Consider the following 57,671-nt stretch of genomic DNA (forward strand, 5'->3'; position numbering starts at 1 on the left):
CGATCAGACGAGCTACACGCTAAGCATAAATGTAAATGAGAAAAATTTAAAGGACGTTTTTAAGGTCTTTTCAAACTGGATAGATGGCGTAAAGATCGACGCAGGCGAGCTTGATAAGGAGCGAGGCGTCATAATGGAGGAGGAGCGCCAGCGAAACACGCCAGCATATAGGCTCTATCTTGCCCAGAGCAAGGACATCTTTGCTGGCAGCATCTATCAAAAAAGAGTGCCTATAGGCGACATGAACGTGATAAAAAGCGTAGATGCTAAGCACATGCAAGAGTTTTACGAGAAGCTTTATCAGCCAAGATTTATGAGCTTTGTGGCTGTTGGCGACTTTGATAAAAACGAGATAAAAGCTCTGATAGAAAAAAACTTTAGCGCAGCAAAAAATAGCAACTCTTACACTCATCCAGACAAAAGCATCGCTTTTAAAGATGGGCTAAACGTCTTTAACTACGACGCAAACGAGACGGCGGCTCAGTTTGTAAGACTTAGCTTTTTTGATAAATTTAAGCCAGTCTTGGATGAGGCTGATGTGAAGAGAAATTTAAAAGATGCGCTAATAGCTAGCCTTATAAATATGCTTTATGAGCAAAAAAATGCAAATAATTCGTCAAATTTAAGCGTTGATTTTATGGTGCAAACGCTTCAAGCAAAGCAAAAAATTTATAGCTTTGAGGCAAATGTGATCGGAGATGATTTTAACGCTAGCCTTAAAGATATGTTAAGCGTTTTAAAGGGCGTTGAGAAATTTGGCTTTAACAAAGGCGATTTTGCTGATGTTAAAAAGGCGTTTGTGGCAAATGTAGAGGCTAAATTTAAACGCTCAAAAACTAAAAAATCAAGCGCTTATGCAAGTGAAATTTTAAATATGATCGAAAATGGCGGCTTTGTGCTAAGTGATGAAGATAGCAAAAACCTTAGCCTAAAGCTCTTAAACGAGATCACGCTAGAGGATGTTAATGCTAGATTTAGGCAAATTTTAGCCATACCTGATGAGCGCGTGAGGGTCTTTAGTAAAGATGGTTTTAAGCTTAGCAAAGATGCCTTTTTGAAGCTAAAAGATGAGGCAAAACCATACGATACAAATTTAGCTAGCCAGAGCCTAAATAAGAGCCTTGGCAATGAAAATTTAGAGCCAAAAGATACCCTTTCTAGTGAATTTGACCAAAAGCATGGCATCTACACTTATAAGCTGCCAAATGGCTCGCAAGTCATCTTTAAGCCACTAGCTACCAAAAAAGATAGCATTTTGTTTGCAGCCATTAGCAAGGGTGGCACTTCAGATCTAGCTGATCCTAAGCTTGGTGGCTTTGCGGTTGCGCTCACAAATGAAAGTGGCGTTGGCAAATTTAACAACTACGAGCTTTCAAAGGTGCTAAACGACAAGATAGTAAGCTACGAAAAGAGCATAGAGGCGCTTACACAGGGCATTTACGGCTCTTCAAGCAGTGGCGATCTTAGCTCACTGCTAGCTGTTATAAATTTAGAGTTTAGCTCTCCAAGAGCCGATGCAAACGTGCTTGAGAGGATAAAACAAAGAGTAAAAGATGAGCTAGCTAAAGAGCAAAATTTACCTGAATATAAATTTAGCACCGAATTTAGCAAGTTTTTTTACGAAAACAACAAGCGTGTAGCGCCCATTGAGATGGCTCAGATCGATGCGCTAAAGCTAAATGAGCTAAAAGCAATCATCAAAGATAAATTTACAAACGCAGCCTCATACACCTTCGTAATCATCGGTGACACCGACGAGGAGAGGCTTTTGCCACTTGTTAAAAAGTATATCGCCACCTTACCTAAGCTTGGCGAGGCTGAAAATTTTAAAGATGACGGCGTGCGAAGTATCAAGGGAGAGCACACATTTAAAAGAGAGTATCAAAGCACAAAAAGAAGCGATGTGAGCGTGGATATAATAAATTTAGATACAAAATACAGCTTCAAAGAGGTGATCAAGCTAAGGGCGCTAAACTCGGTCTTAAAAACGGCACTTCGTGAAAAGATCAGAGAAGACAAAGGTCAAACATACGGCTTTAGCCTAAACGCTAAGCTCTCACGCTATCCGTATGAGCACTCAAAGGTGGTGATCGGCTTTACTTGCGACCCTGCAAACACGGACAAGATCATCGCCGAGATAAAGGAGATAATAGCTAGCATCAAGCGTAGTGGCGCGCTCTTACCAAAACATTTGGAGGATTTTAAGGCGCAGAGTGAAATTTCTATAAAGAAAGACTATGAAAAGCCTGAGTTTTGGCAAAATCTCATCATCTCAAATAAAATTTTTAACACGCCACTTTACACGGCTGATGAGTATATAGATGCGGTCAAAGCGGTCACGAATGACGATATCAAAGAGGCTGCTAGGCTATATCTTGATGAGAAAAATATGGTTATAAGCATAAATAATCCGAAGTAGAAATTTGAGGGCAGCTGGCTTTTTAAATTTAGTCTGAGTAGAAATTTGGTGAGCCAAGCTGGCTGACTCTTAAAATTTAAACGCGAGTAAAAATTTATTAAGATAAGCTAGCTTTTTAAATTAGTTGGCTAATTGGCTCTTTAAATTCAAATCTAAGTAGAAATTTAAAGAGCTAAGCGGCCCCTAAAATTTTAGCCTAAAGCCAAAGCTAAGCGAGGATATCCTTTGGCTTTAGTTTGTTTAGCTTTTGCACTAGATCATCAAAGCTCGCGCCATTTTCGACCTCGCGCCTGATAAATTCCTCGAAAAACTCACGTTTTATATCTTTATCCGTGTAGGTCACGCTCTTTTTGGTAACTTGCATAGGCTTAAATTTCTCTTCTTCTATCTCTTCGTTGCCATCTTCTCTAACTGGCACAAGGGCGATATTTTGCAGCACATCAGCGATATTTTCGCCCTTTTCATAGCTTGTTTTTAGAAATTTCAAAAACTCATCTTTGCTATTTTTATCAGCGTAGCTTACACGATGCGGCATCGCTTGACCTAGGACTTCTATGCGTTTTTTAGCCGATGTTTGCTCGTAGTGTAAAGCCCCGTCTTTGAAAGAAATTTTTACATTTGCATGCTCGCCAAGTATCCTTTCGGCGGTAAATTCCAGCCATTTGTCTTTAAATTTATCGATACTTAGATCAGAGTCTAGTAAATTTGTAGCCTCACGGTTTAGATAAAGTATGCCATTGGCGTGGTTGATTAGAAGTTTCAGGTTGTCGGTGGCAATAGCATATATATTGTAAGTTTTGTTAAACTCATCTACGCTAAAGCCGTTTTTCTCGCTGGTTAGAATGGAGCTTGCTCGCCAAAGCTTCGTGCTATCAACGAAATTTTTAAGACTAGCAACCTCGTCTTTACTCATTTTACTATCGATGCCATTTATCTTGCCCCAGATAGAAATTTTATCATTTGACGAGTAGCCAGAAAGTGATAGATGCTTGAAGTCTAGAGAATTAGGAGAAATTTTTACTCTGTCTAAATTTTCAATAGTTGTTGGCTGTTTATTAAAAGTGTCTTGATAGTTAAAGCTTTGATTAAGTCCATTTAGTGCATTTATCATGTCAAATCCTTTAACACTATATCGGCAAATGGATTTAAATTTTAAGTGGGATTATTTTTTATTGCGGTATTTTTCGAAAATGGCGATCATCTGGTGCGAGTCTTGCGCGACTTTGAGCTTGTTTGGGTTTTTGCTAAGCAGCTCTTCTCTTAAAGCATCGATGAACTCCTTGTCCTTTTTGCAGGCTTCAAGGCTCACACGTCCTCTAAGTATAGCCATAAACATAATATCGGCAGTCGCGTTTATCATCTCAAGCATCTTTTCTTCGCTCATTTTTCTAAATTTTGCCCCTTTTTAAGCAAATATTATTCCTTCACGCTTACAAAATTTATTATTTTTACCTCTTGGCTCTCTTTGCAAGCCTCCAGAGCAGCTGCGTTTTTCACCATGTGAGCGCTCTTCATGTGCTCTTTTTGGCTCTCTAAATTTTCCCAGCTCTCCATAAAGCAGTATTCGCTTTTAGTGCCTGCAACCACGCCACACTCGTAGCTTATGCAGCCTTTGTCTTTTCTTGAAGCTGGCACGATCTCTTTTAAAATTTCTTCAAATTTTGCCTCACATCCAGCTTTTAACTTTACATTTACATAAAATCCTACCATTTGTCTATCCTTTAATATTTTTTGGCTAAAATAACGCAATTTAGACGCAAGTTTGCGTATTACATTACAAGGCCTTTTCATGACAAGATGATACAAAATAGTAAATTTATAACTCATAAAACCAAACAAATTTAACCAAATATCGGAGAAAAAATGAAAAGACGAGACTTTTTAAAGCTTGGCGCCTTAAGCGCAGCAAGCCTTCAAGCAAAAGAGCTTGACGGAGCAGCTCAGGCGCTTTTTGACAAGCAAAGTGGCCTAAGTGCAAACAAATTTGGCCCATTTTATGTAAAAACTATCGCAGGCCGCGTTGTAGAGACTGAGCCATTTGAGGGCGATGCGTGCCCAAATGAGCTAAACAACGCACTTCTTGATCATATCCAAAACGAAAGCCGTGTAAAATATCCATTTGTTAGAAAGAGCTTTTTGGCTGACCCAAACAACCCAAAGCCAGAGCTTCGTGGCAAAGAGGAATTTGTGCGCGTGAGCTGGGACGAGGTGATAAAACTAAGTGCAAAAATTTTAAAAGAAAATTTCGATAAATACGGCTCTGAGGCGATATACGGACAGGTTTATCAGTGGGGTAGCCTTGGTAAAGTAGGTCACAGCCAAAAGACCGCAAAGAGGCTACTTAATGTGCTTGGCGGATATGTAAATGAGCTTGGTGGCTACTCATACGGCGCAGCGACTGTCATCTTGCCTCACATCACTGGCTCGATCGATCCAACGCTCGCGCCAACAAAGTGGGAGGCTATCTTAAAAAATGCCAAAACGATCGTATTTTGGGGCACAAACCCAGTCGTTTCAAACAAGATCGCCATTGGCGTGCCGCTTCACAACTCATATAAATACTACGATGAGATCAGAAAAAAGGGCGAGAGCGGCGAGATGAAAATTTATAGCGTAGACGTTTATCACAACGAAAGCGCAAGATATTTTGGCGCAAAGTACCTTGAAGTCGTGCCTTGCACCGATACGGCGATGATGATAGGTATGTGCAACTACCTTTTTGAAAAGGGACTTTACAGCAAAGAATTTATAGAAAAGTACACCGTTGGCTTTGATAAATTTAAAGAGTATATGCTTGGCACAAAAGACGGGGTCAATAAAAACCTAGCTTGGGCAAGTAAAATTTGTGGCGTGAGCGAGCAAGAGCTGGCGAAATTTAGCGAGGATCTAGCTAAAAACGACTCAGTCATAGTTAGTGGCTACGCGATACAAAGGCAAGATCACGGCGAGATGGCCTACTGGGCGCTCGTGACGCTAAATGCGATGCTTGGACACATCGGCAAAGAGGGTTGTGGCTTTGTCACAAATGACGGCATGCACAAAAACGCTGACGAAAGCTATATAGCGCCTAAACTATCGGCTTTTGAGACGAAGGTGCCACAAAAATTTATTGATAGTGGGCTGGTGCCAAAGACTAAGGGCTACGAGCTGCCAAACTCAAGGCTCATAGACGCGCTTTTAAGCCCTGGCAAAGAGATAACTAGAAATGGCAAGAACTACAAGCTACCAAAGATCAGAGTGATGTTTAACGCCAACGGCTCGACATTTACAAGGCACCCAGAGACAAATAGAGCGATAAAAGCGATGCAAAAAGTGCAAGCGATCATCACTTGCGAGCCGTTTTGGACGAGCACGGCCAAATTTAGCGACATAGTCCTGCCAGCTGCGCTTGAGTGCGAGCGAACAGACATCGAGTTGGCAAACTCAACTAGCGAGTATCTCTTTGCCATTAAGCCGCTTGTCACGCCATTTGGCGAGAGCAAGAGCGACTTCGAGATCGCAAGGCTCATCGCAAAAGAGTGGGGCAGGGAAGAGGCATTTAGCGAGGGCAAAAGCGAGCTAGAGTGGGTCAAGGAAATTTACGAAGATGCCGTTAAAAAGGCTGCTGGGCTTGGGTATGAGAGCATGCCAAGCTTTGATGAGTTTTGGGAAAAGGGATATTTTAGATTTGACAAGGTCGATGAGTCAAAACGCTACTTTACAAACTATAAGAAATTCCGCGACGACCCAGCGGCAAATCCGCTAAAAACGCCATCTGGCAAGATAGAAATTTACTCTGAAACGGTCGCTGGCTTTGGCTACGACGACTGCCCACCGCATGCGACATGGCTTGAGCCGTTTGAGTGGCTGGGTGCGAAAAACAAAAAGTATCCTATCGCCATCAGCGGCGCGCACTCTAAATTTAGACTTCACTCGCAGCTAAATAACTCTGTGCTTCGCCATTTTAACGAGATCGCAGAGCGCGAGCCAGTGCTCATAAACCCAAAAACAGCCGAGGCTAGAGGGATAAAAATGGGCGACGTGGTGAAAATTTACAACGACAGGGGCGAAATTTTGTGCGGTGCATTTGTGACCGAGGATGTGCCACAAAACGTCGTCATCGTGAGCGAGGGCGCTTGGTATGACCCAGATGTGCCAGGTGAGAAGAGCCTTTGTTTGCATGGAAATTTAAACGTGCTCACAAAAGACGTGCCATCAAGCAAGATGAGCCAGAGCAACACTGCCCACACGAGCCTTGTCGAGGTCGAGAAATTTAAGGGCACGCCAAAGCGTGTCAGGGCGTTTGACGCACCAAAGATTGGCACAAGAAAGGCCTAAAAGTAACAATTTGAAAATTTAAAGTGCTAAAAGCTATCCTTTTTTAAATAATTAGAGTTAAAATCTAAGAAAAAAGAAAGGATAGCTCATGAAAATCACTGAAATAGATACCCCAGCACTGCTCATAGACAGGGAGATAGTGTTAAGAAACTTAGAAAAAATGCAAAAATATGCTGATAAATTTAACGTAAGCTTAAGACCACATACCAAAACGCACAAGATGCCATACTTTGCGAAAATGCAAGTGGCTCACGGCGCAAAGGGCGTCACGGTGGCAAAGGTGGGCGAGGCTGAAGTGATGGCAAAAGAGGGGTTAAGCGACATTTTCATCGCAAATGAGATCGTCACAAGGCAGAAATTTGCTCGCATTATAGCCATGCAAAAAGCTGGCGTTAAAGTGAGCTTTGGCGTCGATAGCGTGGGCGTTTTAAGGCTCATTGATGAGGTCTTTGGCGAGGCTGGCGAGATAGCTAGGCTACTTGTCGAGATAGAAGTTGGCGAAAACCGCTCAGGTGTCATAGAAGAGGGCGATTTTAAGGCTTTAATGAGCGCTTTTGGAGAGTGTAAAAACGTGAAATTTTGTGGCGTTTTCTCGCATGATGGCCACTCATACAAGGCAAAAGATAAGCGTGAATGCGAGCAAATTTTTAAAGTAGCAACTAAGAGAACGCTAAAATTTGCTGGTATCGCGCGTGAGTTTGGATATGAAAATTTTACCGTTAGTATTGGCTCGACGCCATCACTGATAAACGATTTTGAGATACTAAAAGGTGTCACAGAGCTGCGACCTGGCACATATATATTTATGGATGCGTCGCAGGCAAATGCCTATGGTAGCTTTGATATGAACGCTGCTAGCGTGCTTAGCGTCGTGATCTCAAGGCCGACTGCGACCCGCACGATCCTTGATGCTGGGGCAAAGGCGCTAACTAAAGAGAGGCGCAGTGAGGGCTTTTGCACGACGCCTGGCATGGGGCTCATCGCAGAGCATGAAGTGTGGATAGATAGCCTGTTTGACGAGCATGCGATCATCTTAAACGAGAAATTTGCTAACAGCGTGCGCGTGGGTGATCTCGTGCGGATCTATCCAAATCACATCTGCCCAGTGGTAAATTTATACGACTACGCCTATCTCGTAAGTGGCGATGAGGTATGCGAGAAAGTGCCAGTTTTGGCAAGGGGCAGGGTAGAGTAGGGGTTTGGCTTGGTTTTATGCAAAAATTCAAATTTTAAAATTCAATAAAGCTTTTTTACAAATTTTAAAATCTTACTCACTCGCCTTAGCAGACTACTAAATTTAGGCTGCACTGCGTTTAGTACTAAAATTAGAGCTGTGATATGCTCGCTCATAAAATTTTAAATTTGCTTTATTTTTTTGGAGTAAAACGCATGCAGTTCTTTAGCACTTAAGCATGCACCTCTAACGTGCGGCTTTGCTTCGCAAGCTCACAACTGCAAGCAGACCGTAATTTAAGTCTCCTTGTCTCCCTTTTAAATAAAAAGAAATTCACAAATTTAATCAAGCTATCTTTTAAATTTTTAAAACTTTCATTCACTCGCAAGAATTGACTACTAAAATTTGGCTTCGCTTATCGCTTAGCTTAAATTTTAGAGCCGAAATTACTAGCTCATGAAATTTTAAAATTTAATAAATCGTATGAGAATGTTAAGCTCTATCAAATATCCTTCCAAGCTCGTATCAAATTTTCAAACACATTTTAAACCAAATTTCATTCTTATAAACGCCATCTAAATTTTAAGTGTTATAATTACGGCAAAATAACGATTTTAAGGAGAGTGTATGTCTTCACGCATTATCACTGGCGTTTTGATGTTTGTTGCTATTTTGGTAGTTTTTTTTATAGATAATTATATTTTAAATTTTATTTTGCTTGGCGCTGTGCTTTACTTTGCCTTTAATGAGTCGCTCAAGCTTTATGGCATCGATCACAAACAGCTAGTTTATGCAGCGCTCGCATTTTACGTGCTTACATATTTTACAAATCCGATATTCATCGCGATCCTTGCGATCATGCTAGTGGCATCTATCCTTGCGCACATAAAAAGCGAAAATTTAAAGCTAGTCGCCCCTTTTGTCTATCCGACAACTCCTATCTTTATGATGTGGATGCTCTACTCAGAGTATGGCATGGGCTATCTTGCGTGGCTTATCTTAAGCGTCGTTGCAAGCGATAGTGGCGCATTTTTCGTTGGTAAGATGTTTGGCAAGCATCCATTTAGCCCAAGCTCACCAAACAAGACTATCGAGGGCGCAGTTGGCGGCGTGGTAGCAGGCACCATAGTTGGTTGCGTCGTTGGAAATTTCGTAACAGAAGGCTTTTTCCAAATTCTATTTTCAAGCTTCTTAGTCTGCGTCTTTGCGGTCTGGGGAGATCTCTTTGAGAGCTACCTAAAGAGGCTTTGCGGCGTCAAAGACAGTGGCTCGCTGTTTCCAGGACACGGCGGTATGCTTGATAGGATAGATGGCTATTTATTTGGCGTTGTTGCCCTACTTTGGTCGCTATCGTGGTAATACTTGGCTCCACTGGCTCGATCGGCAAAAATACTCTAGCGCTCTGCGAAAAATTTAATGTAGAGGTTGAGGCGCTAAGCTGCGCTAAAAACGTAGCTTTACTAAATGAGCAAATTTTAAAATTTAAGCCAAAATTTGTCTGCGTGGGCGATGAAAGGCTAGCTAAAAATGTAAAAAACATTGAGCATAAAAACATTTTTTTTGGAGAGGCTGGACTGCTAGAAATGCTTGAAATTTCAAGCTCAAAAAAGGTGATAAACGCTCTTGTTGGCTTTGCTGGGCTTGCTCCTAGTCTAAAGACGCAAGCACTTGGTAAAAAGCTCGCACTTGCAAACAAAGAGAGCCTCGTTGTCGGCGGTAAATTTCTAAAAACAAGAGAAATTTTGCCCATCGATAGCGAGCATTTTGGGCTTAAATTTCTACTAGAAAATAAAACTACCCCAAGCAAGCTCATCATCACAGCAAGTGGCGGGGCATTTTATAAAAAACCGATCAAATTTCTAAAAGATGCCACGCCAAGTGACGCTCTAAAACACCCAAACTGGGATATGGGCGCAAAGATAACGATTGACAGTGCGACGATGACAAACAAGCTTTTTGAGGTGATGGAGGCCTACTGGCTTTACGGCATCAAAGATATCGAGGCCGTGATAGAGCCAACTTCAGCCATCCACGCAGTAGTCGAGTTTATCGATGGCTCAAGCACGATGCACCTCTCGTGCACAGATATGAAGCTAGCTATCGCGCACGCTATGCTTGAAAAGGTGAGTGAAAATATCGTCTCTCACGCAAATTTACTTGATCTTAAAAATATAAAATTTCACAAGATCAGCCCTAAAAAATATCCAGTCTTTTCGCTAAAAGATGAAGTCTTAGCTAGTCCCGATCTAGGTGTTGTAATAAACGCTGCAAACGAGGTTGGGGTATTTAGCTTTTTAGAGAAAAAGTGCTCATTTTTAGATATATCAAGGCTCATTTTGGGCTCAGCTAAAAAATTTAAGAGTCTTAAAATTTCAAGCGTAGATGAAATTTATGAAGTTGATAAAGAGGTTAGAGAATACGCAAAAAGGATGCTAAATGCAAAGGTATGAGGGGTATAAATTTGATCTTAGACAAAGCTTGATCGGTGTGCAGTTTTTATTTGTCGCCTTTGGTGCGCTCGTGCTCGTGCCTATCCTTACGGGGCTTGATGCAAACGTCGCGCTCTTTACAGCTGGCCTTGGCACGCTGCTTTTTCAGCTAATAACTAGAAAAAACGTCCCGCCGATCTTTCTAGCAAGCTCGTTTGCCTTCATCGCTCCGCTTCAGTACGGCATCGAAAAATGGGGCATACCAGTGACAATGGGCGGCGTTATATTCGCAGGGCTTTTCTACGTCGTGCTAAGCTTTGTGGTTCGCTTTGGCGGAGAGAAAATTTTGCATAAAATTTTGCCTCCAGTTGTCGTTGGCCCAGTCATCATGACCATAGGTCTGATACTAGCTCCAAATTCCGTCAAAATGGCGACTTCAGCCACTGAGGCTTACACTCAAAACGTAGCTATGATGGTAGCAGCCACCTCGCTTATAGCTACTATCGTTGTCATGATGCTAGGACGTGGGATGTTTAGGCTTATACCGATCCTACTTGGCATCATCGCTGGCTACATCGTGGCTTACTGCTTTGGCATGGTTGATTTTAGCGCCATCGTAAGCGCCCCTTGGTTTAGAGTGCCAAGTTTTAGCGCACCAAAATTTGAAATCGAAGCGATCATCTATATGATACCTATCGCCATCGCCCCAGCGATCGAGCACATCGGCGATATGCTCGCTATCTCAAACGTCACAAAAGAGGATTTTTTGAAAAATCCAGGCCTTAAAAACACCCTTTTAGGCGACGGTCTGGCCACCTCGCTAGCTGCTGCCTTTGGTGGTCCGCCAAACACCACCTACTCAGAGGTCACAGGCGCAGTTAGCCTTACAAAAGCGTATAATCCAGCGATCATGACCTTTGCAGCGATCACTGCTATCGTGCTAGCCTTCGTTGGCAAGCTTGGTGCGGTGCTCTCGACCATCCCAGCGCCAGTTATCGGCGGTATCATGCTGCTACTTTTTGGCATCATCGCAAGCGTTGGCATGGAGACACTTATAAAAAATAAAGTCGATCTTGCCGATCCTAGAAATATGATAATCGTAGCCCTAATTTTCATCTTTGCCATCGGTGGCATGGTGCTTGACCTTGGAGCTGTTAAATTTTCAGGTATCGGACTTGGCGCGGTTACTGGTATAGTTTTAAATTTGCTTTTGCCAAAGACAAAGCATTACGAAGGATATTAATGCGTAAATTTAGACTTTTTCTAGCAGCTCTAGCGGCTGCAAGCCTTGCAAATGCAAGCGCACTGGACTATGCACTTATCAAAAAAGGTGAGCCAAGTAGCAATACTATGCTCTTAATCGGAGGCATACAAGGCGATGAGCCAGGCGGCTTTTTGGCGGCTTCTATCGTGGCGACTGATTATAACATCACAAAAGGCTCGCTTTGGGTCGTGCCAAATTTAAATTTCCCAAGCATCATCGAGCGAAGTCGCGGCACAAAGGGCGATATGAATAGAAAATTTGCCCATGTCGAAAAGGACGATCCAGACTACAACTCAGTGATGAAGATAAAAGACGTCATCACTGACAAAAACGTTACGCTCATCTTAAATTTACACGATGGTAGCGGATATTACAGAGATACTTTTATAAACAAGGACGAAAACCCCGACAAATGGGGCAACACCTGCATCATCGACCAAAGTACGCTACCAGGCTCAAAGTACCCAGAGCTTGAAAGCATCGCATCAAGCGTAAAAGACGTGCTAAACAAGCACCTGCTTGACCCAAAGCACATCTATCACGTCAAAAATACCCACACCGCGATGGGCGATAAAGAGATGTTAAAAAGCCTCACCTACTACGCGATCACGCAAAACAAGTCAGCCTTTGCAAACGAAGCTAGTAAAAATTTAAACGCCGAGCAAAGGACATATTATCACCTAGTAGCGATCGAAGAGTATATGAAAAAGGCTGGTATTAGCTTTACTAGGCCATTTGCGCTTGATGTCAAAAGCGTGAAAAAGGCGATCGAAAAAGAGATCAGACTTGAGCTATTTGACAGCTACGCTCTTAGCCTTAAAAATTTAAAACCAGTGATAAGCTTCGTGCCATTTAAAAAGGGCGAGCTAAACTACCACTCTCCAAATCCGCTAATCGCCGTCATAAAAGAGAATGATACTTACAAAGTGCAGTATGGCAACCGCTCTGTCACAAGGCTAAAGCCGCAATACTTCGAGTTTGCAAAGCCGCTTGATAAAATTTCTCTTTTGAGCGATGGCAACGAGCAGGTGCTAAAAAGTGGCGATAAATTTAGCGTTAAAAAAAGTTTTAAGGTAAAAGCGCTCAAAAACGTACGTGTAAACGTCATAGGATACGGCACAAAAAGTGTCGATGAGAGCGAGCAAGATGTCGATAAAAACAGCCTAAACAAAAGCTACAGCATAGATAAAGATGGCAAAATTTACCGAGTTGAGTTTTACAAAAGCGAAAATGGCAAAGAGAAATTTGCTGGCATGATACTAGCGGAGTTTAGATGATACTTGGCATAGAAAGCAGCTGCGATGATAGCTCTGTTGCGCTCATAGATGAAGAGACGCTGGAGCAAATTTATTATAAAAAGATCTCACAAGAAGAGGAGCACGCTATCTTTGGTGGCGTGGTCCCAGAGCTTGCAGCAAGGCTTCACACAAAGGCTCTGCCAGCGCTTTTAAATGATATCTTGCCAAATTTAAAAGATATAAAAGCGATCGCTGTGACAAACGAGCCAGGGCTAAGCGTGAGCCTAATAGGTGGTGTGAGCATGGCAAAAGCGCTAAGCATCGCCCTAAATATCCCGCTAATCGCCGTAAATCACCTAGTTGGCCACATCTACTCGCTATTTTTAGACCGTGAGGCTACCTTTCCGCTTGGCGTTTTGCTAGTAAGTGGCGGACATACGATGATACTAGAGATCGATGAAAATGGCGAGATTTTAGAGCTTGCAAGCACTAGCGATGATAGCTTTGGTGAGAGCTTTGACAAGGTGGCAAAGATGCTTGATCTTGGCTACCCAGGGGGTGCTGTTGTCCAGCAAAACGCACTTTTATGCGAGGATAAAGATAGGTTTAAATTTACCGTCCCACTTCTTCACGATAAACGCCTAGAGTACAGCTTTTCAGGGCTTAAAAACCAAGTCAGAGTTGAAATTTCAAAGCTTGAAACTATCACACAAAAAGATATCGCCGACATCTGCTATGCCTTTGAAAATACCGCCTGCGAGCACATTTTAAATAAACTTGAAAAGGTTTTCAAGCTAAGAAATTTCAAGCGTTTTGGCGTCGTTGGCGGAGCGAGTGCAAATTTAAATTTACGCAAAAGACTTGAAACGCTTTGCCAAAAAAATGGATGTGAGCTTTTGCTAGCTCCACTTGTATTTTGCTCTGATAATGCGCTGATGATAGCAAGAGCTGGACGTGAAAAATATCTAAAAAGAGAATTTATAAACCACACCGAACTAGCGATACATCCAAGAGTTAGCTTTAAGAAAATTGAGCTAGATATCTAAATTTCTTCAAAAATTTTTTTAAAATCTTCTATTTTTAAAATTTTAAAATAATGCAAATTTGCACTATTTCAAGCTTAAAATTTAAACAATTATTTTAATAAATTATATTTATGTAATTTATTTTAATAAAATCATAATAATTTAAACTTTAGTTTGATACTATTTTATTAGATTTACAAAAAGGTAAAATGATGAAAAAGGCTCTATTTTTAGGATTTAGCGCACTTTTATTATTAGTGGGCTGCAAGGAAAGCAATATAGGCATTGTTAAAAACTATATTTTAAAAGGTAATAAATCAATAACGATAGGCTCTGCAATAGATAGCTTTAAAGGTTGCTCAAGTACTCAGTGGCAAGACATTAGTAGTGATGGAAAGAAAGTGGTTAAAGTAAGCTGCGTAGTGGGTAAAAATGTACTTGAAGATGAGTTTAAAAGAAAAAATAACGGCTACATAAAAGCTCTAAATAATGCCAAGGCTGCTCAGCAAAAAAAAGTTGATAACAGCTTGGAGCTAGCACTTGATAGCGCAAATAGCATATTAAAGAACGGTAAAAGCATAGACAAAGAGACTATTTTATCCATCGCAAACAAGCACTGTAAATTTGATCCAACAAAAGAAAGCGCTAGCTATATAGCCTCTGTTAGCTGTGATCTTGAGTTTAAAAATGAGCTTGCTCAAATTTTAGATATCAAGCAAAAATGGGTCTTTGACAACGTCGTAGCCCAAAGCAAATACGCCGCCTACTACTCGCAAAAAGAGCCAGAAGTGATCTATTTTGGTGAAAATACTAAAAAGATAAATGAGAGAGTTATTGAGCTTACCTTCACGATAAATAGCGATAAAAGTGTTAATATCTCAAAGGTTACAAAGATAGATGACGGCGATACAAAAGATATAAACCGCGGTTTGGTGGCGATGTTTTATGCAAGATAAATTTTGATACTAAAATAAATATATTTAAGTTTAAAAGTATTACATTTTAAAAGCATACTCTTGCTCATTTAGATAAGTGCAAATTAGCTATTTTAGAAATTAAAGTTGTATTTTACTTGCAACCAAAACTTGGTGCTTTTTTGATACTATTTTTGTATCTGTGCGAAGTTCTCTTATATCCTTTTGTTTGAGCGCCATCCTCATTTTTTGATAGCTTCATAAGTAAAAATTTAATAAAATCCCAAAATATCAACAAAAAGAGTCTTTATGGATGAGTTTTTAAAACAGGCTTGGCGTGCAAATAAAATTTATACAAATGCTACTGCTAGCGTGCCATTTTACCCAGATCTGCTAGCTCTTCTTTTAGTTTGCGACGAGAAAAATTTAGATCAGTTTATGGCACTTGATGAGTTTAGAGCGGTGCTAAAAAGGCTTAAAATTGAGCTTGATATATTTAGCATACAAAGTGCGCAGCTTGCGACTCTTAAGGCGCTAAACGAGGCTAAAATTTCAAGCGATGAGATAGTAAAATACCTAGAAATATTGCGCGGCGAAAAGATCATAGATGATGAGAAATTTGGCTTTTTAGAAAAGATCATAAGCAAAAATAAGGGCGCTAACGAGGCTAAAATTTCTCATATAAAGCCAAAAGATCACTTCCATAAAAACCTAGACTTTTTAAACGAGATAAACGAAAAAGCCAGCTTGCTTGATAATGAAAAAACATTTTTAGAGGCGCTTGTGGCAGCCAAAAAAAGATCAAACGAAACGCTTTTTAACATAGCTGCAAGTGGCGTCATAAACTCTGGCAAATCAACCCTTTTAAACGCCCTTTTAAACAAGTCCGTCCTTGGCGCTTCAAACGTGCCAGAAACGATAAATTTAACCATTTTAAAATACTCCAAAGATAGCTTTGCGAGGGTAAATTTTTACACCTTAGATGAGCTTTTAGCACTTGGCGTATCAAGCGAAAATTTACCAAGCAAAAGCGTAGATATCGGCATAGACGAGATAAAAAACTACACATCTTCAAGCTCAAAAACAGCAAATCTTGTAAAAAGTGTCGAGCTTTATGACGACTTGGAGCTTTTAAAGGACAATGTCTGCATCATAGACACGCCAGGCATCGATGATGCGGTGGTTTTAAGAGAGCAGATCACTACAAATTTTATGAAAAAGTGTGACCTTTTAGCCCACCTCATGAACGCCTCACAAAGCGCCACGCAAAAGGACGCTCTATTTTTAAAAAAATGCCTTGAAAACTCGCATATCGTAAGGCTCGCCGTGGTGCTAACTCACGCTGATGAGCTAAGCGCTAAAGAGCTAAATGAGACGCTAAACTACACAAAAAAAGCGATCGGTGAGCAGATAAATGGCGTGGAGATTGATTATTTTGCACTTAGTGCAAAAAGCTTCTTAGAAGGTGCTGCAAATAGCGGTGTAGAGGAGTTTAAGGACTATCTTTACGAGGTGCTCTTTGGCAAAAATTCTAAAAAATCAGCCCTTATCTTAAGCTCGTATCAAAAGGAGCTAAAAAATATCCTAAATAGCAAGCTTGAGGCCACTAAGGCTGAAATTTTGTCGCTCAAAGCTTATGAAGTGGAACTTAAAAAGCTTCAAAATGAGCAGGCAAACGTCAAAAACGCACTGAGTGAAAATTTCTCTAAACTTGAAAGCCTAACTCAAAATGAGCTTACAAAGCTTGAAAGTAGCAACACCAAAAAGATCTATAAAATGGGGCTTGAGACGCTTTTGCAAAACCTAAACGACAAGGTAAAAAGCGAGATAGCCTACTGCAAAAGCAAAAAGCAAAGTTTAAATTTAGAGCGCTTAGAGCAAATCGCAAAAACAACGCTTCGTGACAGCGTGATGGCACTTATGAGAGAGGCTAGAAACGAGACTTTGGTGCAAACAAGGGCGTGTGAGCAAAATATCGCTTTAAATTTTGATGATTATGTGATGAGTAAAAACGAGGTTTTTAACATCAATGACTTTTTAGAGCAAATGGGCGTAAAGCTTGAATTTAAGGAGCTTTTAGCTGCATTTAGAGCTAAAATTTCAAGTGACGCAAGTGAAGCACTTTTAAGCTTAAAAGAGGGCTTACTAAAAGATAAAAATATCTCTCAATTTTGTGAAATTTTAACTGACCACGAAAAAAATCGCCTTTTAAACCTCATAAAAACCTATGAAACCGCTCAAAAGGCCACGCTTGATAAGAGGCTAAAGGAGCTAGATCGTGAGCTAGAAAAGCTTAGCTCGCAAAATCAAAACTCACTTTTAAAACTAAAAGAGCAAAACGCCTTGCAAGATGAAATTTGCTCGCTTTTATGGGAGCTAGAAAATGTTTAATGATTTCATAAATGCCTATAAGGCGAGATATTTTAAGGTTTTTACAAGCGACTTTAAGGGCGAGCTAGCAAGGCTAGTAAATGAGCTAAACGACCCAAGCCTTCACGCAAGCGATGAGATAAAAGAGAGCCTAAATTTACTAATCGACACTCTAAATGAGCCACCTCTTATCGCTGTCATCGGGCAGTTTTCAAGTGGTAAATCAACATTTTTAAACGCTCTGCTTGGACAAAACATCTTGCCATCAGGTCTAACGCCTGTCACGGCAAAGGCTGTGCGGCTAAAATTTGCAAAGATGCCACTTCTTAGCGTGAAATTTACAAATGGCAGCGAGAGTCTGCTAGCTAGCAGCGAGCTTGCAGAGCTAAACGCCATGAGCGAGCAGATAAGAAGCATGACACTTTATGCACCAAGTGAAATTTTAAAAGAGGTAAATTTCATCGACACGCCAGGGCTAAACTCACTACGAGATGCCGACACAAAAGAGACCAAAAATACGCTAAAAAAGGTTTGCGGCGCGATCTGGCTAAGCCTCGCAAACAACGCAGCAAAGGCTAGCGAGCTTGAAAGCGTAGAAGAAATTTTAAGGACAAACGATCTAAAGGCGCTTTGCTTCATCAACCAAAAGGATAAGCTAAGCGAGGATGAGCTTGAAAGCTTGCTAAAACACGCTAGGCAAACTTATGGTGAGCTTTTTGAAAATATCATCGCTATCTCATCAAAGCAAGCACTCCTTGGCATCACAAATGAAAACAAGAGCGAGCTAGAAAGCTCAAATTTTGCTAAAGCACTAAGCGCTGTAAAAGAGGCGTTTTTAAACGCGAGCTTTAAAGAAAATTTCATAAAAGCAAGGGCGAAAAAGATAGTAAATTTTTTAATCGCTGAGCAAGAAAATCGCCTTAAAGTTTATAGCGCAGCTGATGAAATTTTGGATAAATTTAATGCCACGCTTGAAGAAAAACTAGAAGCGATAAAAGAGGAGTTTAAGCCTAAAATCGCCCTACGATACAGCGATATGAGCGAGGCTATCAAGCTTGCAAGTGATGAAGTTTTTAGGCTGCTTAAGCCATTTTCTAGGACAAAATTTAACCCAGCAAAGACGCTTTTAAACAAAGAAATTTATAAGCGAGAAAATTTTGAAATGATAAGCCTTGATACGGACGAAGTCTTTTCAAAGCTCATCTATGAAGATGTCATCTTTTCTAAATTTTTTAAACGCTATAAAAGAGATCTAAAAGAGCTTGAAAATGAGATCATATCGGCTTTTGATGAGCTTTATAAAAGCTTAGAAGATGAGCTTTTCGTTTATAAATCTCGCTATGAGAGCTTTAATCCATTTGATGAGTTTGCCTCAAACTACGAGACAAAATCGATAAATACATACGCTGGCAGGACCTATGAGAATTTCTTAAGAGAGTATGAAAATGCCAAATTTAAGGCAACGCAAAAGATATCGCTCTTTTTTGAAAAGCTTGACGTAAAGGTTGCGTCAAACTACGAAAATGCGCTTAAACTTGCGGTTTATTTTCTAAAGCAAAAGATCGAAAACTCGCTAAATTCGCACCTGCAAATGGGCACGCCACTCTACATCCCAAGTGCAAAAGAGGTTTATGAGCGCATGCTAAATGCCTTTAGCTTGTATGAATTTGACGATCTTATGTGCTCAAATAGCTCATTTTTAAATAAAACTTTGCTTGATATAAAGACCGAATTTAATGAAATTTACGCCCAAAAAATAGCGATGCTTGAGCGCCTAAAAGCAAAACCAAAAGAGCAAATTTTAAAGCTAGAAAAGCTACAAGAGAGTTCGGTGGTATTAAAGTAAAATTTGACTTTAAACTGCGTGTGCGAGCGTCTAGCAAATTTTAAATTCGCTAGCATTTTTAAAAATTATTTTCATCAAAAAAGTCGGTGTCAATCTTGCAAATTTCATATATCTGGCTTGTTTGAACGCCTACTTTATACTTTATCATTAGTTCAGCCAGTCTGTCTCCATCTATCAAGACTACGCTAAAGTTTTGACTATCTTTAGCAAACGTTTGGGCCTCTTTTGTAAATTTTGCTGTAGTGATAAAGACGCCTTTTTTGGTATTTTTGTTTGAGATAGCGCCGATGAACTGCTGGATCTCTTGCCTGCCTATGTTGCTACCAATCTCTTTGCTTGGATGTAAATTTTAGAAAGTCCTAGTTTATCCATGATGCCATCTATCCCACCGTCCGGACCTTTATTTGTAAGTCCAGTTCCATAGTCCATTTTTCTAAAATGCTAGATAAATTTTCATCAATTTTTGTAATCTTAAAAGCTATAATCACAACATGAAATACGTAAGCCTAACAGAGTTTTTCTCTGAAAATATCAACTTATTTATAAACGTAATCGCTTCATTGTTTGCGCTATTTTTTTACTTTAGTACCGGAGTTGATCTTTTATTTTTTATTACTTTGCCACTTGGCTATATAATGGGTATAGTCTTGTCGTTTCCGCTTTTAATATTTATCTTTTTCTTATTTGCAGCGCTAGATATTTGTATCTGTATCTTGGTGTCTGTTTGTAGAGTTTTTAAATAAATTTGGGGCTTTTTACAGCCCCTTTGCTACTTTATAGCAGCCATTTTTCTACGCATATAAGCTATGCGGCTTTGAAGTGGTAAGTGTTTTGGGCAGTTGTCTTCGCAGCCAAGCAAAGTCATACAACCAAATACGCCATCATCATCGCCTATTAGCTCGTAAAAGTCCTCGTCAGTTCTCTTATCAAGTGCGTCTATCTTAAATCTAGCAACCCTGTTTAGACCAACAGCGCCGATGAAATCAGGTCTCATGATAGCTGTTCCGCAAGATGCAACACAAATTCCGCACTCTATACAGCGATCAAGCTCGAAAACTTCTTGAGCGACTTCTGGCTCAACTTTCTCTTCAAGCTTAGAGATATCAGTCTCGTGATCTGTGTGTATCCAGCTCTCGACGCGCTTACTCATAGCGTTCATCCAGTTACCAGTATCTACGCTTAAATCTTTTAGTAGTTTAAAGACTGGCAAAGGCATAAGCTCTATGACACCGCTTTCAAAGTCTTTTGTTAAGGTTCTGCAAGCTAGGCTTGGCTTGCCATTTACTAGCATGCCACAACTACCGCAAATTCCCGCACGACAAACGAAGTCAAAGCTGAGATCTGGATCAAATTTCTCACGAATTTGATTTAACGCGATAAATAGCGTCATACCATCAGTCTCTTCAAGCTCATAAGTCGCAAAATGAGGCTTTGAAACTTTGCTTAAAGGATTGTATTTAAAAGCTTTTATGGTTATTTTTCTACTCATTTCCTATACCTGCTCTTTCATTTGGTGCTTTATATTTTGGTTGAAGGTCATAGTGCATCAAAGCCTCTTGAATTTCTTGTCTGCTCTTGCCTTCTGCTTGCATTTTTTCGCGAATTTCATCGACCTCTTTTTGACGGATAGCACTGTTTGGATGCTCGATGATATTTCCTTTTGCACCATAACCTCTAAATGCTGGCGGCATCTCCATCTTCATGATATCAAGTGGCTCATAAGTGATAGTTGGCATAGTGTCGCCTTCTTTCCAGCTTGTAAGCGTTCTGTTTAGCCAGTTAAGGTCATCTCTTTTTGGATAGTCTTCACGGCAGTGAGCACCACGGCTCTCTGTTCTATCAAGCGCACCTTTTGCGATGCAAAGCGCTAGTTTTAGCATCTTTGGCACGCGGTAAGCCTCTTCAAGCTCTGGGTTGCCAAATAGTGCTTTGTTGCTTACTTTTACATCAAGTGACTCTTTGTAAAGTGCTTCGAGCTCTTTAACAGCAAGCTCTAGACCTTTGCCTGTTCTAAATATCGCAACGTGCTCCCACATTACCTCTTTCATCTTGTTTTTGATATCAAAGACGTTAAATTTACCCTCTTTATTGACAAGACTTAGTAGATAATCTTCTTGTTTTTTAACAAATTTCTCGATATCAGCTGTGTTTATCTCGATCTCGTGGCTAGCGCAATAATCTGCAAAATAATCACCAACGATCATACCAGCGACGACTGTCTCAGAAACTGAGTTACCACCAAGGCGGTTAAAGCCGTGCATATCCCAGCAAGCAGCCTCGCCAGCGCTAAATAGACCTGCTAGTGTTGGGCTCTCGCCAGTTGGTTTTGTCTTGATGCCGCCCATTGAGTAGTGCTGCATAGGTAGGATCGGTGCCCAGCCTTTGCCACGCTGATGTCCTGTCTCGTCAGTATATACTTCAGTGTCAGCAGGATCGATTCCGTTAAAAATTTCGCAAATTTCTTGAACGTCACGTAAATTTTTCTCAATGTGCTCGCGTCCAAGGATAGAGATATCAAGCCAAACGTGATAGCCATAAGGGCTAGGCACACCTTTGCCTGCACGGATGTGCTCCATGATACGGCGACTAACGACGTCGCGGCTAGCTAGCTCTTTTTTCTCTGGTTCATAATCAGGCATAAAGCGGTATCCATCAACATCACGTAAAATTCCGCCATCACCGCGACAACCTTCTGTTAAAAGAATACCAGATGGTACGATCGGAGTTGGGTGAAACTGAACAGCTTCCATGTTGCCAAGCTGAGCTACGCCAGTCTCAAGTGCGATCGCAGCGCCGATACCTTCGCAAACAACAGCGTTTGTAGTGTGTTTATAAACTCTACCATAACCGCCAGTTGCTATAAGTGTGCCTTTTGAAACATAAGCTGTGATCTCGCCATTTACTAGGTCACGAACGATCGCGCCGTAACAGCGGTTATTTTGGTGTATCAAAGCGATCGCCTCTTTGCGGTCGTGAATTTCTACATTGTGTTTAAGCGCTTCGTTTGCAACAGCAAAAAGCATGGTGTGACCAGTTGCGTCAGCTGTGTAGCATGTTCTCCATTTTTTTGTACCACCGAAGTCACGTGAGTGGATAAGGCCATGAACCTCTTCTTTTTCAACGATAGTTGTCTTTTGAGCGTTGATGATAGCGCTTCTTTCGCCTTTTGTGATCCTAGTCCAAGGCACGCCCCAAGCTGCAAGCTCACGGATAGCTTTTGGAGCAGTTTGACAAAACATACGTGCAACTTGTTGATCACAACCCCAGTCGCTACCTTTTACTGTATCAGCAAAGTGCACATCTTCGTTATCGCCTTCACTCATTTTAGAGTTACCAAGGCTTGCTTGCATGCCGCCTTGTGCAGCAGCAGAGTGAGAGCGTTTTACAGGGATGAGGCTCAAAACTACGGTGCTTAAGCCTTTTTCTCCAGCAGCCACAGCAGCTCTAAGACCAGCTAGACCGCCACCAATTACCAATGCGTCATAATATTTTACATTCATCTTCTAGCTCCTTTTTAATGGCTGATCCACACGAAATCGGCGATTAGCGCAATCACAGCAAGTATGCCATAAATGACAAATACAACTGTCTTTGCCTTATTTCTTTTAGCAAGCATTTCGTGTTTGTTTGCGCCATCAATACTTACCCATTTGACATATAAGCGGTACATGCCAACGCCAGCGTGAACGACCATGAAAACAAGTAGTGCGAAGTAGAAAATTTCTAGTTTGTGAAAAGCAGCAGCTGACTTATCAGCTGTGATGTGACCACCAAAGATGATGTCGATGAGGTGGGCGCTAGCTGCAAAAAATAGAGCAAAGCCTGTTAAAAACTGGAACCACCAAAGTGTGGTATCAAGGTGCTTCATGCGGTCTTTATGGCCTCTAAACATTAAATATTGTCTGTAATTTGCAGGAAATTTTCTCATGGCCAAGAAGGCGTGAGTAACAAAAACTACAAAGATAACAGCAGCTATAACATTTGTGATCCACCAAGTAGCCTCACCAAATAAAAATTTAGCCTCTGCAAATCCTACGACAGCGTTAAATGCGTCTTTGCCAAGTAGTATAGTAGAAGTAAAAACCATATGGCACAATATGAAACAGGCTAGAATAAATCCTGTAATACTTTGCCATCTATCCCAAGCGGCTGGAGTGCGGCTTTTTTTGCCGTCCGACCGTTTCCCCAAAAAACCTTCTATAAGCCCGGTCATGAGCCCTCCTAAGAAATTTGAAATAAGTTATCATTTCTTAATACTAATTTAAACATTAGCATTAATTGATAAAGCTAATGCTATCAGAACTTTACTTTAATAAATTTTAAATATTGACATTAAATTTTCGTAAAACTCTTATAAAGTTTAATATAGACAAAAATTCCGAGCCCACACATAATAAGTGATAAAATTTGCCCCATTGATAGACCAAAAATAATAAATCCAAGTCCAGAATCAGGCTCTCTGTAAAATTCGCAAATAAATCTTGCAAATGTGTATAAAATGGCATAAAGTGCTATGAGTTCGCCATTAAATTTCTTATATTTTCTATATAAAAATAAAATGAAAAAAATAACTAAACCTTCTAAGAATGCCTCGTAAAGCTGGCTTGGATGTCTTGGCTGACCAAAGACATTTATCGCCCAAGGCACGTCTGTGACGCGTCCAAAAAGCTCTTGATTTAAGAAATTTCCTATCCTGCCAAAGGTATATCCAAAAGGTATGCAGATGGCACAAAGATCAAGCAACTGCCAAGCGTTTTGCTTATATCTTTTGCAAAATAAAATTGTCGCTAGCAAAAAGCCAACCACAGCTCCATGATAGCTCATGCCGCGAATTCCTATAAACTCACCGTTGTGGATTGGATTAAAAATTTGCCAAGGCTGCGTTAGATAGTAGCTTGCTTCACCTGAATATATTAAAACCCAGCCAAGTCTAGCGCCTAAAATGACGCCTATTTCTACCCAAAAAAAGTAGTTATCCAAAAGCTGATTTGATATAGGGACATCATCTTTTTTAACGAGATACTTTGCCATGGCAAGCGCTAAAACAAGGGCCAAAATATACATAAGCCCATACCAATGCACGCTAAAGCCAAAGAGGCTAAAGGCGACTGGGTTAAAGTGGTTATAAATGTCGTTCCAAATTTCCATTTTTTACTTTCTTTTTAAATTTATGCGATTTTACAATTAATAAATAAACAGCGCTTTGCTGCCAAGTGGCAAGGCTAGAAATTTAAACTCGCTTGCTTCAAATTCTTTGCAAAATTTAAATAGCTCAGCAAACTCGGCCTCGTTTAAATTTACGCTCCAGATCGCTCCAAGGTCATTAAATTCTCTTTCAAACTCAATTAAATTTTTAGTGGAAAAATAGTGCTCAAAACGGCTCATCAGCGAAAAAGGGGTAAAAAATTTAACCTCATCTTTTATCTCAAATTTTATCACGCCATCATCTTTTATCGCCTCATTTATCGCTTCATTCACAGCCCCTGAATAGGCTCTGACTAACCCTCCAGTGCCAAGCTTTATCCCGCCAAAATACCTGACAATTAAGACCCCAACATTTATAAGCTCGGCACCACGCAGGGCATTTAGGCTGGGCTGTCCGCTAGTGCCCTTTGGCTCGCCGTCATCGCTTTGATTTTCAACGATTTGTCCGTATTTGTTTAGCTCCCTTGTCGCCCAAACTACGTGAACGGCCTTAAAATGCTCCTCTTTTAGGTGTTCGTGCAAACTTTTAAACGAGCTTATCGGGCATAAAAATGCTAAGAAATTTGACTTTTTTATATCAAGCTGGGCTTTAAAAATCCTATCAATCGTCTGCAAATTTACTCTTTTTATAAAATTTCAAAAATCTTATCAATTTGCTAATTAAAGCCTTGTAAATTCAAACAAATTTATATTATTAAGGAAAAGATAGTAGAATTTTGCAATTTTTTATGAAGGACTAAAATGATACAAACTTGCCTATTTCCAGCGGCTGGATATGGAACGAGGTTTTTACCAGCTACAAAATCGCTCCCAAAAGAGATGCTACCGATCCTTACAAAACCGCTCATTCACTACGGCGTTGATGAGGCGCTTGAGGCTGGCATGGATAATATGGCCTTTGTCACAGGACGCGGAAAAAGGGCGCTTGAGGACTATTTTGACATCAGCTACGAGCTAGAAAAAGAGATCGCAGGCAGCCAAAAAGAGTCACTACTAAGCGAAGTTAGAAATTTAATGAGCTCATGCACATTTTCATTTACTAGGCAAAATGCTATGAAAGGGCTTGGACACGCCATTTATACGGGTAAAACGCTAGTTCGAGATGAAGCTTTTGGGGTTATTTTGGCAGATGATCTATGTATAAATGAAAATGGCGAGGGCGTGCTTTCGCAAATGGTTAAAATTTATGAAAAGTATCGCTGCAGCGTAGTAGCTGTGATGGAGGTGCCAAAAGAGCAGACTAAGTCTTATGGCGTCGTAAGCGGTAGGTTTATAGAAGATGATCTCATAATGGTCGATGATATGGTTGAAAAGCCTGATCCTGCCGAGGCTCCGACAAATTTAGCGATAATTGGCCGCTACATCCTAACGCCAGATATTTTTAACATCTTAGAGCGAACAAAACCAGGCAAAAACGGCGAAATTCAGATCACGGACGCGCTAAAAACGCAGGCAAAAGATGGCATGGTGCTAGCTTATAAATTTAAGGGCAAGAGGTTTGACTGCGGCAGCATCGATGGCTTTGTCGAGGCTACAAATTTCTTTTACGAGCGCAGTAAATGATAGAGACTTCATTTAAATTTAACTTTGCAAGCAGCGAGGTCATCGACTCTTACGCCAAACGCATAAACGACGAGTACGAAAGCGGCGAGATAGGCTACTACCACCTGCCAGCTCTTGGGCAAAATTTGCTTGGCGAGACCCGGGAGTATGAAAAAGGGCTAGTTCATATCAAAAATGTAGTACTTGTTGGCATTGGTGGCAGCAGTCTTGGCGTAAAGGCGCTAAAATCGATGCTTGAAGGCACAAAAGGGATAAAAAGAGAGCTTTTATTTTTAGACAACGTCGATCCTTGCAGCTATAAAAGCACGCTTAGTGGGCTAAATTTTGACGAGACGCTTTTTATAATAAGCTCAAAATCAGGCAATACAATCGAGACAATCACTATTTTTAAGTGCTTGCTTGATGACTTTAAACCTCAAAATTTAGGCAAAAATTTCCTCATAATAACTGATCCTGGGACAAATTTAGAAAATTTCGCCAAAGAAAATGGCATTAAATTTTTTAATATCCCAAAAAACGTTGGCGGGAGATTTAGCGTGCTAAGTGCGATCGGTCTTGTGCCTCTTGGTATCTGCGGCTACGATATAAAGGCACTTTTAGATGGCGCGCTTGCTTGCAAAAAGCAATACATCGAGCAAAAAGATAGCTCCATAGTCGCTAAAGCCTACCACTACGCTACTAGCAGAAACGCCAGCATAAATGTCATTTTTAGTTACTGCGATAGATTTTTTGAATTTAACGACTGGTATGTGCAGCTTTGGGCGGAGAGCCTTGGTAAAAAAAGAGGCTATAAAAGGGTCGGCCTTACGCCAGTTGGACTTGTTGGCAGCCGCGATCAGCACAGCTTTTTGCAGCTTATCATGGACGGCGTAAAAGATAAGAGCGTGACATTTATAAAGATAAAAGATCACGCGAGCGACAAGACTATCCCAAATTTAAGCCTAAAAGGGCTTGAAGAGTGCGATTTTGTAGCGGGTCTAAGCCTAAATGAGCTTATAAATTTACAGTGCGACGCGACAGCTATGGCGCTGGTGCAAGAGGGCATAAGTGTCGATACGATCACGCTTGAGAGGCTTGATGAGTTTCACGCTGGCTGGCTCATTTTTTACTACGAGCTACTAACCTCGGCCACTGGTATCATGCTAGGCATCAACACATACGATCAACCAGGCGTTGAGATAGGAAAACGTATCTTAAAAACCATGCTTTTAAAGTAGAAATATGAAGAAATTTCTACTTTTAGCTCTTTTTGCCACGCAAATTTTTGCCTTTTCGGCGAGTAAATTTGTAAATGACGCTAGGTCGCAGATCGGCGTGACGCTAAGTTATGATCCAAGCTACGAAAAGCTCGCCTATCCTATGGGCGATGTGGATATCAAAAAGGGTGTTTGTACTGACGTTGTGGTAAGGGCGCTACGTCATCAGGATATGGATCTGCAAAGGCTCATTTTTGAAGATATGAGTAAAAATTTTTCAGTTTATCCTAAAAAATGGGGCCTTAAAAAGGCTGATAAAAACATCGATCACAGGCGTGTTTTAAACATCGCTACCTTTCTAAAAAGAAAAGGTTTTGAGGTGAGTGATGATAAATTTCTGCCAGGCGATATCGTCACATGGATGCTACCAAGAAATCTACCTCACATCGGCGTGATCTCAGATAAATTTGAAGGACAAACGCCGCTTGTCATCCACAATATCGGCTCTGGCGTGCAGGAAGAAAACATACTTTATAGCTACAAGATCACGGGGCGTTTTAGGCTAAAGTAGCAAAATGGCTTTTTAATCAAATTTTAGGCAAAATCGCAAAAAATAAATTCAAGGAAAAATAATGTTAGAAGTTAGGGGACTTACTCAAAGATTTGCAAGCAGTTTGCTATTTGAGGATGTAAATTTAAAGCTAAATCGCCACAACAGATACGGACTAATCGGTGCAAATGGCGCTGGCAAATCGACATTTTTAAAAATTTTAAGCGGAGCTATCGAGCCAACTAGCGGCGAGATCATCATAGAGAATGGACTAAAGGTTGGCGTGCTTGGGCAAGATCAGTTTGCGTTTGAAAATTTCACTCTAAAAGATGCGGTGCTTTATGGCAACAAACGCCTATACGACGCTGTCAAAGAGAAAGAGAAGCTCTACATGAGCGAGGAATTTACAGATGAGATAAATGAGCGCTTAAGCGAGCTTGAGATGATAAGCGCTGAGGAAGACCCAAGCTACGAGTACGAGACTAGGATAGAAAAAATCCTAAGCTCACTTGGACTAAATGAATTTGATAAGCTTATGAGCGAGGTTGAAAACTCAGATAAAGTTAAGGTTTTGCTGGCTCAAGTGCTCTTTCCAAAGCCAGACATCTTGTTTTTAGACGAGCCAACAAACAACCTTGACATAGACGCGATAGCATGGCTAGAAAACGAGCTAAACCGCCACGAGGGCACGCTTGTGGTTATCAGTCACGACAGACACTTTTTAAATAGAGTTTGTACAAATATTTTGGATGTGGATTTTAAGAAAATTCGCGAGTTTTCAGGCAACTACGACGACTGGTATATGGCTGCAAATTTGATCGCAAAGCAGCATGAGATGGAGCGTGACAAGAAGCTAAAAGAGAAAGAGGAGCTGGAGAAATTTATCGCGAGATTTTCAGCAAATGCGAGCAAGGCAAAGCAGGCGACTTCACGTGCAAAACAGCTTGAGAAATTAGATATCGCAGAGATCGCTGTCTCAAGCAGGCGTGATCCAAGCATTCTATTTCGTGCAAACCGCGAGATAGGCAATGAGTTAATTGAGCTAAAGAACATAAGTAAGAAATTTGATGATAAAGTGATATTTGAAAACTTTAACTTTAAGCTCGAAAAGGGCGACAAGCTAGCCATTATCGGCCACAACGGCGTTGGCAAAAGCACACTTTGTAAGATCATAATGGGCGAGATAAAGCCTGACGCGGGCGAGGTGCATATAGGCGCGACCATCGAGCTAGGATATTTTGCGCAAGATACTGTAAATAAGATAGATGGCGAGCTAAAGCTTTATGAGTACTTACAAGATGCCAAAAACAAGGACATCGATGAGATCAGAAAGTGCCTTGGCAGGATGCTATTTAGTGGTGCCGAGCAAGAAAAAGCAGTCGGAGCACTAAGCGGTGGCGAAAAACATCGCGTGAGACTAGCTCAGCTCATGCTTCACAGGCCAAATTTACTTGTCATGGACGAGCCAAACAACCACCTTGATCTTGAGGCTATCATCGCGCTTGGCGAGGCATTTTATAACTTTAATGGCTCAGTCATCTGCGTAAGCCACGACAGGGAGCTGATAGATGCCTTTGCAAATAGAATTTTGCATCTAAAAGGCAATGGCGAAGTCGTTGATTTTAAAGGCACATACGAAGAGTATAGAGCAAATTTAGGCCTTGAAGGCTAAATGCTCACTTTGCCTCTAGGAAATTTCTAGGGGCAGCTTAAATTTATCCCTTTAAATTTACTGTTCAAAATGAGCTTATAAATTTAGGTAAAACTGCAAATTTTTAAATTTTCATCATATAAATGTGTCACGAAGTAATATTATAATTAAAGTTTAACTTAATTTTTTTATTTTTATGTTGTATAAACTTTAAATTTACATTAATTATTTGTTAAATTTTCTCAAAAATGGCTTTTAAACTTAAAGTGTAGGACAAATCTGAGTTAATTTGACCCTTTTTATATAATAAAAAAGTGATATTATTAGTAATATAACAATTTATATGAGCAAATTCCTAAAAATTAGCTTAAATATGAAATATAATTTTCTTTCAAAGAGCGCCATATCAAGTCAAAAACTTAAAGCTTAAAAAAAATAAGTAGTCATTAATATTTAAAATCTCAAATACCTATATAATTTCACTCGGTAACAAATTTTTACTAAGGAGAAGCTGTTATGGCAACCAGAAGAGAACATGATTTTATTGGCGAGTTGGAAATTTCTGACAATTTTTACTATGGTATCCAAACATTTAGGGCTACTGAGAACTTCCACATGAGCGGTAGAACATTAAAAGAGTATCCATACTTTGTAAAGGCATTTGCACAGATCAAAAAAGCTGCTGCGCTTGCAAATAAAGAGGTTGGCGTTTTAGATCCAAAGATAGCTGATGCTTTGGCAAAAGCTGCTGATAGAGTAATAGCTGGTGAGTTTTTAGATCAGTTTGTCGTTGATATGGTTCAAGGTGGAGCAGGAACAAGTACAAATATGAACTCAAACGAGGTTATCACAAATATCGCGCTTGAGAGCCTTGGTCACAAAAAAGGCGAGTATCAATACATCCATCCAAACGATCACACAAACCTTGGGCAAAGCACAAATGATACTTATCCAAGCTCTATTAAAGTAGCAACTTATGCAAAACTTACTGACTTGCTTGCTGCTATGAATTTACTAAAAGATGAGCTTGAGAAAAAAGCAAAAGAATTTAAAGATATCATCAAAATGGGTAGAACAGAGCTTGAAGATGCCGTCCCTACAACACTTGGCAATACTTTTAACGCATTTGCAAGCTACATCAAAAGTGACATCGAAAAGATCACAGCTGCTCGTGAGTCAATGACACATCTAAACATGGGCGCAACTGCGATAGGCACAGGCATCAACTGCCACCCAGAGTATAAAAATGTAGTTGTTAAAAAACTAAAAGAGATCACTGGAGTTGATTTTAAAAAGGCTGATGATTTTATCGCTGCTACGCAAGATACTGCAGACTTCGTGCATGTAAGTGGTGCGCTTAAAACTGCCGCTGTTAGACTTTCAAAAATCGCAAATGACTTAAGACTAATGAACTCAGGCCCAAGATGCGGTCTAGGTGAGATAAATTTACCTCAAATGCAACCAGGTAGCTCAATCATGCCAGGTAAAGTAAATCCAGTTATCGCTGAGGTTGTTGGAGAAGCTTGCTATGAGGTTATCGGCAACGACGTGACTATCATGCTTTGCTCTGAAAGAGGCGAATTTGAGCTAAATGCATTTGAGCCAGGCATCGCTTATGCGCTATTTAACTCTATATTTATCCTTGAAAATGCTATGAAAACACTAGCTGAAAAAGCTATCAAAAAACTTACTGCAAACCCTGAGGCTTGCTTAAAATCAGTTCTTGGCTCAGTTGGTATCGTAACAGCATTTAACCCATATATCGGTTACGAAAAATCAGCAAGCATCGCTAAAGAAGCCCTTCAAACAGGTAAAGCAGTTGGCGATATCTGCCTAGAGAGAGGCTATCTAAGCAAAGAAGAGATCGATAAGATTTTAGAGCCTAAAAATATGCTAAATCCGAGCATGGTTAGGTAAAAATTTAAGCAAAGTATTATTAAAAGCGTGCCAAAATTCTGGCACGCTTAAGTGGTGATTTTAGTAATAAAATTTAATAAAGGAGTTTTCGATGGATATAATGCTGATCTTACAGATTATAGTCCTATTTGGCGGCATCTATCTTGGTGTCAAACTAGGTGGTATGGGCGTTGGCTACGCAGGTGGTCTAGGCGTTGTGATACTCGCTTTACTTGGTATGAAAGTCGATATGAAAGATATCCCTATGGATGTTATCTTGATCATCGCTTCAGTTATCTCAGCGATCACAGCTTTGCAAGTTGCTGGCGGACTTGACTATTTAGTTCAAGTAGCAACAAAAATTTTACGCAAGAATCCAAAACAAATCAACTTTCTTGCTCCGATAGTTACTTACTTTTTAACTATCCTTGCAGGAACTGGACACACTGCGTTTTCTATGATCCCTGTTATCGTTGAGGTTGCAAAAACACAAAACATCAAACCTTCAGCTCCACTTGCGCTTTCGGTTGTCTCTTCTCAAGTAGCGATCACTGCAAGCCCTATCTCAGCTGCTTTTGTTGCTATGAGTGGTCTATGTGAAAAGCTAGGTGTTAGCTATCCAGTGTTGCTATTTATTTGTATATCAACTACATTTGTTGCGATGATTATCACTTCGTTTATCATCAATAAATTTTACGATCTTGACCTTTCAAAAGATCCTGTCTATCAAGAAAGACTTGCAAAAGGTTTGGTTGAAGAGGTTAAAGCTGCTGAATATCACGAGCCAAAACCATACGCAAAAAGATCAGTCGCTATCTTTGCGATTGGCGTTTTGATCGTAGTTTGTTATGCACTATGCATTTCAAAGAGCTTAGGTCTTGTAGAAAAACCTATCCTTTCAAGAGATGCAGCTATCATTAGCTTCATGCTAACTATCGGCTTTACGATAGCAGTAGCTTGCAAAGTTGAGACAGGCAAACTTCTATCAACTAGCACTTTCCAAAGCGGTATGAATGCGTGCATCTGCGTTGTTGGTATCGCATGGCTTGGTACAACATTTGTTAATGGACACCTTGATGCTATCAAAGAGGTTGCAAAAGACTTCGTTACTCAGTATCCATTTATCTTAGCTGTTGCACTTTATTTCTTAAGCTGCTTGCTATACTCACAAGCTGCTACAACAAAGGTTATGATGCCTGCTGTTGCTGCTGCTCTTGGTATGACTAGCCCTGAAAATTCAGGTCAAATTTGGATCCTTGTAGCTTCATTTGCTGCAGTTTCTGGTCTATTTGTATTGCCAACATATCCTACAACACTAGGTGCGATAGCGATGGACGATACAGGAACTACAAGAGTTGGTAAATTTGTATTTAACCACTCATTTTTCATCCCAGGAACTATAATGGTTGCATTATCAGTTATCCTTGGATTTATAGTAGCTCCAGTTCTTATATAAAACTTAAGCCGAGGTCTCTCTCGGCTTTTTTAATTCACTTTAAATTTTCAATTTTTTATATCAAATTCTTAAATAGTATCTCTTCTTAAATTTAAATTTTTCATTTTTATAAATCACGCAAAAATCGCGCTAAAATTTAATCTATCTTAATTTATCATTTTTAAAATTTGCTCTATTTTGATATTTGATCTCACATATCATAAAAAATAAAAACTAAAAAAAATTATTAAATAAAATTTAATTTTACTTTCAACTTTAAATAATAAAATAACAAAAAGTAAAATTTCTTTTAAAGGGAGAAAGATGAGCTTAAATAGACGAGAATTTTTAAAATTCAGTGCAGGAGTTAGCGCAGCTGCATCATCTCTATCAGGTGGTGCTTTGCAAGGTGCTGCAAATGAAGGCGAAAAGCACGTTCATAGCTTTTGTGAGATGTGCTCTTCAAGGTGTCCTATCGAGGCAAAAGTCGTTGATGGCAAAGTTCGCTTTTTAAGTGGCAATCCAAAAGCTGGCGGCACGGCAACCTCTCTTTGTGCAAGAGGCGGCTCAGGACTTAGCCAGCTCTATGATGAAAATAGGATCAAAAAGCCGTTAATTAGAGCTGGTGAGAGAGGTGAAAATAAATGGCGTGAGGTTAGCTGGGACGAGGCGCTTGACTATGTCGCCTCAAAGATGCTTGATATCAAGCAAAAGTATGGCCCTGAAAGCTTTGTCTTTACCTGTAAAAGCTCGCAAACACACAAGCTAATGGTAAATTTTGCCTCAGCTTATGGCTCGCCAAACTGCTTTTCGCACTTTTCATGCTGTCCGATCACCTATCAAATGGTCTGCGAGCAGATGTATGGCATCGCTAAGCTAAAAAGAGACTTTGCAAATGCAAAATACGTTGTAAATTTTGGTCACAACCTCTTTGAGGGCATCGTCATAGCTGATGCCAAAAAGCTTGCTAAATTTGCAGCTAGCAAGGACACAAAGCTACTTGTGCTTGAGCCAAGATTTAGCGTTGTAGCTGCAAAAGCTGATGAGTGGCTACCAGTTAAACCTGGCACTGATCTAGCATTTGTGCTAGCACTCATCAACACTTGGATACAAAATGGCACTTACGATAAAGAATTTATTGAGAAATTTACAACTGGCTTTGATGAGATTGTTAAAAGCGTAGAGGGCAAAACGCCTGAATGGCAAGAGACAATCACTGGCATAAAAGCAAGTGATGTTAGACGCATCGCTGATGAAATTTATAAAGCTGCTCCAAGAGTTATTTTTGATTTTGGGCATAAGACAACTACCACAAGAGCTGAATACATGAGGACAAAAGCCATCATGGTTGCAAATGCGATGATGGGCAACTGGGAGGTTAAGGGCGGTCTTTTTGGTGGCAAAAACGCAAAGACCTTTAACAAACTAGTAGGCGAGGATAAATTCCCAGTTCTTAAAAACCCAGATGATAAATTTAAAGTGCCAAAAGTAACTAGATTAGACTTTGCTGGCGAGGCTGGAGCGCATAAATTTGTAAGCAGAAAACATGGCGTTTTGATGGATATAGATAATGCTATCTTAAACGAGAAGCCATACGCCATAAAAGGCTGGTTTAACATCCGCTTTAACCACCTCATAAACGTGGCTGAGACGATGAAGAGCATAGAGGCGATGAAGAAGCTTGAGCTCATCGTAGTAAGCGATGTCTATCTAAACGATATGGCGACCTTTGCTGATGTCATCTTGCCTGAGAGCAGCTACCTTGAGCGCGACGAGGGCATAGAGGACAAGTCAGGTCTAAAACCAGCTTATATGATAAGAAATAAAGTCGTTGATCCAGTTGGCGACACGAAGGATGGGGCGTTTATCTTTAGAGAGCTAGCACGCCGTATGAAGATAGATGAGCTTTATACTTGGAACGACATACGTGAGTTTAGGATGCAGCAAGCTGGTGGAGATGTAAATTTACTTGCCGCACTAGAAAAAGATGGCTTTATCACGTGGGATGAGCCGGGAATTTTGTTTAGAGAAAAAGGCATGATCGATAAATTTATCGCTAAATATCCAGTCGCATCTAAATTTGTAGGCGAGAATGGCTTGATGGACGATATGGCTAAGCTTAAAACAAAAAGCGGCAAGATAGAGCTATATCTGCCTGATGTCGAGGCGCAGTTTGCAGGATATGGCGCGCTAAATGACAAAGATATGGATACATTTGACGGACACGAGCTTTGCTTAACCTGTGGCAAAACGCCTGTCCATACTAACGGCCACACCCAAGCAGTGCCATTTTTAAATGACCTCATGAGCGATAGCCCTATCTGGATCAATCCAAACACCGCTAAAAAACAAAATTTACGTGACGGCGACATGGTTTTGGTCAAAAATAAATTTGGCGAGCAAAAGGGCAAGCTTATGGTGACTGAGGGCATTAGAGAAGATACGCTCTTTATCTATCACGGCTTTGGACACATCACGCCAGGCCTTAAGAGCATAGATCACGTGGGACTTAACACAAGCGTGCTTCTTGATCCAGCTGAGGGTCTGGTGGCTGCGACTATGGTTACAAATGTTGGCGTTAGCATAAGTAGAGCGTAAGGATAGAAAATGAAAAAATATATGATGATACATGATGAAAATTTATGCATCGGCTGTCAAGGCTGCTCGGTAGCTTGCAGAAGTGCAAACAACGTGCCAAGGGGACTTTACCGCTTGCAGGTGCATGCAAAGATGAGTGGGACATTTCCAAATTTAAAGACTGACTTTTTACGTCAAAGCTGCGTTATGTGCGAAGACGCACCTTGTGTTGAGGTTTGCCCAACTGGAGCTAGCTTTAAAACGGCTGATGGCGTGACACTGCTTGATCACAGAATTTGCGTTAGTTGCAAGTACTGCATCCTAGCCTGTCCATACGACGCTCGCTACGTCTTGCCAGATGGCGAGATAGGCAAATGCACATTTTGCTATGAGAGTAGGCTAGAAGAGGGCAAAGATCCAGCATGTGTTAGCGTCTGCCCTACAAATGCCCTAACTTTTGGCGACGTAAATGATGAAAACTCTAAAATTTCAAAGAAACTAAAAGAGAGCAAATACTACTTGCCAAAAGCGGAGTTAAACACAAAACCTTCACTTGCGATGATCGCAAATACAAAAGGAGCACACCATGAATAACATGTCAGGAAGCCTAGCTCAATACACAGAAATTTACTGGGGCTGGCCGATAGCTTTTTATCTATTTTTAGCAGGACTTAGTGCAGGTGCTAGCATCGTTGCTGTGCTCATCTCAAATAAATTTGGCAAAGACAACTACTACTTTAAAGCAGCCGCTCTTATCGCTCCAGTGGCGATCATCCTTGGACTTGCTCTTTTGGTGCTTGATCTTGGCAAGCCGCTTAGCTTTTACTGGATACTCTTGCTTTACAACTTTGACTCAGTTATGTCAATAGGCGTTGCATTGCTTCTAGTTTATACTCCTCTTAGCGTTATATACGCGCTTGGTGCGTTTAAAAATGAGACCTCGTCACTTAAAATTTCTCTTTTTGACGCGCTTGCAAATTTAGCTAGCAAGCTTTCAGGTTTGCTTGGAGTTTTACTTTTCATCCTTGGCATCGGCGTTGGCGCATATACGGGCTTTTTGCTAAGCGCAGCTCACAAGATCGCACTTTGGAATACGCCAGTTTTGCCACTATTATTCTTAGTCTCTGGCTTAAGCTGTGCTGGTGCATTTACACTGCTTATTGGAGTGCTAAAAGATGAAACAAGAGAGCAAAATCAAACTGCACACTTTTTATTAAAATTTGACTTTTTTGCGATAATAGTCGAGTTTTTGCTAATAGTTGCTCTTTTTATGGTTGTAAAAGGTGCAAGTGCAAGCGGCGCAGATGCCGTAACAAACGCTCTTAGTGCAAATTCTCTTGGGCTGATGTTTTATGTCGGCGTCATAGGTCTTGGTATGGCTGTGCCTATCATCTTGGACTTAAGCGTTTTAAAAGCGCATGATTTCAAACGCGAATTTGCCGTGCTAAACGCTATTTTTGTTATCTGCGGCGTCTTTTTATTAAGATGTTACATAGTTTACGCAGGTCAAATTTTTATTTAATACTTAAAAAAGAATTTTAATTTGGAATTTACCTATTAAGTATTAAAATAGATACAATTCTTATTAAAGTTTGTTTTTTAGGAGAGCGTTTTGAAGATTTTGCTTTTAGAAGATGACTTAGGGTTTCAAGAGAGCGTCTGCGAATTTTTGCAGACGCTAGGTTATGAGGTTTGTGCAGTTAGTGATGGGCAAGAGGCTTGTGATCTGATAGAGAAAAATTTCTATCATCTTTTCATACTTGATATAAAAGTACCTGGTGTAAATGGACACGAGGTCATCAAGTATATAAGAAGTCTAAATCCAAACGCTCCTATCATGATAACGACATCTCTAGTCGATATAGACGATATGGCGATTGGCTACGAACTTGGCTGTAATGAGTATCTAAAAAAGCCATTTGAGCTTGCTGAGCTTAAATTTAGAGTTGCTGAGCTTATGCGAAAATACTATGGTACTGACGATAAAAACATAGTAAAGATAAATGACGAGTTTAGCTTCAACCTAAACAAGCGTGTGCTACTTAAAGATGGCAAGATGGTCGATCTTAGCGCAAAGGAGGTCGCTTTGGTCGAGTGTTTAGTCTCACACTTAAATTCTTACGTCAGCATAGAAGAGCTTAGAGATCTTGTCTGGAATGACAAAGATATAGAGGGCGCTGATATAAGAATGCACGTTTTAAAGATAAGAAACAAGACAACAAACGACTTTATCATCTCAAAGAGGCGCATAGGCTACAAGATAGATGCACAAGAGCTTTAAGATTCAGATCATAGCGACATTTGTCATAATGTCGCTCTTTTGCTTTCAAAGCTTTGTGATATTAAATTTAAGTCAGAAAAATAGCAGCTCAAAGGCTCTCTTTGGTGCTATGAAGCATGAAACCATCATCAAAAATTCATTTCTAAAAAACGAAAATATAGCTAGTTCATTAAAGTATAAATTTGCGATTTATGACGTAAATTTTAAACCAGTCATCTCAACACTTAGCAAAGAGCCAAGTAGCTTTAAATTTGTAACCCTAGAAGAGGGCGGGTACCTTTTTTACAAGAGCTTTTTTATAAAAGACAAGACTCCATACTACATCGTCGTTGAAAAGGAGCTTGATAATAAAAAGAACATCTTTTTAACAGCTATCATGCTGCTTGTCATCCTTGTGGCGGTGCTTTTTATCGTCTATTTTTTATATCTAAGCAGCGTTAAACCTTACAAAGAGTTTCAAAAGTATATGAACAACTTCTTTAACGACGCCATGCACGAGTTAAAGACCCCACTTGGTGTAGCTGGTATGAACCTTGAGATGCTGGGGCTTGAAAACAAGTATATAACTCGCATCAAAAACGCCCTAAAACAGATGCAAATAACATACGAAGATGTTGAGTTTTTTATAAAGCGTGGCTACATCAAATTTCCACTTGAGAGGCTAAATTTAGGCGAATACGTTAAAGAGCGAGTGAAATTTCTCTCAAGCGTGGCTGATGTCAAGCACATCGTGGTAAAGACAAATTTAGCAAGCGAAGCATTTACTATGCTAAGCAAGGTCGAAGCTCAGCGTATCATCGATAACACCATCACAAATGCCATAAAATACAGCCCAAAAGAGAGCGAGATAATAGTAAATTTAGAGCTTGAAGCAGAGCGCATAAATCTTAGCGTGCAGGACTTTGGCAAGGGGATAAAGGACGTAAAAAGGGTCTGGAAGCGCTACGTCAGAGAGGATGAAATCCAAGGCGGCTTTGGCCTTGGGCTAAATATCGTCAGCGAAATTTGCCAAAAGCATGACATTTTATATGGCGTCGATAGCGTTTATAATGAAGGCAGCACTTTTTACTATAAATTTAAACGAGCTTAGATTAAGCATAAAAGCGTAAAATGAAGCCTTAAATTTAGAAGGAAAAACTTTGGATAGAATCGTTGAAATCGAAAAAGTAAGCTTTGAAAATGACTTTGAAGTCTCGCTTAGACCGACAAAATTTGAAGACTACATCGGCCAAGAAAAGATCAAGCAAAATTTAGACGTCTTTATAAAAGCAGCCAAAAAGCGAAATGAGTGCCTAGATCACGTGCTATTTTACGGCCCTCCAGGACTTGGTAAGACGACCCTCGCTCACATCATCGCAAACGAAATGGGCGTGAGTATCAAAATGACTGCGGCTCCCATGATAGAAAAGAGTGGCGATCTTGCAGCTATCCTTACAAATTTGCAAGAGGGCGACGTGCTTTTTATCGACGAGATCCACCGCCTAAGCCCAGCTATCGAAGAGGTGCTTTATCCTGCGATGGAGGACTTTAGGCTAGACATCATCATAGGCTCAGGGCCGGCTGCTCAGACTATCAAGATAGACCTACCAAAATTTACGCTAATAGGCGCAACGACGCGTGCTGGCATGATCTCAGCGCCTTTAAGAGACCGCTTTGGGATGGACTTTAGGCTGCAGTTTTACACAAGCAGCGAGCTAAGCCGCATCGTGCAGATCGCCTCAGCCAAGCTTGGCAAAGAGTGCGATAAAAACGCCTCGCTTGAGATCGCCAAACGCTCACGTGCCACGCCAAGGATCGCTCTTAGGCTATTAAAGCGAATTCGCGACTTTGCTGAGGTAAATGACGAGCTAATCATCAGCCACGAGCGTGCGAAAGAGGGGCTTAACGCACTTGGTGTAAATTCGCTTGGATTTGACGAGATGGATATTAGGTATTTAGAAATTTTGATGCAAGCAAGGCGCCGTCCTATGGGACTTAGCACGATCGCAGCGGCTCTTAGCGAGGACGAGGGCACGGTTGAGGACGTCATCGAGCCATATCTGCTTGCAAATGGCTTTATCGAGCGCACCGCAAAGGGCAGGATCGCAAGTGCGAAGTGCTTTGAGACCTTTAACGTCAAGATCGACATCGAAAAAGGGCTTTTTGAGTAGCGAAATTTAAATTTGGAGCAAAAATGGGCGAGCCACATCTTTGTCCTAAGTGCAAGCAAAGGACGATTTACTTTGACGGGATCTGCTATTGGTGCAGGCAAAAAGAGAAGCTGGAGTTTTATGAAAATTTAAACAAAGACGAGATCAAACAAAAGCTAAAAAATGTCCTAGCCCACATAGAGGATATTGGTAAATATGATGAAATTTATAGCGATCTTGTCTATATTTTCTACCTACACGGCATTTGCGACGAGCAGATCATAAGAGAAGTGACCAAGCAAGGCGAGTACTACCCGTTTGAAATTTACAAAAATGCCCCAAGTGACGTAAGAGATGAGCTTATAAATAGTCTAAATGGCGCTGAAAATATCGTAAAAATCAATCACATCCTTTGTGCGCTTGCGTGGCAGGGCGATGAGGTGGTAAGAGAGCTATTTTTTAAGCTTTATGGTGCGCCAAAGCCTTGGAAGACGAAACTTTATGCCGACACTGATGGATACTCGCAGACTGCTGGCTGGAGCTTTGATAGCAGTGGCAAGAGAAGAAGCCTAGTTTTTGATAAGTGCTTTACCTGCGAGCCAAGCCAAAGCGCAGAGGCAAGCGTTAAATTTAAAGCACTAGGCGATGAAAAATGTAAATTTTGTAGCGGCGAGATGATAGAACTCACCATTAAAAAAGAGAGCCTAAAGCAGTTTGGGCTAGAGCTTAAAAATGACGCTGTGCTTAAATTTTGTCCGACATGCGTGGGTTTGGTGCAGTATTTTTGCCAAAATGACGGCAATAACGTGCAAACAGAGGTAATGGGCGAGGGCGAGAGTGAGGACTATGTGAGAGACGCTGTGGCAACGCTTGATGGGCAAAAATTTGAGTTAGCAAACGAGGTCTGTATGCACTATGCGGCTATGATCGATGGTGAAATTTTGCTTGGAGGATATCCGCAGTGGCAGCAAGACGCTGAGTACTTGCACTGCCCAAAATGTGGTAAAACGATGAAATATCTAGCGCAAATTCCTTTTGGTGGCTTGATAGACGGCGAGGGCACGATCTATATGCAAATTTGTGATGAGTGCGAGGTCGTCGGAGCAAATTTTCAGTGCACGTAAAGGCAAAATGGACGAGCGTTTTGTTTCAAAGCTAAATTTAAATATTTTCTGTCTTAAAATTTACGCACTATCTTTATCTTTGCCTGGTGACAAAAGTGCTGGTAAGCTTGCTAAAAATATAAATTTAGACATTGCTGTGACGGCAGAGATTTTAGCTTCTAAAAAACTAGGCGAGATTAAATTTAACAAGCTTTCCAAAAGGTATGGCTTTTAAACAAAGCAGTGCGAAGAAATTTATGGCTTGTTTTTGATACTTGGCAAGCCTTGCATTAAAGAGTATGAGCAAATTTGGCAAGCAAATGAGTAGCTTTGATAAATCTGCTATAATTACTCCATTTTAAGGGAGCGAGATGAATAGTAGGTTGTTTTTTGGAATTTTTGTGGTTTTTGCTTTGGCTTTGGTGGTCTATCTCTTTAGACCATTTTTACTTGACATTTTTATCGCAGCACTGCTTGCAGTGTCCGTTTCTAACGTGCAGATCGCATTTTTGGCGCTTACAAAAAATCGCAAAACGCTCTCATCAGGACTTACGACATTTGCGCTTCTTTGCTTATTTATCGCGCCACTTATTTACGCCGTCATCGAGATCGCAAAGTACGCAGCTGGATTTGATATAAACAACGTCACAAAGACGATCGAGTTTATCAAAAACTACGACTTTAGCCTGCCAGAGCCGATAAATTTCTTAGAGCCAAAGATCAAGGAATTTGTAGGTGGGCTTGATATCAAGATGCTATTTTCGCAAGTCGCTACTAATCTCGCGAGTCTTGGCAGGCTAAGCTTTAGATTTTGTGTTGACATGATCATCATCCTAGTCTTTTTTTTCTTTTGCAACCTTTACGGCAACGAACTTATAAGCTACCTAAAAGAGGTGCTTCCCCTTAAAAAAGAGGACACTGAGTCGATACTAAGCGAGGTTGGCAACGTAATGGGTGTCGTTTTTTACTCAACCATTGTAAATATGATCATTCAGGGCTTTTTATTTGCCATCATAACTAGCTTTTACGGCTATAATGGCATGCTAACTGGCATCTTTTTTAGCTTTGCTTCACTTATCCCAGTTGTTGGTGGCTTTTTGGCATGGGTGCCTATTAGCATCTATGAGTTTGCAAATGGCAACACAGCAGCCGCTATCACGATCACACTTTACACTATTATCGTGATCTCATTAGGCGCTGATACGCTGCTAAAGCCGCCTATCATTAAATTTATAAACTCAAAATTAGTCAAGATACCAACAAAGATAAACGAGCTACTCATCTTTTTTGCGATGATAGCTGGCATAACGACGTTTGGCTTCTGGGGCGTCATACTAGGCCCTGCGATCGTGACATTTTTTATCTCAACGATCAAGCTTTACACGCTTTTGCGAGAGAGAAATTTCGTATAAAATAGGGGCAAGATTGATATATGAAGATAAATTTATAAGAGTTGAGCGCGAAGAGAACGAGCTTCCGTGGGTGAAAATTTTTACTGCTAAGCCCTACCGCGAGCTAAGTGAGTGTGATGAAGCGAGTAGAGCTAGGCTTTTTGAGGCGATGCTGGTTGCTGAAAAGGCGATGCTTGAGTTTTATAAACCAACTAAGATAAACATCGCAAGCTTTGGAAACTACGTGCCACACGTGCATATTCACGTCATTGCGAGATTTGAAAAGGACGCGTTTTTCCCAGATAGCGTTTGGGCTAGTCCAAAGAGAAAAAGCGAGCTTGAGCTGCCGAAATTTGACGAATTTGCTAAATTTTTAGAAAAAAAACTAAGGCTTAGTTTTGAGTAAATACAAAAAATATTTTAATATTTATATCGTTTTAGTCGTTTTTGCGCTGCTTGGTAGCCTTTTTTACTTTCTTTATAGCTCATACATGGCTGAAAAAAAGCAAAACAATATGCGTGTCTTTTTTGACTACCATGTAAAGCAGCTAAACAAAAGCATCGATGATGAGAAATTTTCATCAATGGCGATCTCGATCCTGCTTGCCCAAAATGAGTCTATACAGATGTGCTTGCTAGGTCAAAACCGCGATGAGTGCGTAAAAAACATCGAAAATTTGACAAAAACTCTTGGCGCAGCGTCGATGTATAACAACATCAAGCTTCATCTTTACGACAAAGATCTAAAAAGCTACGTAAGAAGCTGGGATCTAAACAGATATGGCGACATGATTGCTAGTGGCAGGTTTTTAGTCCAAGAGTCAAGGCGTCAAGATAGGCCCATGGTTGGCATCGAGGCGTGGTATGCTGGAGTGCATATAAGAGCTGTTTCAAATGTGATGCATGAGGGCAAAAACATCGGTAGCATCGAGGTTTTGCTAAACTACGACTCGCTTGGAAATTTCTATAAAACGCAAGGCATAGACCTTTTCGTGCTCCTATCAAAAGATAAGATGCCAGCACATAAAAGCGCGCCAAGTGATCAAATTTTAAGTGATTATTACATCGAAAATTTAAGCAGTGCAAATTTAAATATAGTTGGAATTTTGCGTGATATCAACCTTAAAAAGTATGAATTTTACGTATACAAGACGCACTATTTTTGCGTTGTGCCGCTACTTGATGCTAGCAACACACAGATAGGTTACTACGTCCTTCACGTAAATACCGACGAAAAAGAGCGAAACATCTCGCAAAACTATCTTGAATCAGAAGAGCTTTTTTAAATTTAAAAATTTTGCTCTAGCGCTTTGGTGCTGCTAGAGCTTTTTGCAGAGTTTTTATGGGCTGCTTTTAAATTTGGAGTATAAATTTAACCCTGATACGAAAACTCTTCGCTTGGGAAAATTTTGTTTTTTACCTCGTCAGTGTAGCTTTGCACGCCTTTTCGCACAAGAGCGGCTCCGTCAAGATAGCGCTTAACAAATTTTGGCTTAAAGTCCTCGAAAAATCCCAACATATCAGACCAAACAAGCACCTGCCCATCGACATCCGCCCCAGAGCCTATGCCCACAACTGGCACACGAACCTGCCTTGTTATCTCGCTTGCTACATTGCTAAGCGTGCCCTCAAGCAGTATGCCAAACGCGCCAGCTTGCTCAAACGCCAAAGCCTCTTCAACTAGCCTTTTTGCCTCAAGCTCGCTTCTGCCTTTTATCTTATATCCACCCTCAAATTTATAAAACTGCGGCTTTAGTCCGATGTGAGCCATCACGTTTATGCCCTCTTCGCATAGGCGTTTTACTAAATTTGCCTGATGCATGCCAACTTCAAGCTTTACCGCATCGGCATTTGTCTGCTTGAAAAATTTCATCGCATTTTTAATCGCTTGCTTTTCGTTTGTGTAGCTGCCAAATGGCATATCAGCTAGGATAAAAGTCTTTTTAGCCCCAGCGCAAACGGCCTTTGTGTGATAAAGCATGGTGCTCATATCAGCACTTAGCGTGCTCTCTTTCATGTTAAAGCTCATATTTAAACTATCGCCAACAAGGATAATATCAGCGTAATCATCAAAAATCTTCGCAAATAGCGCATCATAAGCAGTTATCATCACGATAGGCTCAACGCCTTTTTTGTTTTTTATATCATTGATGGTTAGTTTTTTCTTTACGGTTTTTTCATCTTTCATGGCTAAGTCCGGTAAATTTTGTGATAATGCTAACAATTTTATCAAAATTTTGCTACAATTACGCCAATTTCTTAAGGACATGAAAATGGGTATATTAAAAAGGCTTGAAGTCGATTATTCTTACGATATAGTTGAGGAGTTTCTCTCTCACTACACTTTGATGTGCGATTTACTAGAGCCTTTGATAATAAATTTAGGAAGAGCTGACAAGTATAAGGAGAGCATTTTAGAGCTTTCTAGGATCTTTCACAATATCAAATCAGCAGCAGGTTTTATGCATCTTGACCCGATCTTAAAGCTGACAACCTTGGCTGAAGAGGTCGCTCAAGAGGCTAGAAGCTTAAAAGGTCCAGCAAATGATAAATTTATAGATTGGTTGCTGCTTATTAGCGATCAGTTTCATAAATACAAAGGTGATGTCGAGAAAGACCTAGAGTATTTTAGCGTCCTTGAGCCAAAGATCATTGACGTACCTGCAAAGCTTGACTAAACAATCCAACTAAACCATTTCATTTTTTATGGGAGCGACTTGGCTTCGACAGGAGCAGAGTGTGTACGGTGGCACGTCGCTTTGAGCAAAGCGTAAAAAGCTCAAATTAAATTTAAACGCAAATAACGTTAATTTCGCTCCTGCTTACGCTAAAGCTGCGTAAGTTCAGTTGAGCCTCGCTTTGTCTCATTCTAGCTAGGATGTAAGCGAGTAATTTAGCTAGAGTAGGCCAGCAAAGTGACTGCTTGCTAGCTGAAATTTTAGTCTTAGTCTAAATTTTGGTTTTGGAAAGTGAGCCTTTTTAGATGAAATTTTCACTTTTGCTAAGCGTGTAGAGGCTGTATGGATTTTGTTTTTGGACAGGGGTTCGATCCCCCTCGCTTCCACCATCTTACTTTAAAATTCTCTTAATTTTTACTCACTTTTAAAACAATATAAACTAAAATAACACAACTCATATAAACAAAGGAGAGGGATATGTTTTGGGGATTTGATTATGCTTACGATTTTAACGAAGGCTTTGCTCGGGTTCAAAAAGATTACAAATGGGGTTATATAAACACCAAAGGTGAGCAGATAGTAGAGTGTAAATTTGATGATGTTTGGTTTTTTCACGAAGGTCTTGCTAAGGTTCAAAAAGATGGCAAATGGGGTTATATAAACACCAAAGGTGAGCAGATAGTAGAGTGTAAATTTGATGGTGCTGACGATTTTAAAGAAGGCTTTGCTGCTGTTCAAAAAGATGGCAAATGGGATTATATAAACACAAAAGGATGTTTTGTCATTTTTGACGAAAGCAAAAATGAGATAGAGGTGTTTGATAAGGCTATAGACAGGTCAAATAACACTTTCTACTTATCACGGCTAGGTGATAAATTTGGACTTTTGGATGAAAACTTTAATGTCGTTATCAAAAATAGCATTTATGGTAAATTTGAGGTGATTCAAAGGATAAATAAAACTACTTTTTTGATAAAAATAGCAGAGAGAGAACTCTTTGTGGATAGCGAGGGAAATTTCAGATAAGCTAACTACAAAAAGCTTTGCCAGCCAGTTAAATTTAACTTGGCTGGCTTTTTATCTAAGCTTTGTCTCGAAAAATGCGTTAAAAAGTGAGTTTATGCCTTGCTTTGTAAATTTCTCCATTATCTTTTCGAGCTGCGGTTTTTCTTGCCAGACGGGCTCATCTACGAGGCTTATTTTAGCTAGCTCGTTTTGAGCGTCTATGTAGCTACCAAGGCTATCTATTAGCCCCACTTTTAGGGCATTGTGCGCTAAAAATACCCTTGCATTTGCCCACTCGTCTTTTTTCTTGATATCTAAATTTCTAGCCTCCGCCACGTCGCTTACAAAGAGCATATAAGCGTCATTTACGAGCCCTTGTAAGCTCTCACGCTCCTGCTTGCTCCAGCTCCTCATAAAGGTGCCAGCCTCTTTAAACTCGCCAGCCTTCACCACCTGCTCGCTCACGCCTAAATTTTTGGCTAAATTTTCGATGTTTGCCCCTTGCATGATGACGCCTATCGAGCCGATGAAAGCGCCAGGGTTTGCGATGATGGCGTCGGCATTTACGCCAGCGTAGTAGCTACCACTTGCCATGTTGCCAGCTGCGTATGCGAGCACTTTTTTGCTCTCTTTTAGCCGCTTGACCGCCATAGCTAGCTCCACGCTCGGGCTTAGCGCGCCGCCTGGGCTGTCGATGTAGAGCAGCACGCCTTTGATGTTGCTATCCAGCCTTGCCTTTTCGAGCGCATCTAAAATTTCGCTAGTATCCACTATCGTGCCGGTGATGTCTATGCGAGCTAAATTTGGCTCTTTCATCTTGCCATCTGGCGCAAAAATAAAAAATAAGATGAGTAAAAATATAAGTGCCTTAAAGTAGTTATTTATAAATTTAAAAATTCCTAAAATTCCTCTAAAAATAAGCCTTAAAATTTGCAAATTTTGCCTCCGATATATAGTTTTTTAGCCTCGTTTGTATGAAGTATGAGCTGAAGTATTAGCTCGCTGTCATCGCACTCTAGGTCGTTATAGACGGCAAGATCAGCCACGCGTCCTGCTTTTATCTCGCCGTTATTTGTCCTAAGCGCCTTTGCGCCACCATGAGTTGCAGCGACAAAAAGCCTAGTGGCAAGCTCGTTTAGATCAAGGCTGGCGTGGGTCAAAAGGGCGGCTCTTAGTTCATGCCAAAAATTTAGGCTGATATTTGAGCTAAGCCCGTCTGTGCCGATGTTTAGACTGACGTTGTTTTTGAAAATTTCTTTTAAATTTAGTGCCTTTTTGCCAAGTAGTCTATTTGAAACGGCGCAGTGTGTCACGCTGTGATGAGGCTTAAATTTAGCAAAATCGCTCACATAAACGCAGTGCGTAAAGAGAGTATTTATCTCACGAAACATCGTAAAGTAGCTCTGCGCGTCATACATCGGTTTTGGATCTGGGCTAAATCTTAAAAGGTGCTTTTTAAAGCCACCGCTGCCACGTTCTAGCCACTGCTTTTCAGCCTTGCTCTCTAAAAAGTGAGTGCTAACAAGCAGGTCATCTTTTTTAGCGATCTCAAGGGCGGCTTTGGCGAGCTTTGGATGCACAGAGTAGGGCGAGTGCAGCGAGATGGCTGGGGTGAAATTTTGGCTTTTATAGCTCTTTGTTTTTTCAAATTTAGCTAAGAAATTTTGCAAATTTTGGTTAGCCATCTGCTCATTTGAGCCTAAAATTTCACTAAAAAGCACGACTTTTAGCGGACTAGCGGCTAAAATTTCAAGCTCCAAGCCAAAGCTAGATATCTCGCCAATGGTACAAACTCCGCTTTTAAGTAGTGAATTTATCGCTTCATTCATCGCTTTTTTAGCGTCCATTTTGGCTAGCTCGCCACCTTTATCGACGATAGAGCCAAGCCATTTTATAAAATCACCATATTTTAGTGTGCTAACGTTTGAGCTAAACTCCAAATGAACGTGCGTGTTTATAAAAGCTGGGGCGATCACGCTCTCACCAAAGTCGCAAATTTTTGCCTCTTTAAATTTCTCAATCGCTACTTTTTCGCTTAAAATTTCTAAAATTTTATCGTCCTTAATGACAACACAAGCATTTCTTAAAATTTTTGGATTTTCTCCGCCGGTGATTATTTTTTTTGCTTTTAAAATTTCCATTTCTAGCCTTAAATTTTTGTTATTGTAGCGAAAATTTAGGAACGAAAATGTATAATTTGGGCTATTTAATCAAAAAGGAGTGACATGGATAAGAAGCTAAAAATAATGGTTATCCAAGGCCCAAATATCAACATGCTTGGCGCTAGAGAGCCAGGAATTTACGGCGTTATGAAGATGGAGGATATCCACTCTCAAATGAAGATCGTTGCCGATCAAAATGACGTTGAGATCGAGTTTTTTCAAAGCAACCTTGAGGGCGAGCTAGTCGATAAGATCCAAGAGTGCTTGGGCGATGCTGACGGCATCATCATAAATCCAGCCGCTTACACTCACACCTCTATCGCTATCCGTGACGCGCTAAGTGCGGTTGCGCTGCCGGTTATCGAGGTGCATATCAGCAACGTTTATAGAAGAGAAGAGTTCCGTCACAAAAGCCTTATCGCACCAGTTGCAGCAGGCCAGATCGTGGGCTTTGGACCAGTTGGCTATCATTTGGCGATGATAGGCATGCTTCAAATTTTTGAGCAGATAAAAGCAGTAAGAGCAAATCAAAACGCACAATGAATTTCATCTTAAAGGACGAAAACGCCGTATTTTACGAGTGTGGTTATAGCTGCGACAATGAGTTTTTGCTGTGTCTTGATGGCGTGAAATACTTTTTCACGGATGCGAGGTATTATTTCGAGGCAAAAAGCTGCGTAAATGCAGGCGTGGTCGTTCTTTTGGCGCAGAGAAATTTAATAAACGAGGTTAGGGCATTTTTAAGAAAGATGAAGCCAAGTAGCCTTGTTTTTAACCCAGATGAGCTAAGTCTAAGCGAGTTTAACGCGCTTAGCAAGGGTTTTAAGATAAATTTCAAGCCAAAGGCAAATTTCTCTAGGCTAAAGAGAATTTGCAAAAGCGAAGATGAGGTAAAAATTTTAAAAAAGGCTAGCGAATTTGGAGCAAAATGCTTTGATGAATTTGCTAAATTTGTGCGTGAAAATGGCGAAGGGATGAGCGAAAAAGAGCTTCATTTCAACGCCTCGCTTATCTTTAGGCAAAAAAACGAGCTAGGTCTTAGCTTTGATCCGATCGTGGCGATAAATGAAAATGCCGCAAAGGCGCACGCGCTGCCTGGGGATAAAATTTTAAAAAGGGGTGATTTGCTGCTACTTGACGCTGGAGTGAAATTTAATCGCTACTGCTCTGATCGCACCAGAACTGCTTGCTTTGATGAAAATTTTAACTTCTCAAAGGAGCAAAAATTTAAAAACACCAAGATTCAAGAAATTTACGAGATCGTAAAAGAGGCTCAGGCTGCTGCGATAAAGGTCGCAAGAGCTGGCATTAGGGCGTGCGAGATAGACCTTGTGGCAAGAAGTGTGATAGCAAAGGCTGGATATGAAAAGGCCTTTTTTCACTCGACAGGACATGGCGTGGGTGTCGATATACACGAGCTTCCAGTCATCTCAGCAAGGAGTGAAACGCTCATAAAAGAGGGCATGGTCTTTAGTGTGGAGCCTGGAATTTATCTAGAAAATGAATTTGGCGTGCGCATCGAGGACGTGGTGGTCGCAAGAGAAGGTGGGTGCGAAATTTTATGAGGCTAGCTGGAGCAAGAAAGATCGTAAAAAGCCGTTTTTGCCCTAGTTTTTTTCAAAAAAGAGATGAGTTTAAGTATGAGGCGCTAGTTGGCATGGGTGGCAACATCGGCGATAGTGCAAAGAGGTTTGATAAATTTATAAGAGCGATTAGTGAAGATAGGCGTTTTCATGTGGTTGAAGTCTCGCCGATCCTTATAAATGCGGCGTTTGGTTACGAAGCGCAGGATGATTTTAGTAACGCTGTTATAAATTTACAAACATCTATGAGCCCTAGAAATTTGCTAAAAATTTTGGGGCATTATGAGAGTAAATTTAAGCGCGTGAGGACGTTTAAAAATGCGCCACGCACGCTTGATCTGGATATTTTGTATTTTAGTAAAAAAGTCTATAAGACGCCGCGCCTTATCGTCCCGCACCCAGGGGCTAGTAAGAGGCTCAGCGTGATCGTGCCACTAGGGCTTATGAGAGGTTAAAGGATATAAATGGCTACAAAATTTCATACTTTTACAGGCGAGAGCACCATAGAGGCTTTGAAAAAGGCTCAAGAAGCGTGCGGCGAGAAGGCCATACTCGTCACTACAAAGCAAATTCAAGCCAAAACGATAAACAAAAAGCCGCTTTATGAAATTTTAGTAAGCGTCGAAGAGGACGAGGTAAAGCAGCCGCCAAAGCCAAATGCAAAAGCAATAAACTATGAAAATGCCTACTCTAAATTTAGTAAAAACTATGAGCCACCAAAGCCAAAATTTGAGATAAAAGAGGAGCCTGCTAAATTTGAGGCAAAGACGACGTCGCCTGAGCCTTACGATCCAAATGAGAGCGTGCTTTTAAACATCTCAGACGTCGCAAAAGAGATAAGCGCGATCGCAAATGTCGATATGAACGAGATAAAAGAGCCAAGCACAAATGGCATGAATAAAAAAATAGACGATGTAGCAAAGCAAGTAAGCGTGCTAAGCGAGAAAATAGGGCTGATAACTGACATGATCTGGGACGAAAAAGCCCCAAATCGCAACAATCTCTCGATCCCGCCAGAGTTTGCTAGTATCTACAAGCTCGCAAAACAAAGTGGCATGAAAGAGGAGCATCTAGAGGCGATCATGCAAACGACGCTTGAAAATTTGCCAGTCTCTATGAAAAGCAACCCAACCGCGGTAAAAAGGTACTTCTACTCACTTTTGCGAAATATGCTGCCATGCAGAAAAGAGCTAAATGATAAAAAACAGCGCATAATGATGCTAGTTGGCCCAACTGGAGTTGGCAAGACGACGACTCTTGCAAAGCTTGCGGCTCGTTTTGCTTACGGCAACGAAAAGCGCTATAAAACGGGCATCATCACGCTTGATACGTACCGTATCGGAGCGGTCGAGCAGCTATTTCAGTATGCTAAGATGATGAAGCTACCCATCCTTGACGTGATAGAAGTCGAGGACTTTCAAAACGCCATAAAGCAGCTTAGCTACTGCGATGTAATACTAATCGACACCACTGGAAATTCGCAGTATGACAAAGAAAAGCTTGAAAGACTTGATAAATTTTTAAAGCATAGCGGCGCAAAGATCGATGTAAATTTAGTCCTTTCGGCTGGCTCAAAGGTCGAGGATCTGATAGAAATTTATAATGGATTTTCATTTTTAGAGATCGACACTTTAATAATCACAAAATTTGACGAGACTAAAATTTTTGGCAACGTCTTTTCGCTGATATATGAGACAAACACGCCAGTTAGCTACTTTAGCGTGGGTCAAGAGGTGCCTGATGATCTTGTGGAGGCAAAGAGCGAATTTTTAGTAGAGTGCGTGTTTGACGGCTTTACAAAGCAAAAGGCTAGCGATGAATAACCAAGCGCAAAAACTACAAAATTTAGTCCAGTCTCAAAATAAGGCTAAAAATACGCATTTTATAGCGATCACAAGTGGCAAAGGCGGCGTTGGCAAGAGCACGATAAGTGCAAATTTAGCAAATGTCTTGTCGCAAAATGGCTATAAAGTAGGGCTTTTTGACGCTGATATCGGCCTTGCGAACCTTGATGTGATCTTAAACGTCAAAATGGGCAAAAACCTGCTTCACGTGCTAAAAGGCGAGTGCAGTCTAAAAGATATCTTGATACCTATAAATAAAAATCTCATCCTCATCCCTGGCGAAAGCGGCGATGAAATTTTGAAATTTAACAATCAATTTTTATTTGAGAGATTTTTAGATGAGGCTAGCGAGCTTGATGGGCTTGACTTTTTGATCATCGACACTGGAGCTGGCATAGGCGGCAGTACGCAGCTCTTTTTAGAAGCGGCAGACGAGGTTGTCGTGGTGACTGTGCCTGACCCTGCGGCGATAACCGACGCGTACGCGGTCATAAAGATCGTCTCAAGGTTTAAAAATAGCGAGCTTTTGCTTTTAAATATGGTAAAAAACGAGGCTGAGGCCACTAGAATTTATGAAAATGTAAAGCGAGTGGCAAATGCAAATATCGGGCCTAGTTTAAATTTAGAGCTAATTGGCTACGTGGCTTCTGATAAGAGCGTGGCAAGGAGCATAAAGCAAAGGACACTCTTTACAGATGACGAAGCTTACGGCTCTGCTAGCGTGCAGATCAAGCAGATAGCTTCGAATTTGCTTTATAGGTTGGAACGAAAAGTGCTTAAAGATGAGCAAAGCAGGAGCTTTGGGGGCTTCTTTAAGCGTTTGATAGAACAATTTTAATGGAGATTGAGCTTTGCGTGCAGAAAATTTTATAGCATTTTTTACGGTTTGTGGATTTTTCATAGGCATAGTTTTTACCTTGCTAAAGGTGAGCGAGCCTATCGAAATGCTCGTTTATACGCTAGTTATTACCTTATTTTTCTACCTTATAATTCACATCGTGATAATGAACTACGTCGATGTAAAAAGGACTTTGAAGAAATTTTTTGACAAGCAAAGACATGAGGAGATCGCGGACTATCTCATCTCTGAGCTAAACGTTAGGGAAAAACGGATGGAAAATATCATGCTAAAAGTAACCACCGAAAATTTAGACTCTGGTAAGCAAAATGTACGAACTAAAGCAAAAGCAGCTTAACGCTTATAAAAGCACCATTAAAAAAGAGCAAGACGAGATCGTCTTAAAATACATGCCAGCTCTGCGCGCTATGGCGTTTAGGCTAAAGGAGCGCTTGCCTTCAAGTATCGACGTAAACGACCTTATAAGTGTTGGCGTTGAAGAGATGATAAAGCTTAGCAGGAAGTATGACAAAGAGCAAAACGACTCATTTTGGGGATATGGCAAAAAGAGAATTTATGGCTCAATGCTTGACTACCTAAGAGCGCTTGATGTCGTTAGTAGAAGCGATAGAAAGCTAGTAAAGAGCATAAATACCGAGATAGATAACTACTTTAACACACACGAAGAAGAGCCAAGCGACGAGTATCTGGCTGATAAACTAAATGAAGATATCGAAAAGATAAGAGAGGCAAGGGGGGTTAGCGGCATCATCACCATCTTGCCAATAGACGAGCAAATGGAGCTAATCGGTCAAAGCGATGTTGAAAAAAGCGTAGAAAAAGAGGATCTTATCTTAAAGATTGAAAGTGCGTTAAAAGACTTTGATGAGCGTGATCAGATGATAGTTCAGCTTTACTACTACGAAGAGCTAAATTTAAAAGAGATCAGCGAGATAATGAACATCAGCGAGAGTAGAATTTCACAAATTCATAAACGTTTGCTTGATCGCATCAGACGCAGCTTGGGGGTTTAATGGCTGATATTTTAAGTCAAGAAGAGATAGATGCGCTACTTGAAGTCGTCGATGAAGACGGCGATACGAGCAATATCGAGATAGAAGAGAGCCCACAAGGCGAGCAAAAACAGATCATTATCTATGACTTCAAGCGTCCAAACCGCGTCAGTAAAGAGCAACTTCGCGCGATAAAAGGTATCCACGACAAGCTTGCTAGAAATTTAGCTAGTCAAATTTCAAGCGTTATGAGAAGTATCGTAGAGCTTAGGCTTCACAGCGTCGATCAGATGACATACGGCGAGTTTTTGATGAGTTTGCCAAGCCCAACTAGCTTTAACGTCTTTTCGATAAAGCCACTTGATGGAAACTGCATCTTAGAGATAAATCCAAGCATAGCATTTCCTATGATAGACCGCTTACTTGGCGGAACTGGTGAAAATTTCGAGGCAAACAGAGAGCTAACTGACATCGAGGTAAATTTACTTGATGCGGTGCTTAGGATGATCATGCAGCGCCTAAAAGAGAGCTGGTCGATGATAACTGATATGTATCCAAATGTCGAGGCAAAAGAGAGCAGTCCAAACGTCGTTCAGATCGTATCTCAAAACGAGATCGTCATCATGGTCGTCATGGAGATCATCGTTGGTGGCTCAAGTGGCATGATAAATTTATGCTATCCAGTCATCTACCTAGAGCCGATCCTTTCGCGCCTTGCAAACAGGGACATCATGCTTGGCGAAACTAGCGCTAAAAAGAGTAGAAACAAAGAGCTAAAAACTCTAATAGGTCGTGCTGAGGTGCTTTATGAGGCGATCCTTGGTAAATCAATCGTTAGCGTAAATGAGTTTTTAAATTTAAAAGAGGGCGATATCTTAAGGCTTGATAGAGGAGCTGATGATAAGGCGATCGTTTGCATCGATAAAAAAGAGGTATTTTTGGCTGAAGTTGGGCTTCATAGATTTAGAAAGTCTATCAAGATCGAGCAGCTAATCCGCTCTGACAAAGACGAGATCAAACACATCCTAGAAAAATACGAAGAAGAGCGAAAAGCAAAACTAATGGCATACGACGAGGCCAACGAACACAACAACGAAGAAGAGAGCGAAGATAATGACGAATGAATTTTTTAACATCTTTTCAAATGAGTTAAAAGCGACCATCGAAGGGCTAACTGGTAGAGCACCAGAGATCGGCGAGAGAAATGAATTTGACGCGCCTGCGCAAAATGGCATAAAACCGCCAGTTGTCATGGCTAGCGTGACATTAAGTGGCGACATCAATGCAAAAGCTGAGATCGCCTGCACACCAGTGCTCATAAGCGCAGTTAGTGAGTGGATGATGGGCGAAGAAGAAATTTCAAAAAATGAAAATCTCGGTAGCGACGAGCTTGACGCTGCAAAAGAGATATTTTCAAACCTTTTTAGCGCCTTTAGCACCTCTCTTGGAGCGCAAAAAGGCATGCCAAAGATCAGCTTTGAGGTGATAAATGTAAATTTCTTAGATGAAAACTCATCGCTTGATTTTAGCGTTTTTGAAAAGCTTTTTTTGTTTAACATAAAGATCGAGGATCTAAATGAGCATGTGGCTTTTGTCTGCGATCACACGCTTATGAGATTTTTTGAGCCAGCTAAAAGCGAGCCAGTAGATGCTGCAAAAGCTGCAGCCGCTCCTCATGCACTAAAGGGCGAATTTAGCGCAGAAGAGATGAGAAATATCGGCCTTATCATGGACGTTAGACTTCCAATGCGTGTTCGCATCGGCTCAAAAAGGATGCTCTTAAAAGATGTGCTCACTATGGATATAGGCTCAGTCATCGAGCTAAATCAGCTAGCAAACGACCCGCTTGAAATTTTGATAGGAGATAAGGTGATAGCTCTTGGCGAAGTTGTCATAATAGACGGAAATTTTGGCATCCAGATCACTCAGATAGGCTCAAAACGCGAGAGGCTTCAGCAGTTAAAATAATGAATGAATTAGTAAATGATCTCTTAAAATTTCCAAGCATTTTAAAGTATAAAAACAAAAATGTAACCTTCTTTGGCTCGGCTAGGTTTGATGAAGAAAATTTCTACTGCAAAAAGGCATACGAGCTAGCTTACAAGCTAAATAAGCTAGGTTTTGCCATTTTAACTGGTGGCGGGGACGGCATAATGAGAGCGGCAAATAAGGGTGCATTTGACAGCGCAAAGTCCCCTAGCGTCGCACTAAACGTGAGGCTGCCGTTTGAGCAAAATACAAATCCATACGTCACCGCAAAATATCTCTTTTCAAATTTAAGCCCAAGAAAATTTGCCCTAACTGATAGCTCTATCGCATTTGTCGTCTTTCCTGGCGGCTTTGGCACGCTTGATGAGCTGTTTGAAATTTTAGTACTTGCTCATGTTGGCAGCAAAAAAGTGAAAATTTTTCTTTATGGATGCGAGTTTTGGCAAGGGCTTGATGAGTTTATACGAAAGACGCTGATCCCTCAAAAAACGATAAACGAAGAAGATTTAAATTTGTATAAAATCACCGATGATATAGAGCTTATCGTAAGCGAAATTTTGGCTATTTAAAAATAAGATATAAAATATCGCCTTTAAATTTAAAAAAGGTAAAAATATGAAAATAATGGTTGCAATGAGCGGCGGCGTAGATAGCACTATGACGGCTAAATTTCTGCAAGAGGCTGGACATGAGGTGCAAGGCTGCTACATGATGCTTCATCAAAAGCCAGGATATCACGAAGAAAACATCAGAAAAGTCAAAAAAGTGGGCGAATATCTTGGTATCAAGGTGCATATCCTCGATCTGCAGGATAAATTTAACGAATATGTCTATGACCCATTTGTCAGGCTCTACAAAGAGGGTAAAACGCCCAATCCTTGTGCCTTGTGTAATAAATTTATAAAGCTTGGAGCGCTACTTGACTTTGCAAAGGCAAATGGCTGCGAGAAGCTTGCTACTGGGCACTACGTGCAGGTGGTTGATGGTTTTATAACCTGCGCCAAGGATCCTAGCAAGGATCAAAGCTACTTTTTAGCTCAGGTGCCAAAAGAGGTGCTAAAAGATGTCATTTTCCCACTTGGAGATAAATTTAAAAAAGATATAAAAGAGCTAGCAAGAGGCGTAAAAGTGCTTGAAGAGTTCGCTACTCAGGCAGAAAGCAGTGAAATTTGCTTTGTGGAAAATACCTACATCGAGGTTTTAAACAAGCACTACAATACAAATTTACCAGGCAACGTGGTCGATAAAGACGGCAATATCATCGGCCGCCATCAAGGCTACATGCACTACACTATCGGCAAACGCCGTGGTTTTGAGGTTTTTGGCGCTCATGAGCCACACTTTGTCATCAAGATAAACGCTGATAAAAACGAGATCGTTGTCGGCACGAAAGATGACCTTGCTCAAAAGGTGGTCGAGCTTGAAAACGTAAATTTATTTATAGATGAAGATAAATTTGAGTGCGAAACAAAGATAAGGTATAGAAGCCCTAAGCTTGAGGCTTTTGTAGAGGTTGATAAGGATAACAAAACCGCAAAACTAACGCTAAATCAAAATGCACTTGGCGTAGCGCAAGGTCAGCTTTGCGTGATGTATGATGGTGATCGCGTCATCGCAAGTGGCTTTATAAAGAACTAAGCGCCTCTTTTATCACCTTAACGTGGCTAAATTCTGGCTCTTTGACAGCAGTTAGAAGCGCCACGTTTTTATACTCTTTTTCTAGCTTTTTAAGCTCTTTTAGCCCCTCTTGCTCCTCTTTGCCATTTAGCTCTTGCCTAAATCTTTTGCAAAACTCATCAAACCTAGCCTCCTTATCCTCGTGAAACCATGACCTTAGCTCGTTTGATGGAGTGACTGATTTTAGCCAGATGAAGCTAGAAAAGATCTCTTTTTTCACGCCTCTAGGATATAGTCTATCGATAAAGACACCTTTAAAACTCTCGTCGTCGCTTTTAATAAAGTTGTAAATTCTACATATCTTAAACATGTTTGTTATCTTAGTCCTCATAAATTTATAAATATAAAATGGTTTAAAAATTTGGTGTAAATTTTGCCTTTTGGAGTATAAAATTTGGCTAAAATTAGTTGGTAAATAAATTTAAATTTAAAGCTCATTTTGATAAAATCACAACATAAAAATCACTAAAAAAGGTTACTATTATGAGAGGCTATAAAATTTTCTCAGGCACCGCAAACATCGAGCTTTCGAAGAAAATTTCGCAATATTTGTCGCTTCCACTTAGTGAAGCTAGCATAAAAAGATTTAGCGATGGTGAGATCAGCGTGCAAATCGGCGAAAGCGTGCGTGGAAAAGATGTTTTTGTCATCCAGCCAACATGTGCCCCAGCAAATATAAATTTAATGGAGCTTCTTATCTTAACTGATGCCTTAAAACGCAGCAGTGCAAGCTCTATAACAGCGATAGTGCCATACTTTGGCTACGCTAGACAAGACAGAAAAGCAGCCCCTAGAGTGCCTATCACTGCAAAACTGGTGGCAAATATGATGCAAACAGCTGGCATCGACAGAGTCGTTACTATGGACCTTCACGCAGGTCAAATTCAAGGATTTTTTGACATCCCGGTA

55 protein-coding genes, 1 other RNA gene and 1 pseudogene (2 of these 57 cut by a window edge) are annotated in these 57,671 nt (G+C 40.6%); 43 read left to right on the forward strand and 14 right to left on the reverse strand.

The window, feature by feature from the left end:
* On the forward strand, positions 1 to 2,419 hold the 3' portion of the coding sequence (locus CYP26_RS04810; RefSeq protein WP_103630588.1) for a M16 family metallopeptidase. The gene continues 320 nt to the left of window position 1, outside the view; only the last 2,419 of its 2,739 coding nucleotides appear in the window; its start codon lies off the left edge, out of view; its stop codon occupies positions 2,417 to 2,419.
* Between the two features lie 208 nt (positions 2,420 to 2,627).
* Here CYP26_RS04810 and CYP26_RS04815 read toward each other — a convergent pair whose 3' ends face one another.
* The 3 genes from CYP26_RS04815 to CYP26_RS04825 are packed head-to-tail and all read right to left on the reverse strand — an operon-like array spanning position 2,628 to position 4,129.
* Positions 2,628 to 3,530 carry a hypothetical protein gene (locus CYP26_RS04815; RefSeq protein WP_103613399.1) on the reverse strand — a complete coding sequence of 301 codons (903 nt, stop codon included), beginning with the start codon at positions 3,528 to 3,530 and terminating at the stop codon, positions 2,628 to 2,630.
* A gap of 51 nt (positions 3,531 to 3,581) precedes the next feature.
* Positions 3,582 to 3,803, reverse strand: coding sequence for a hypothetical protein (locus tag CYP26_RS04820; protein ID WP_002941152.1), 222 nt, complete (start codon positions 3,801 to 3,803; stop codon positions 3,582 to 3,584).
* Between the two features lie 32 nt (positions 3,804 to 3,835).
* Positions 3,836 to 4,129, reverse strand: coding sequence for a putative quinol monooxygenase (locus tag CYP26_RS04825; RefSeq protein WP_012140151.1), 294 nt, complete (start codon positions 4,127 to 4,129; stop codon positions 3,836 to 3,838).
* Between the two features lie 153 nt (positions 4,130 to 4,282).
* Here CYP26_RS04825 and CYP26_RS04830 point away from each other — a divergent pair, with 153 nt between their 5' ends.
* The 10 genes from CYP26_RS04830 to CYP26_RS04875 all read left to right on the forward strand — a co-directional run bounded on the left by CYP26_RS04830 (position 4,283) and on the right by CYP26_RS04875 (position 18,996).
* The gene (locus CYP26_RS04830; protein WP_103630589.1) at positions 4,283 to 6,736 is read left to right on the forward strand and encodes a molybdopterin-dependent oxidoreductase; all 2,454 of its coding nucleotides are present in this window, start codon (positions 4,283 to 4,285) and stop codon (positions 6,734 to 6,736) included.
* Between the two features lie 88 nt (positions 6,737 to 6,824).
* Entirely contained in the window at positions 6,825 to 7,931 is a 1,107-nt protein-coding gene (locus tag CYP26_RS04835; RefSeq protein WP_103630590.1) for a D-TA family PLP-dependent enzyme, read from the forward strand.
* 606 nt (positions 7,932 to 8,537) lie between these two features.
* Entirely contained in the window at positions 8,538 to 9,269 is a 732-nt protein-coding gene (locus CYP26_RS04840) for a phosphatidate cytidylyltransferase (protein WP_103630591.1), read from the forward strand.
* Positions 9,251 to 10,360, forward strand: a complete 1,110-nt coding sequence (dxr, locus tag CYP26_RS04845; protein ID WP_103630592.1) for a 1-deoxy-D-xylulose-5-phosphate reductoisomerase — start codon at positions 9,251 to 9,253, stop codon at positions 10,358 to 10,360. Before CYP26_RS04840 ends, dxr begins: the two co-directional genes overlap by 19 nt.
* The gene (locus tag CYP26_RS04850) at positions 10,347 to 11,582 is read left to right on the forward strand and encodes a uracil-xanthine permease family protein (protein ID WP_103630593.1); all 1,236 of its coding nucleotides are present in this window, start codon (positions 10,347 to 10,349) and stop codon (positions 11,580 to 11,582) included. The genes dxr and CYP26_RS04850 overlap by 14 nt, the downstream gene beginning before the upstream one ends.
* A complete protein-coding gene (locus tag CYP26_RS04855; protein ID WP_103630594.1) occupies positions 11,582 to 12,880 on the forward strand; it encodes a M99 family carboxypeptidase catalytic domain-containing protein in 1,299 nt (432 codons plus the stop codon). Before CYP26_RS04850 ends, CYP26_RS04855 begins: the two co-directional genes overlap by 1 nt.
* Entirely contained in the window at positions 12,877 to 13,887 is a 1,011-nt protein-coding gene (gene tsaD / locus CYP26_RS04860) for a tRNA (adenosine(37)-N6)-threonylcarbamoyltransferase complex transferase subunit TsaD (RefSeq protein WP_103630595.1), read from the forward strand. The genes CYP26_RS04855 and tsaD overlap by 4 nt, the downstream gene beginning before the upstream one ends.
* Positions 13,888 to 14,078: 191 nt before the next feature.
* Entirely contained in the window at positions 14,079 to 14,822 is a 744-nt protein-coding gene (locus tag CYP26_RS04865; RefSeq protein WP_103630596.1) for a hypothetical protein, read from the forward strand.
* Positions 14,823 to 15,089: 267 nt separating this feature from the next.
* Positions 15,090 to 17,171 (forward strand): dynamin family protein, encoded by a 2,082-nt coding sequence (locus CYP26_RS04870; RefSeq protein ID WP_103630597.1) that lies wholly within the window; start codon positions 15,090 to 15,092, stop codon positions 17,169 to 17,171.
* Positions 17,164 to 18,996 (forward strand): dynamin family protein, encoded by a 1,833-nt coding sequence (locus tag CYP26_RS04875; RefSeq protein ID WP_103630598.1) that lies wholly within the window; start codon positions 17,164 to 17,166, stop codon positions 18,994 to 18,996. Before CYP26_RS04870 ends, CYP26_RS04875 begins: the two co-directional genes overlap by 8 nt.
* A 205-nt stretch (positions 18,997 to 19,201) precedes the next feature.
* Here the strand turns inward: CYP26_RS04875 and CYP26_RS10605 are convergent.
* From CYP26_RS10605 to CYP26_RS04910, 7 genes and pseudogenes are all read right to left on the reverse strand, one after another.
* Positions 19,202 to 19,324: pseudogene (locus CYP26_RS10605) on the reverse strand (restriction endonuclease); the annotation flags it as partial.
* Complete coding sequence (locus CYP26_RS10480) at positions 19,309 to 19,425, reverse strand: restriction endonuclease (RefSeq protein ID WP_258031420.1); 117 nt, start codon at positions 19,423 to 19,425, stop codon at positions 19,309 to 19,311. The pseudogene CYP26_RS10605 and the gene CYP26_RS10480, both read right to left, overlap by 16 nt.
* 340 nt (positions 19,426 to 19,765) lie before the next feature.
* A complete protein-coding gene (locus tag CYP26_RS04890; RefSeq protein ID WP_004317555.1) occupies positions 19,766 to 20,485 on the reverse strand; it encodes a fumarate reductase iron-sulfur subunit in 720 nt (239 codons plus the stop codon).
* Positions 20,478 to 22,496, reverse strand: coding sequence for a fumarate reductase flavoprotein subunit (locus CYP26_RS04895; RefSeq protein ID WP_103568587.1), 2,019 nt, complete (start codon positions 22,494 to 22,496; stop codon positions 20,478 to 20,480). The genes CYP26_RS04890 and CYP26_RS04895 overlap by 8 nt, the downstream gene beginning before the upstream one ends.
* 14 nt (positions 22,497 to 22,510) lie before the next feature.
* Positions 22,511 to 23,209, reverse strand: coding sequence for a fumarate reductase cytochrome b subunit (locus tag CYP26_RS04900; RefSeq protein ID WP_103582219.1), 699 nt, complete (start codon positions 23,207 to 23,209; stop codon positions 22,511 to 22,513).
* 119 nt (positions 23,210 to 23,328) lie between these two features.
* The gene (gene lgt, locus CYP26_RS04905) at positions 23,329 to 24,144 is read right to left on the reverse strand and encodes a prolipoprotein diacylglyceryl transferase (protein ID WP_103630600.1); all 816 of its coding nucleotides are present in this window, start codon (positions 24,142 to 24,144) and stop codon (positions 23,329 to 23,331) included.
* A gap of 36 nt (positions 24,145 to 24,180) precedes the next feature.
* Positions 24,181 to 24,816 carry an IMPACT family protein gene (locus CYP26_RS04910; protein ID WP_103630601.1) on the reverse strand — a complete coding sequence of 212 codons (636 nt, stop codon included), beginning with the start codon at positions 24,814 to 24,816 and terminating at the stop codon, positions 24,181 to 24,183.
* 126 nt (positions 24,817 to 24,942) lie between these two features.
* On the opposite strand from CYP26_RS04910, the gene galU reads away from it, so the two are divergent.
* The 17 genes from galU to CYP26_RS04995 all read left to right on the forward strand — a co-directional run bounded on the left by galU (position 24,943) and on the right by CYP26_RS04995 (position 43,259).
* Positions 24,943 to 25,764: a UTP--glucose-1-phosphate uridylyltransferase GalU gene (galU, locus tag CYP26_RS04915; RefSeq protein WP_103630602.1), complete on the forward strand. Its 822-nt coding sequence runs from the start codon at positions 24,943 to 24,945 to the stop codon at positions 25,762 to 25,764.
* Positions 25,761 to 26,981: a glucose-6-phosphate isomerase gene (locus CYP26_RS04920; protein WP_103630603.1), complete on the forward strand. Its 1,221-nt coding sequence runs from the start codon at positions 25,761 to 25,763 to the stop codon at positions 26,979 to 26,981. Before galU ends, CYP26_RS04920 begins: the two co-directional genes overlap by 4 nt.
* Positions 26,982 to 26,985: 4 nt before the next feature.
* A complete protein-coding gene (locus CYP26_RS04925) occupies positions 26,986 to 27,531 on the forward strand; it encodes a DUF1287 domain-containing protein (RefSeq protein WP_103630604.1) in 546 nt (181 codons plus the stop codon).
* A gap of 61 nt (positions 27,532 to 27,592) precedes the next feature.
* Positions 27,593 to 29,182 (forward strand): ABC-F family ATP-binding cassette domain-containing protein, encoded by a 1,590-nt coding sequence (locus tag CYP26_RS04930; RefSeq protein WP_103590755.1) that lies wholly within the window; start codon positions 27,593 to 27,595, stop codon positions 29,180 to 29,182.
* 495 nt (positions 29,183 to 29,677) lie between these two features.
* A complete protein-coding gene (locus CYP26_RS04935; protein ID WP_103630605.1) occupies positions 29,678 to 31,078 on the forward strand; it encodes an aspartate ammonia-lyase in 1,401 nt (466 codons plus the stop codon).
* 91 nt (positions 31,079 to 31,169) lie between these two features.
* Positions 31,170 to 32,513 carry an anaerobic C4-dicarboxylate transporter gene (locus tag CYP26_RS04940; protein ID WP_103630606.1) on the forward strand — a complete coding sequence of 448 codons (1,344 nt, stop codon included), beginning with the start codon at positions 31,170 to 31,172 and terminating at the stop codon, positions 32,511 to 32,513.
* A gap of 303 nt (positions 32,514 to 32,816) precedes the next feature.
* Positions 32,817 to 35,090, forward strand: coding sequence for a thiosulfate reductase PhsA (gene phsA / locus CYP26_RS04945; RefSeq protein WP_103630607.1), 2,274 nt, complete (start codon positions 32,817 to 32,819; stop codon positions 35,088 to 35,090).
* Positions 35,091 to 35,099: 9 nt separating this feature from the next.
* Positions 35,100 to 35,663, forward strand: coding sequence for a 4Fe-4S dicluster domain-containing protein (locus CYP26_RS04950; RefSeq protein ID WP_009294242.1), 564 nt, complete (start codon positions 35,100 to 35,102; stop codon positions 35,661 to 35,663).
* A complete protein-coding gene (gene nrfD / locus CYP26_RS04955) occupies positions 35,656 to 36,591 on the forward strand; it encodes an NrfD/PsrC family molybdoenzyme membrane anchor subunit (RefSeq protein WP_103630608.1) in 936 nt (311 codons plus the stop codon). The genes CYP26_RS04950 and nrfD overlap by 8 nt, the downstream gene beginning before the upstream one ends.
* A 90-nt stretch (positions 36,592 to 36,681) precedes the next feature.
* Entirely contained in the window at positions 36,682 to 37,350 is a 669-nt protein-coding gene (locus CYP26_RS04960) for a response regulator transcription factor (protein ID WP_103630609.1), read from the forward strand.
* Complete coding sequence (locus tag CYP26_RS04965) at positions 37,334 to 38,440, forward strand: sensor histidine kinase (RefSeq protein WP_103630610.1); 1,107 nt, start codon at positions 37,334 to 37,336, stop codon at positions 38,438 to 38,440. Before CYP26_RS04960 ends, CYP26_RS04965 begins: the two co-directional genes overlap by 17 nt.
* Positions 38,441 to 38,489: 49 nt before the next feature.
* Positions 38,490 to 39,500 carry a Holliday junction branch migration DNA helicase RuvB gene (gene ruvB, locus CYP26_RS04970; protein ID WP_009294236.1) on the forward strand — a complete coding sequence of 337 codons (1,011 nt, stop codon included), beginning with the start codon at positions 38,490 to 38,492 and terminating at the stop codon, positions 39,498 to 39,500.
* A gap of 23 nt (positions 39,501 to 39,523) precedes the next feature.
* Positions 39,524 to 40,603: a cytochrome C gene (locus CYP26_RS04975; protein ID WP_103630611.1), complete on the forward strand. Its 1,080-nt coding sequence runs from the start codon at positions 39,524 to 39,526 to the stop codon at positions 40,601 to 40,603.
* 7 nt (positions 40,604 to 40,610) lie between these two features.
* A complete protein-coding gene (locus tag CYP26_RS04980) occupies positions 40,611 to 40,817 on the forward strand; it encodes a hypothetical protein (protein WP_103630612.1) in 207 nt (68 codons plus the stop codon).
* A gap of 136 nt (positions 40,818 to 40,953) precedes the next feature.
* A complete protein-coding gene (locus tag CYP26_RS04985; RefSeq protein ID WP_103630613.1) occupies positions 40,954 to 41,994 on the forward strand; it encodes an AI-2E family transporter in 1,041 nt (346 codons plus the stop codon).
* 13 nt (positions 41,995 to 42,007) lie between these two features.
* On the forward strand, positions 42,008 to 42,379 hold the full coding sequence (locus CYP26_RS04990; RefSeq protein ID WP_103630614.1) for an HIT family protein: 372 nt from the start codon (positions 42,008 to 42,010) through the stop codon (positions 42,377 to 42,379).
* Positions 42,372 to 43,259 carry a cache domain-containing protein gene (locus CYP26_RS04995; protein ID WP_103630615.1) on the forward strand — a complete coding sequence of 296 codons (888 nt, stop codon included), beginning with the start codon at positions 42,372 to 42,374 and terminating at the stop codon, positions 43,257 to 43,259. Before CYP26_RS04990 ends, CYP26_RS04995 begins: the two co-directional genes overlap by 8 nt.
* 86 nt (positions 43,260 to 43,345) lie before the next feature.
* On the opposite strand, the gene panB is transcribed toward CYP26_RS04995, so the two are convergent.
* Positions 43,346 to 44,161, reverse strand: coding sequence for a 3-methyl-2-oxobutanoate hydroxymethyltransferase (gene panB, locus CYP26_RS05000; RefSeq protein WP_103630616.1), 816 nt, complete (start codon positions 44,159 to 44,161; stop codon positions 43,346 to 43,348).
* A gap of 85 nt (positions 44,162 to 44,246) precedes the next feature.
* Between panB and CYP26_RS05005 the strand changes: the two genes are divergently transcribed.
* The 3 genes from CYP26_RS05005 (at position 44,247) to CYP26_RS05015 (ending at position 45,677) form a co-directional block, all read left to right on the forward strand.
* Positions 44,247 to 44,651, forward strand: a complete 405-nt coding sequence (locus CYP26_RS05005) for a phosphorelay protein (protein WP_103630617.1) — start codon at positions 44,247 to 44,249, stop codon at positions 44,649 to 44,651.
* Between the two features lie 30 nt (positions 44,652 to 44,681).
* Positions 44,682 to 45,040, forward strand: a transfer-messenger RNA (tmRNA) gene (gene ssrA, locus CYP26_RS05010).
* An 88-nt stretch (positions 45,041 to 45,128) separates the two neighbouring features.
* Positions 45,129 to 45,677, forward strand: coding sequence for a WG repeat-containing protein (locus CYP26_RS05015; RefSeq protein ID WP_103630618.1), 549 nt, complete (start codon positions 45,129 to 45,131; stop codon positions 45,675 to 45,677).
* 51 nt (positions 45,678 to 45,728) lie between these two features.
* Here the strand turns inward: CYP26_RS05015 and sppA are convergent, their stop codons facing one another.
* Entirely contained in the window at positions 45,729 to 46,592 is an 864-nt protein-coding gene (gene sppA / locus CYP26_RS05020) for a signal peptide peptidase SppA (RefSeq protein WP_103630619.1), read from the reverse strand.
* Entirely contained in the window at positions 46,580 to 47,797 is a 1,218-nt protein-coding gene (mqnF, locus tag CYP26_RS05025) for an aminofutalosine deaminase family hydrolase (protein WP_103630620.1), read from the reverse strand. Before mqnF ends, sppA begins: the two co-directional genes overlap by 13 nt.
* A gap of 84 nt (positions 47,798 to 47,881) precedes the next feature.
* Between mqnF and aroQ the strand changes: the two genes are divergently transcribed.
* The 11 genes from aroQ to mnmA are packed head-to-tail and all read left to right on the forward strand — an operon-like array spanning position 47,882 to position 56,723.
* Positions 47,882 to 48,361, forward strand: coding sequence for a type II 3-dehydroquinate dehydratase (aroQ, locus tag CYP26_RS05030; protein ID WP_009294223.1), 480 nt, complete (start codon positions 47,882 to 47,884; stop codon positions 48,359 to 48,361).
* Complete coding sequence (locus tag CYP26_RS05035) at positions 48,358 to 49,383, forward strand: aminopeptidase P family protein (protein WP_103630621.1); 1,026 nt, start codon at positions 48,358 to 48,360, stop codon at positions 49,381 to 49,383. Before aroQ ends, CYP26_RS05035 begins: the two co-directional genes overlap by 4 nt.
* Entirely contained in the window at positions 49,380 to 49,856 is a 477-nt protein-coding gene (folK, locus tag CYP26_RS05040; RefSeq protein ID WP_004317550.1) for a 2-amino-4-hydroxy-6-hydroxymethyldihydropteridine diphosphokinase, read from the forward strand. The genes CYP26_RS05035 and folK overlap by 4 nt, the downstream gene beginning before the upstream one ends.
* A gap of 9 nt (positions 49,857 to 49,865) precedes the next feature.
* Positions 49,866 to 51,224 (forward strand): flagellar biosynthesis protein FlhF, encoded by a 1,359-nt coding sequence (flhF, locus tag CYP26_RS05045; RefSeq protein WP_103630622.1) that lies wholly within the window; start codon positions 49,866 to 49,868, stop codon positions 51,222 to 51,224.
* Complete coding sequence (locus tag CYP26_RS05050) at positions 51,217 to 52,083, forward strand: P-loop NTPase (protein ID WP_103630623.1); 867 nt, start codon at positions 51,217 to 51,219, stop codon at positions 52,081 to 52,083. Before flhF ends, CYP26_RS05050 begins: the two co-directional genes overlap by 8 nt.
* A 13-nt stretch (positions 52,084 to 52,096) precedes the next feature.
* Positions 52,097 to 52,441, forward strand: coding sequence for a hypothetical protein (locus CYP26_RS05055; RefSeq protein ID WP_012140116.1), 345 nt, complete (start codon positions 52,097 to 52,099; stop codon positions 52,439 to 52,441).
* Complete coding sequence (locus CYP26_RS05060; protein ID WP_103570278.1) at positions 52,413 to 53,117, forward strand: RNA polymerase sigma factor FliA; 705 nt, start codon at positions 52,413 to 52,415, stop codon at positions 53,115 to 53,117. Before CYP26_RS05055 ends, CYP26_RS05060 begins: the two co-directional genes overlap by 29 nt.
* A complete protein-coding gene (gene fliM / locus CYP26_RS05065) occupies positions 53,117 to 54,220 on the forward strand; it encodes a flagellar motor switch protein FliM (RefSeq protein WP_012140115.1) in 1,104 nt (367 codons plus the stop codon). The genes CYP26_RS05060 and fliM overlap by 1 nt, the downstream gene beginning before the upstream one ends.
* Entirely contained in the window at positions 54,210 to 55,064 is an 855-nt protein-coding gene (fliY, locus tag CYP26_RS05070; RefSeq protein ID WP_103630624.1) for a flagellar motor switch protein FliY, read from the forward strand. The genes fliM and fliY overlap by 11 nt, the downstream gene beginning before the upstream one ends.
* The gene (locus CYP26_RS05075) at positions 55,064 to 55,654 is read left to right on the forward strand and encodes a TIGR00730 family Rossman fold protein (protein ID WP_103630625.1); all 591 of its coding nucleotides are present in this window, start codon (positions 55,064 to 55,066) and stop codon (positions 55,652 to 55,654) included. Before fliY ends, CYP26_RS05075 begins: the two co-directional genes overlap by 1 nt.
* A gap of 16 nt (positions 55,655 to 55,670) precedes the next feature.
* On the forward strand, positions 55,671 to 56,723 hold the full coding sequence (mnmA, locus tag CYP26_RS05080; protein ID WP_258031421.1) for a tRNA 2-thiouridine(34) synthase MnmA: 1,053 nt from the start codon (positions 55,671 to 55,673) through the stop codon (positions 56,721 to 56,723).
* Here mnmA and CYP26_RS05085 read toward each other — a convergent pair.
* Positions 56,710 to 57,072: a DUF488 domain-containing protein gene (locus tag CYP26_RS05085; RefSeq protein ID WP_103630627.1), complete on the reverse strand. Its 363-nt coding sequence runs from the start codon at positions 57,070 to 57,072 to the stop codon at positions 56,710 to 56,712. The two genes, mnmA and CYP26_RS05085, sit on opposite strands and share 14 nt — an antisense overlap.
* A gap of 173 nt (positions 57,073 to 57,245) precedes the next feature.
* On the opposite strand from CYP26_RS05085, the gene CYP26_RS05090 reads away from it, so the two are divergent.
* Positions 57,246 to 57,671 carry the beginning of a ribose-phosphate pyrophosphokinase gene (locus CYP26_RS05090; RefSeq protein WP_021084389.1) on the forward strand. Its footprint extends 504 nt past the window's final position, so only the first 426 of its 930 coding nucleotides appear in the window; its start codon is at positions 57,246 to 57,248; the stop codon falls past the right edge of the window.

This window comes from Campylobacter concisus, from assembly GCF_002913225.1.
GTDB classification, from domain to species: Bacteria; Campylobacterota; Campylobacteria; order Campylobacterales; family Campylobacteraceae; genus Campylobacter_A; species Campylobacter_A concisus_J.

Coding starts and splice junctions, on each gene's coding strand:
- CYP26_RS04870 (WP_103630597.1), top strand. CDS start 15,090: ATGGATGAGTTTTTAAAACAGGCTTGGCGTGCAAATAAAATTTATACA.
- aroQ (WP_009294223.1), top strand. CDS start 47,882: ATGGATAAGAAGCTAAAAATAATGGTTATCCAAGGCCCAAATATCAAC.
- CYP26_RS05050 (WP_103630623.1), top strand. CDS start 51,217: ATGAATAACCAAGCGCAAAAACTACAAAATTTAGTCCAGTCTCAAAAT.
- CYP26_RS05015 (WP_103630618.1), top strand. CDS start 45,129: ATGTTTTGGGGATTTGATTATGCTTACGATTTTAACGAAGGCTTTGCT.
- mqnF (WP_103630620.1), bottom strand. CDS start 47,797: ATGGAAATTTTAAAAGCAAAAAAAATAATCACCGGCGGAGAAAATCCA.
- fliY (WP_103630624.1), top strand. CDS start 54,210: ATGACGAATGAATTTTTTAACATCTTTTCAAATGAGTTAAAAGCGACC.
- CYP26_RS04865 (WP_103630596.1), top strand. CDS start 14,079: ATGAAAAAGGCTCTATTTTTAGGATTTAGCGCACTTTTATTATTAGTG.
- CYP26_RS04980 (WP_103630612.1), top strand. CDS start 40,611: ATGGACGAGCGTTTTGTTTCAAAGCTAAATTTAAATATTTTCTGTCTT.
- CYP26_RS04965 (WP_103630610.1), top strand. CDS start 37,334: ATGCACAAGAGCTTTAAGATTCAGATCATAGCGACATTTGTCATAATG.
- phsA (WP_103630607.1), top strand. CDS start 32,817: ATGAGCTTAAATAGACGAGAATTTTTAAAATTCAGTGCAGGAGTTAGC.
- CYP26_RS04940 (WP_103630606.1), top strand. CDS start 31,170: ATGGATATAATGCTGATCTTACAGATTATAGTCCTATTTGGCGGCATC.
- fliM (WP_012140115.1), top strand. CDS start 53,117: ATGGCTGATATTTTAAGTCAAGAAGAGATAGATGCGCTACTTGAAGTC.
- CYP26_RS04930 (WP_103590755.1), top strand. CDS start 27,593: ATGTTAGAAGTTAGGGGACTTACTCAAAGATTTGCAAGCAGTTTGCTA.
- CYP26_RS05005 (WP_103630617.1), top strand. CDS start 44,247: ATGGGTATATTAAAAAGGCTTGAAGTCGATTATTCTTACGATATAGTT.
- tsaD (WP_103630595.1), top strand. CDS start 12,877: ATGATACTTGGCATAGAAAGCAGCTGCGATGATAGCTCTGTTGCGCTC.
- CYP26_RS04925 (WP_103630604.1), top strand. CDS start 26,986: ATGAAGAAATTTCTACTTTTAGCTCTTTTTGCCACGCAAATTTTTGCC.
- CYP26_RS04900 (WP_103582219.1), bottom strand. CDS start 23,209: ATGACCGGGCTTATAGAAGGTTTTTTGGGGAAACGGTCGGACGGCAAA.
- flhF (WP_103630622.1), top strand. CDS start 49,866: ATGGCTACAAAATTTCATACTTTTACAGGCGAGAGCACCATAGAGGCT.
- CYP26_RS04825 (WP_012140151.1), bottom strand. CDS start 4,129: ATGGTAGGATTTTATGTAAATGTAAAGTTAAAAGCTGGATGTGAGGCA.
- CYP26_RS05075 (WP_103630625.1), top strand. CDS start 55,064: ATGAATGAATTAGTAAATGATCTCTTAAAATTTCCAAGCATTTTAAAG.
- CYP26_RS04920 (WP_103630603.1), top strand. CDS start 25,761: ATGATAGAGACTTCATTTAAATTTAACTTTGCAAGCAGCGAGGTCATC.
- CYP26_RS04950 (WP_009294242.1), top strand. CDS start 35,100: ATGAAAAAATATATGATGATACATGATGAAAATTTATGCATCGGCTGT.
- CYP26_RS05035 (WP_103630621.1), top strand. CDS start 48,358: ATGAATTTCATCTTAAAGGACGAAAACGCCGTATTTTACGAGTGTGGT.
- nrfD (WP_103630608.1), top strand. CDS start 35,656: ATGAATAACATGTCAGGAAGCCTAGCTCAATACACAGAAATTTACTGG.
- CYP26_RS04850 (WP_103630593.1), top strand. CDS start 10,347: ATGCAAAGGTATGAGGGGTATAAATTTGATCTTAGACAAAGCTTGATC.
- CYP26_RS04830 (WP_103630589.1), top strand. CDS start 4,283: ATGAAAAGACGAGACTTTTTAAAGCTTGGCGCCTTAAGCGCAGCAAGC.
- CYP26_RS04855 (WP_103630594.1), top strand. CDS start 11,582: ATGCGTAAATTTAGACTTTTTCTAGCAGCTCTAGCGGCTGCAAGCCTT.
- CYP26_RS10480 (WP_258031420.1), bottom strand. CDS start 19,425: ATGGACTATGGAACTGGACTTACAAATAAAGGTCCGGACGGTGGGATA.
- CYP26_RS05060 (WP_103570278.1), top strand. CDS start 52,413: ATGTACGAACTAAAGCAAAAGCAGCTTAACGCTTATAAAAGCACCATT.
- CYP26_RS04890 (WP_004317555.1), bottom strand. CDS start 20,485: ATGAGTAGAAAAATAACCATAAAAGCTTTTAAATACAATCCTTTAAGC.
- CYP26_RS05085 (WP_103630627.1), bottom strand. CDS start 57,072: ATGTTTAAGATATGTAGAATTTACAACTTTATTAAAAGCGACGACGAG.
- CYP26_RS04975 (WP_103630611.1), top strand. CDS start 39,524: ATGGGCGAGCCACATCTTTGTCCTAAGTGCAAGCAAAGGACGATTTAC.
- CYP26_RS04815 (WP_103613399.1), bottom strand. CDS start 3,530: ATGATAAATGCACTAAATGGACTTAATCAAAGCTTTAACTATCAAGAC.
- CYP26_RS04875 (WP_103630598.1), top strand. CDS start 17,164: ATGTTTAATGATTTCATAAATGCCTATAAGGCGAGATATTTTAAGGTT.
- CYP26_RS04820 (WP_002941152.1), bottom strand. CDS start 3,803: ATGAGCGAAGAAAAGATGCTTGAGATGATAAACGCGACTGCCGATATT.
- CYP26_RS04895 (WP_103568587.1), bottom strand. CDS start 22,496: ATGAATGTAAAATATTATGACGCATTGGTAATTGGTGGCGGTCTAGCT.
- galU (WP_103630602.1), top strand. CDS start 24,943: ATGATACAAACTTGCCTATTTCCAGCGGCTGGATATGGAACGAGGTTT.
- CYP26_RS04935 (WP_103630605.1), top strand. CDS start 29,678: ATGGCAACCAGAAGAGAACATGATTTTATTGGCGAGTTGGAAATTTCT.
- folK (WP_004317550.1), top strand. CDS start 49,380: ATGAGGCTAGCTGGAGCAAGAAAGATCGTAAAAAGCCGTTTTTGCCCT.
- CYP26_RS04840 (WP_103630591.1), top strand. CDS start 8,538: ATGTCTTCACGCATTATCACTGGCGTTTTGATGTTTGTTGCTATTTTG.
- lgt (WP_103630600.1), bottom strand. CDS start 24,144: ATGGAAATTTGGAACGACATTTATAACCACTTTAACCCAGTCGCCTTT.
- CYP26_RS04985 (WP_103630613.1), top strand. CDS start 40,954: ATGAATAGTAGGTTGTTTTTTGGAATTTTTGTGGTTTTTGCTTTGGCT.
- panB (WP_103630616.1), bottom strand. CDS start 44,161: ATGAAAGATGAAAAAACCGTAAAGAAAAAACTAACCATCAATGATATA.
- CYP26_RS04835 (WP_103630590.1), top strand. CDS start 6,825: ATGAAAATCACTGAAATAGATACCCCAGCACTGCTCATAGACAGGGAG.